Source organism: Janibacter sp. UYMM211, from assembly GCF_040547045.1.
Lineage (GTDB): Bacteria > Actinomycetota > Actinomycetes > Actinomycetales > Dermatophilaceae > Marihabitans > Marihabitans melonis.
The window spans coordinates 111,814-166,133 of sequence record NZ_JBEPOY010000006.1 but is presented as its reverse complement, the minus strand read 5'-3'; the positions used below and the strand labels follow the sequence as shown (position 1 = coordinate 166,133).

Genomic DNA, 54,320 nt, shown 5'->3' with positions numbered 1-54,320 from the left:
GGCGGCCTTCGTGCGCCAGGAGGTCGTGCCGCTCGTGCGGCGGCGACTGCGCCGCGAGTACGAGGGCGACCGCATCGCCGCGCGGTGGCCCGAGCCGATCCGCCCCGCGGAGGGGATGAAGAGGCTCGCCGCGGCGCGGGCGCTCGAGGCAGCCACCCTGGACAGCGCGGGCGCCCGAGGCCGGTGAGAGGCGGCCCGGCTCCTATCGTCGAAGGATGAGCGAGCAGCCCACCCGCGCGGACCGCACCCGTCAGGTCGTCGTCGTCGTCAGCCACCTCGTCGGCGTCCTCGGTGTGCTCACCGGGGTCGGTGTCATCGGCACCGAGGTCTCGGAGTCGAGCAGCGGTGCGCTGTCCGCCGACGCCACCCTCCTCGCGCCCGCGGGCACCGCCTTCTCGATCTGGTCGCTGATCTACGCGCTGCTCACGGCGTACGCGATCTACCAGCTCTTCCCGAGCACGGCGACCGACCCCCGGCACCGGCGCACGGGCTACCTCGCGGCCGCGTCGATGCTCCTCAACGCGGCGTGGATCTTCGTCACCCAGTGGGGCCTGCTGTGGCTGAGCGTCGTCGTCATCGTCGCTCTGCTCCTCGTGCTCGGCATGCTCGTCGCGCGGCTGCACGACCGGCCCGCGGTCGGTGCCGCGGAGGCGCTGCTCGTCGACGGCACCTTCGGGCTCTACCTCGGCTGGGTGTGCGTCGCGACCTGCGCCAACGTCGCCGCGGCGCTCGTGGGCTACGGCGTCGAGACGAGCCAGGGCGTCGGCGAGGTCGTCGCGGTCGCCGTCATCGTCGTCGTCGTCGGGGTGGCCGCCGTGCTCGCCCGGCGGGTCGGACCTCGCCTCGGCATCACCGCCGCCATCACCTGGGGCCTGGCGTGGATCGCGGCCGGGCGGCTCGGCGACGAGCCGAGCTCGCAGGTCGTCGGTCTCGCCGCCGTCGTGGCGGCCCTCGCGGTCGTCGGCGTCTACGTCGCAGCCCGCGGGCGCGTCGCTCAGTCCTCGGCGGTGTCGGGGTAGAAGACGTCCTCCACCCGACAGCCGAAGGTCCGGGCCACCCGGAAGGCCAGCGGCAGGCTCGGGTCGAAGCGCCCGCGCTCGATGGAGATCACCGTCTGACGCGAGACGCCGAGCTCCTCGGCCAGGCGCGCCTGCGACCAGCCGCGCTCGGCGCGCCGGGCCGCGAGGTCGTTGTCCATCCGATGCCCCCTCAGGCGCCGCGGCGCGAGACGACCGCGTAGCGCACAGCGGAGTCGGCGAGGGCGAGCACCACGAGGAGGGTGAGGACGCCGGTCGCGGAGATGCCGACGTCGAGCACGGAGAGCAGGGTGAGCGTGACGCCCGAGGCGATGACGACGTCGAGGAAGGCGCCGGCCCCGGCCTGCTCGGCCCAGCGCCGCTCGACGCTGTCCTCGGCGTGCGCGTCCTGGGGCACCGTGTGGTCGCTGACGAAGAGCAGCCAGCCGAGGGCGAGGGCCGGGCCGAGCGCGGCGGCCCCGAAGACCCCTGCGGCGAGCCAGAAGTCCTCGCCCCGCACGAGGCCGGCCCCGATGCCCGCGGCGGCGGTGATGCCCGCGGCGAGCAGCCCGGCGCGGAGGTAGGCCGAGGTCGGCGCGGTGGTGGTCGTGCGGGTCATGGCGGTCCCCCTTCGCCCGCGGCCGGTCCCTCCGGTGCGGTGTCAAGCAGACTTTACAGAGGGGAGACCAGTCGTTGTCAAGTGTCCTTGACACGCCTCGCCGAAACCCGCTCCTGGTCCGTGAGCCCCGCTCGTCGCGGTCCCGCGAGGAGCGGGTGTCACGGACGACGAGCGGGGCTCGGCGCAGAAGGGGTGGGCGAAGGGGGGCAGAAGGGGTTGGTGAAGGGGGGTGGGCGAAGGGGTGGGGCGGGGGCGCGTCAGCGGCGCGGGTCCCACAGGACGAGCGCCTGCGAGGCCGTGCGCGGTCGGGGTCGCTGGCCGTGGCGCAGCGCGACGATGTCACCGCTGGAGCCCACGGCGAAGAAGCGGGAGCCCTGGCCCAGCGCGACGCGGGCCGACTCGAGCTCCTCGGTGAGCTCGCCGACGCGGGCGCGCAGCGCGTCGACCTGGTGCTCGAGCTCGAAGATGCGCTGGATCGCGCTCAGCGAGACGCCCTCGTCCTGCGAGAGCCGCTGGACCTCGCGCAGACGCGCGACGTCGGCCGCCGAGTACCGGCGACCGCCGCCGCGCGTGCGCGAGGGGGTGACGAGACCGATGCGGTCGTACTGCCGCAGGGTCTGGGCGTGCATGCCCGCGAGCTCGGCCGCGACCGAGATGACGAAGACCGGGGTCTCGTCATCGGGGCTGAAGGCGGAGCGGGCCACGGGTCAGTCCCCCGCCCTCGCGAGCAGGTCGGCACGCAGGGAGTCGGCGTCCTGCGCGAGGGCCTCGACCGCCGCGCGCTGCTCATCCGTGAGGTCGGTCGGGACGACGACCTCGACGCGCACGAGGAGGTCACCGGATCCCCCCTTCGTCGGCACGCCGCGGCCCTTGACCCGCAGGACGCGCCCGCTCGGGGTGCCCGGGGCGACCTTGACCTTGACCGGGCGGCCGTCGAGCGTCGGGACGCTCACCGTCGCGCCGAGCGTGGCCTCGGCGAAGGTCACCGGCAGCTCGATCGTCAGGTTGTCGCCGTCCCGGCCGAAGACCGGGTGCGGCTCGACCGCGACGGTGAGCATGAGGTCTCCGCGCTCGCCGCCGGTGCGGCTCTGACCGCCCTTGCCGCGCAGCCGGATCCGCTGGCCGTCCTTGACGCCCGCGGGGATCTTCGCGGTGATCCGCTCGCCGTCGGCGCTCAGCTGCACCGTCGACCCCTCGACCGCGTCGCGGAAGGACAGGGTCGTGCGGGCGGTGAGGTCGGGGCCCTTCTGCGGGCCGCGGGGCGCGCGGAAGCCCGCACCACCACCGCCACCGCCGAAGGGCGATCCCCCACCCTGCCCGAACATCGCCATGATGTCCTCGAGGTCGGGCTCACCGCCGCCCCCGCCGGGGAAGCCCTGCGAGGAGTAGCGCACCCGGGAGCCGCCACCGCCCCCGCCGCCGAACATCGAGGAGAAGACGTCCTCGAAGCCGGCGCCCCCGGCCCCGCCGGGGCCGCCCGCGGTGAAGCGGGCGCCCCCGCGCGCCATCTGGCGCACGGCGTCGTACTCACGACGCTGCTCGGGGTCGGAGAGGACGGCGTGCGCCTCGCCGACGTCCTTGAAGCGCTGCTCCGCCGCGGCGTCCCCGGGGTTGCGATCGGGGTGGTGCTGCTTGGCGAGCTTGCGGTACGCCTTCTTGATCTCCGCGTCGTCGGCGCCCTGCGAGACGCCGAGGATGTTGTAGAAGTCCTTCTCGAACCAGTCCTGACTAGCCATGCCGTCCTCCTCTCAGGGGGTGTGCGGGTGGGTCACTCGGGGTCGGCGACGGCGACGCGCGCCGCGCGCAGCACGCGCTCGCCGGCCTTGTACCCGGGCTGGAGCACGGTGACGACCGTGGTCGTCGTCGCGTCGCTCGGCAGCTCGCTGTCGCTCGAGTCCCACGCGGCGTGCATGAGGGCCTCGTGGACCGCCGGGTCGAAGGGCTCGCCCTTCGCGCCGACCTGGACCAGGCCGTACCGGCCGAGCGCCTGCTCGAGCTTGTCGGCGATGGCCCGGAAGGGGCCCTCGTCGAGGTCGCCGTGCTGGCGCGCGAGGTGGATCTCGTCGAGCACCGGCAGCAGGGTCTCGAGCACGTCGTGCGCCGCCCGGATCTGGATGTCGGCGCGGTCGCGGTCGACGCGGCGCTTGTAGTTGACGTACTCGGCCTGCAGGCGCTGCAGGTCGCCGAGCCGCTCGGCCGCGAGCGCGGTGTCGGGGTGGGCGTCAGAGCCCGCGCCGGGGGCGGCGTCCGCCCCCGGTGCAGCCTCGGCCGCAGGCGTCCCGTCCGCGTCGGCGGCCGGGGTGCCGGCCCCCTGCGCGGGGGCCGGCACGCCGTCGTTGACGGCCTCGACGTTCACCGCGTCGCCGTCGGCGTCGTGGACGACGTCCTCGGGCTCGTGGTTGCTCGTCGAGTCGCTCACTTGCGCTCCTCGTCCTCGTCCTCGACGACCTCGGCGTCGACGACGTCGTCGTCGGCCGGGGTGCTGCCCGCGTCGGCGCCGGGCTGGTCACCGGCGGCGCCGGCACCCTCGCCCTGCTCGGCGGAGGCCGCGTAGAGGGCGGCGCCCATCTTCTGCGACTCCTCGTTGAGGGTGTCGACCTTCTTCGACAGGTCGGCAGCGCTCACGCCCGACTCCGGCTTGAGGGCGTCCTTGAGGTCGGCGAGCGCGTCGTCGACCGGCTTGCGCTGGTCGTCGCTCAGCTTGTCGCCGCTGTCGGAGAGGAACTTCTCGGTCGAGTAGACGAGGTTCTCCGCGGTGTTGCGGGCCTCGGTCTCCTCGCGCCGCTGCTTGTCCTCCTCGGCGTGGGCCTCGGCCTCCTGCACCATGCGCTCGATCTCCTCCTTGGACAGCGCGCTGCCGCCCGAGATGGTGATCTTCTGCTCCTGGCCGGTGCCACGGTCCTTCGCGGAGACGTTGACGATGCCGTTGGCGTCGATGTCGAAGGTCACCTCGACCTGCGGCACGCCGCGGGGCGCCGGGGCGATGCCCGAGAGCTCGAAGGTGCCCAGCGGCTTGTTCTGCTGCGCGATCTCGCGCTCGCCCTGGAAGACCTGGATGAGCACGGAGGGCTGGTTGTCCTCCGCCGTCGAGAAGACCTCGCTGCGCTTGGTCGGGATCGCGGTGTTGCGCTCGATGAGCTTGGTGAAGAGACCGCCCTTGGTCTCGATGCCCAGGGAGAGCGGGGTGACGTCGATGAGCAGGACGTCCTTGCGCTCGCCCTTGAGGACACCGGCCTGCAGGGCCGCGCCGGCGGCGACGACCTCGTCGGGGTTGACGCCCTTGTTGGGCTCCTTGCCGCCGGTGAGCTGCTTGACGAGCTCGGAGACGGCGGGCATGCGGGTGGAGCCACCGACGAGGACGACGTGGTCGATGTCGCCGAGCTTGATGCCGGCGTCCTTGATGACGTTCTCGAAGGGGGTCTTCGTGCGGTCGAGGAGGTCCTTGGTCATCTGCTCGAACTGCGCCCGGGTGAGCGTCTCGTCGAGGTGGATCGGGCCGTTCTCGCCCATCGAGAGGTACTGGAGGTTGATCGACGTGGAGCTGCTCGAGGAGAGCTCCTTCTTCGCCTGCTCCGCGGCGTCGCGCAGACGCTGCATGGCGATCTTGTCGCCGGCGAGGTCGACACCGGTGCTGCTCTTGACGCTCTGCAGGAGGTGCTTGACGACGCGGTCGTCCCAGTCGTCACCACCGAGCTGGTTGTCACCGGAGGTGGCGCGGACCTGGATGGTCGCGAAGCCGTCCTCGGCGTCCTTGCCCACCTCGAGCAGGGAGACGTCGAAGGTGCCGCCACCGAGGTCGAAGACGAGGATGAGCTCGTCCTCCTTGCCCTTGTCGAGGCCGTAGGCCAGGGCCGCCGCGGTCGGCTCGTTGACGATGCGCAGGACGTTGAGGCCCGCGATCTCGCCGGCCTCCTTCGTCGCCTGGCGCTCGGCGTCGTCGAAGTACGCCGGCACGGTGATGACCGCGTCGGTGACGTCCTCGCCGAGGTAGGCCTCGGCGTCGCGCTTGAGCTTCATCAGCGTGCGGGCGCTGATCTCCTGCGCGGTGTACTTCTTGCCGTCGACGTCCTCGCTCGTCCACTCGGTGCCCATGTGGCGCTTGACGGAGCGGATGGTGCGGTCGGCGTTCGTCACGGCCTGACGCTTGGCGATCTCGCCGACGAGGACCTCGCCGCCCTTGGAGAAGGCGACGACGGACGGTGTGGTGCGACCGCCCTCGGCGTTCGCGATGATCTCGGGCTCGCCGGCGTCGAGGTACGCGACGGCCGAGTTGGTGGTACCGAGGTCGATGCCGACGGCACGTCCCATGGGGGTTCTCCTTCGTCCGGGTCGAAGGGGGCGGGCGCCCCCTTCGGGAGGGGTTGGTCTCTGCGGCTCAACCTACGAAGCCCTTGCGGGCCTGCGCAAATCCGGAGCCGAAAAGTTGAGTACGTCTGACTCAACTACCGACCGGTGCAGATGATTCCCGCTCCTTTCCCCCGCCCCCTGCCGGTTCGAAGAAGGGCCGTCATCTCGACATGACGATCCTTCGTCGACCCAGTGACAGGCTCGGCGAAGGGGCGGCAGAGGGCGGGTGGGAGAGGAGAGCCGGGCGTCTCGCGAGGCAGCGCGAACAGCAGCCGGCACCCCGTCGCCCGTAGGATCAGGCGGGTGACCGGTCTGCTGCGCCTCCCCCGCCACCTGGCGGACGCGACGCGCATGCGTGCGCTGCAGCGCACGGTCCGCCACCCCGGGACCAACGGGTGGACGAGCGAGTGGGGCACCAACGCGCACGGCGAGATCGCCGGCTGCCCGCCGCCTGCGTGAGCGACGCGCCCCCTGTCGCGGGACGCAGACGCGCCCACCTCCGCTGACCACGTAAGGCACCCCGATGCCCGGACCCCTGACCGACACCCCCCTGCGCCGCATGCCCCACGAGATGTGGCGCGGCGTGCGCGCGAGCGCCCGCAGCGACGCCTTCGGCGGCTCGCTCCTGCTCGTCGCGACCCTGCTCGCGCTGCTCATGGCCAACACCCCCGCCGTCGACCTCTACGAGTCGGTGCGCGACACCACCGTCGGCCCCGCCGCCCTTCACCTCGACCTGACGATCGGCCAGTGGGCGGCCGACGGCCTCCTCGCGATCTTCTTCTTCGTCGTCGGCCTCGAGCTCAAGGAGGAGCTCGTCGCCGGCAGCCTGCGCGACCCGCGCCGGGCCGCGATGCCCATCGCCGCTGCCGCGGGCGGCGTCGTCGTGCCCGCCCTCATCTACGTCGCGATCGCCCGCTCGTCCGAGGGCGCCCTCCAGGGCTGGGCGATCCCCACGGCGACCGACATCGCCTTCGCCGTCGCCGTCCTCGCGGTCGTCGGGCGCTTCCTGCCGCCGGCGCTGCGCATCTTCCTCCTGACGCTCGCGATCGTCGACGACCTCATCGCCATCACGATCATCGCCGTCGCCTACACCCAGGGGCTGCACCTGCAGTGGCTGCTCCTCGCGCTCGTCCCCCTCGCGCTCTTCGGGCTCCTCACCCAGCGCGGGGTGCGCACGTGGTGGCTGCTGCTGCCGCTCGGCGTCGCGACGTGGGCGCTCGTCCACGCATCCGGCATCCACGCGACCGTGGCCGGCGTGCTCCTCGGCTTCACCGTGCCGGCGATCGCGTCGGCGCGGGCGCGGGTGCAGACGGGCACCGAGGACGGCGAGCCGGTCTACGACAGCCTCACCGCCCACCTCGCCGACCAGTGGGGCGTCTTCTCGACGCTCGTCGCCGTGCCGGTCTTCGCCTTCTTCGCCGCCGGGGTGGCGGTCGGTGGCGTCGAGGGCCTGCGCAGCGCGCTCGGTGACCCGATCACGCTCGGGATCATCGTCGGCCTCGTCCTCGGCAAGCCCGTCGGCATCGTCGGCACGAGCCTGCTCCTCAGCCGGCTGCCGTCCTTCGCGCTCGACCCGAGCCTGCGGTGGGGCGACCTCGTCGGCGCGGGATTCGTCGCCGGTGTCGGCTTCACCGTCTCGCTGCTCGTGGGCGAGCTCGCCTTCGGCGCCTCGAGCGTGGCCGACGAGCACGTGAAGATCGGCGTGCTCCTCGGCTCCTTCACCGCCGCGGTCATCGGCGGGACGATCCTGTCGATCCGCAGCCGCCGGGCCCGCACGGCCGAGGCGGGCTGACTCCCCCTTCGCCCCGCCGACCCCGCGAGCTACGGCGCAGTACTGGTCGCGATCACGACCAGTACTGCGCCGTAGCCGGGTCGTGAGGTTGGCACCGCGAAGGGGGCGAAGGGGTCAGCCGGGCGGCGGCGGGGGCGTCGCCATCGCCTCGCGCAGGCTCGCCGTGAGCTCCTCGGCCCGCGCCGTCGTACGGCGCAGGTCGGTCAGGCGCTGCTCGGCGTCGGCGTAGACCGCGGCGACGTGCTCGCGCGCCTGCGCCTCGCGGGCGGGCTCCCCCGAAGGGTCGGCGAGGACATCCAGCGCCTCGAGCAGGGCGCGCATCTCCTCGACGGAGAAGCCGAGCGGCTTCATCGGGCGCACGAGGAGGAGCCGAGCGATGTCGGCGTCGTCGTAGAGGCGGAAGCCGCCGTCCGTGCGCGCCGACGGGGTGACGAGACCCATCTCCTCGTAGTACCGGATCGTGCGGTGCGAGAGACCGGTGAGCTCTGCGACCTCGCCGATGTGCACGTGGCGGCCGCGCACCCCTTCGCCCTGGCCGTCCATGGGGCGCACGCTACCGGGCCGACCCGGCCCCCCGGCGGGTGACCGGACCAACTCTCACGTTGCGGTAGATTTAACCGTCGCGTCCGTCGAGCCCCGCTCCGGCCGCGCCGCCACCGTCGCCGTCCCGCCGCCCCACCCGAAGGACCCCTGTGCCCGAGCCCGTCACCACCGCCGCCCCCGTCACCGGCCCGCCCGAGGCCGGTGCCCGCGAGACCTCCGTGCGGGCTGCCCTGCGCGACCCGCGGCGCCTGCGCACCGAGGTGCTCGGCGGTCTCGTCGTCGCGCTCGCGCTCATCCCCGAGGCCATCTCCTTCTCGATCATCGCCGGGGTGGACCCCCAGGTCGGGCTCTTCTCGAGCTTCGTCATGGCGGTGACCATCGCCGTCGTCGGTGGGCGGCCCGCGATGATCTCGGCGGCGACCGGCGCGGTGGCGCTCGTCGTCGCCCCCGTCGTGCGCGAGCACGGCCTGAGCTACCTCCTCGCGACGGTGATCCTCGCCGGGGTCCTGCAGGTGGTGCTCGCCCTGCTCGGCGTCGCGCGGCTCATGCGCTTCATCCCGCGGATGGTCATGGTCGGATTCGTCAACGCGCTGGCCATCCTCATCTTCCTGGCCCAGGTGCCCTACCTCCTCGGCGTGCCGTGGCTCGTCTACCCGATGGTCGCGCTCGGTCTGCTCGTCATGGTCGCCATGCCGAGGGTGACGACCGTGCTGCCGGCCCCGCTCGTGGCCATCGTCGCCATCACCGCTCTCGTCGCGGCCGCCGGATGGCAGCTGCCCGACGTCTCCGACCAGGGCCAGCTGCCCAGCTCGCTGCCCGCGCTGCTCCTGCCCGACGTGCCGCTGACGCTCGAGACGCTGCGCATCATCGCCCCCTACGCCTTCGCCATGGCCCTCGTCGGGCTGCTCGAGTCGCTCATGACGGCGAAGCTCGTCGACGGCATCACCGACACCCACTCCGACAAGACCCGCGAGTCCTGGGGGCAGGGCGTCGCCAACGTCGCGTCAGGCCTCTTCGGCGGGATGGGCGGCTGCGCGATGATCGGCCAGACGATGATCAACGTCAAGGTCTCCGGGGCCCGCACGCGCATCTCGACCTTCCTCGCCGGTGTCTTCCTCCTCGCGCTCGTCGTCGGGGCGGGCCCGCTCGTCGGCATGATCCCCATGGCCGCGCTCGTCGCCGTCATGGTCATGGTCTCCGTCGCGACCTTCGACTGGCACAGCGTGGCGCCGGCCACCCTGCGCCGGATGCCTCGCAGCGAGACCCTCGTCATGCTGCTCACGGTCACCGTCACCGTCGCCACCCACAACCTCGCCTACGGCGTCATCACCGGCGTGCTCGCGGCGATGGTCGCCTTCGCCCGACGGGTCGCCCACGTCGCCCAGGTCGAGCGCGTGCCCGGCACCGGCGAGGTGCAGACCTACCGGGTCACCGGCGAGCTCTTCTTCGCCTCGAGCAACGACCTCGTCTACCAGTTCGACTACACGGCCGACCCGCAGCGTGTCGTCGTCGACCTCACCGACAGCCACATCTGGGACGCCTCGAGCGTCGCCGCGCTCGACGGCGTGCGAGCGAAGTACGAGCGGATGGGCAAGCAGCTCGACGTCGTCGGCCTGAACCCCGCGTCGGCGGAGCGGCACGAGCTGCTGAGCGGGCGGCTCGGCGACGGGCACTGAGGGGGACGGGTCGCTGAGGTCATCGAGCACTGAGGCCGAGGCCACGCCGACGCAGCGCGGAGGGGGAGGCTGCCTCTGGCAGGGTCGAGCCATGTCCCGCCCCATGACCGTGTCCGGCAGCGTCGAGATCGCCGCCGACCCGCAGACCGTGTACGCCGAGATCGCCGACCCCGACCGGATGGGACGGTGGAGCCCGGAGAACATCGGCACCGGCGACCCCGCGCGCGGACCGCTGACGACGGGCGAGAGCTTCGTCGGGCACAACCGTCGTGGGCCCGCGCGGTGGTCGACGAGGTGCACGGTCATCGCCGCCGACCCCGGTGAGCGGTTCGCCTTCCGGGTGCACGGCTACGGCTTCGGCCGGGTCCTCGTGCCGGTCTCGGTCGCGACGTGGTCGTACACCTTCGAGCAGGTCGCCCCGGGCCGCACCCGCGTCACCGAGACCTGGCAGGACGACCGCACCCGGTGGCCGGACGCCCTGGCGGCCCGCTTCGACCGCCTCGTCACGCGGGGGCGGACCTTCGACGTCTACCAGGCGGGCAACATCCGCCGCACGCTCGACCGGCTGCGCGAGGACCTCGAGAGCCGCTGAGCCGCGTCAGCGGGCGTGCCGGACGAGCCCGGCGACGACCCGCGGGGTGAGCCGTCCGGGTCCGAGCCCGAGCTCGACGAGGTCGTCGAAGACCCTCTGGTCGGCCGCGGCGGCCCGCAGCCCCGCGGCGAGGACGAAGGGGTGAGACGCCACCTTCCCACCGACGGCCGTGCTCACGAGGTTCGCTCGCAGCCGCCGTCGCACCTCGCTGCGGTAGCAAAGGCCGGGGTCTCCCCCTTCGTCCGCCCGCGCGGCCGTGCGACCGGCGACCTGCCCGGTCACCGCCGCGTAGTAGATCCCCTCACCCGTCATCGGGTTGATGAGCCCGGCCGCGTCGCCGACGAGCAGCACGCGGCCGTCGGGCTGGACCGAGCCCCATCGCGCGGTCGACAGCGGCAGGTGGTGGCCGCGCCACGACTGAGCGCCCTCGGTCGAGCCGGGCAGCAGGTCCTCGAGCCGCTCGCGCATCAGCGCGTGGGTCGGCCGGTCCCGCCGGTCGCGCAGGATCTCGCCGTACCCGACGTTGGACCACCCGTCGCCCCGGTCGAAGGCCCACGCGTACGACGGCTGGCGGTCCTGCGCGAAGCGGATCACCTGTCGCCCGACGCGTGACGGGGGTGTCGGCGCGTAGCCGCGCAGGCCGAGCGCGAGACGGCCAGGCAGGGTGAGGCCGAGCGAGCGACGGACCTGCGATTGCGCGCCGTCCGCGCCGACGAGCACGCGGGCCCTGGTCTCGCCGTCGACGACGACGCCGTCGGCCTCGACCTGCACGTCGCGCACGCGGTGCCGCCGCAGGACGGCGCCCGCCGCCACGGCTGCCTCGACGAGTCGGGCGTCGAGACGCTCCCGGGGGATGACGAGGGCGGGGCGGCGCATCTCGCGCGTGCTGCTCAGGTCGCCGAGGGCGAGCTCGAGCATGCTGATCCCCCGGTGCTCACGGCGCAGGTCGGCGGCCACGTCCGAGGCACCGACGGCGTCGAGCACGTCGAGGACGTGAGGGGCGATGCCGTCGCCGCACGACTTGTCCCGCGGGAAGTCGGCCCGGTCGAGGAGCAGCACCCGCGCCCCCGGCCGCTCGTGCAGGGCCGCGAGCGCCGTGATGCTGCCCGCCGGCCCGGCCCCCACGACGACCACGTCCCAGTCGGCGGTCGTCGTCATGGCGCCACCCTAGGCAGGTGACCGCCGTGCGTGTCGGACGGCGGCTCACACCTTCGTCGACGCCCCGCCCCCAAGACTCCGGCGAGCTGCGATCACCGCTGCCGCGAGGTGCCGTCCGACACTCGGACCGAACCGGCGCCCTCTCGGCCGCGACGACGCCGGGTGGCGGCGAGGTGGACGAGCAGGGCGAGACCCCACACGAGGAAGAGGGGGTCCCACAGCCACGCGTGCCCGATCATCCCGGGCCGGTCGTACCCGCCGTCGGGCCGGATCGCGCCGGCGAGGACGAGCTGGCCGACGACGGTGTTGAGACCGCCCCAGACGACGAGCACCACGGCGCCGAGCCAGGCGAGACCTCGGGTGAGCGGTCGCAGCGGCCAGCCGCGGCGGTCGAGCCACAGGGGCGCCAGCGCGGCGACGAGCTTGACGAGACCGACGGGCACGAGGACCCAGCGCATGTCGGCGAAGGTGGTGACGATGCGCTCGCCCAGGGTCTCGAGCAGCCAGTCGCCGCCGATCGCCCAGTACAGGCTGAAGAACGCGTGCACCGTCCCCGCCAGCGCCGCGAGCACCAGCCACCCCCGCGCGCGTCCCGTCACCGGGCCGACCCTGCCAGACGTGGGCGGACGACGGGAGGCGAAGGGGGGACCGGCGGGCGCCGGGACGATGCGGGCTGTCAGGGCTCGGTCCTAGTCTCGGCGCCTGGCCGTCGACGAGGACGGCCCCGACGAGAAGGCACTGCGATGGCGACGCTCAACCCGTATCTCACCTTCCCCGGCACTGCGCGTGAGGCGATGGAGTTCTACCGCTCCGCCCTCGGCGGCGAGCTGTCGGTCTCGACCTTCGCCGAGATGGGCGACCCGGGCAACGAGGGGGTCATGCACTCCCGCCTCGACACACCGACCGGGCTGTCCCTCATGGCGAGCGACATGGCCCCCGGCACCGAGGGCACGCCTGCCGTCGGCGACGCGATCACGCTGTCCATCAGCGGCGGGCCCGACGACGACCTGCGTGGGTGCTTCGAGCGCCTGGCCGAGGGCGGTCAGGTGACGATGCCGCTCGAGCGGCAGATGTGGGGCGACGACTTCGGCATGCTCGTCGACCGCTACGGCATGCCGTGGATGGTCAACATCGCCGGCGAGCAGAGCTGAGCGGCGTGACGACCAAGGAGATCCTGCACGGCTACGTCCGCGAGCAGCGTCAGGCGATGCTCGCCAAGCTCGAAGGGGTGAGCGAGGCCGACGCGCGGCGCCCACGCACCGTCACGGGCACGAACCTGCTCGGCGTGCTCAAGCACTGCGCCCTCATGGAGCTGGGCTACCTCGGCGACTGCTTCGGGCGGCCCGCGGGCATCGCGTACCCGTGGGACGCGCCCGGCGCCTCGCTCGACGACAACCTCGACTTCTACGCGACGGCCGACGAGTCGATGGCCGACGTCCTCGACCTCGCGCACCGGGCCTTCGCCCACGCCGACGCGACGGTCGAGGCGCTCGACCTGGACGCGAAGGGGTTCGTGCCGTGGTGGGGACCGGAGGGTCGTGAGGTGACGCTCGACCAGATCATCGTCCACCTCGCCGTCGACGAGGCTCGTCACGCCGGCCACATGGACGTCCTGCGCGAGCAGCTCGACGGGTCCGTCGGCCTGCGCCGCGCGGGCGACAACCTGCCGGAGCAGGACGAGCGGTGGTGGGCCGACTACGTCGCCCGCCTGCACGAGATCGCCGACACACGATGAGTGAGATCTGGCACCTCGTCCACGCCGAGCGGCGTGCGCTCGTCGACGACCTCTGCGGCCTCGCCCCGTCGCGGTGGGACACGCCCTCGCTCGCGCCCGGGTGGAGCGTGCACGACGTCGCCGCCCATCTCGTCGACAACGCGCTCACCACCCCCGTCGGTCTGCTGCGCGCCATGGTGCGGGCGAAGGGGGACCTCGACCGGCAGAACGCCGCGGGGGTCGCCGCTCAGCGCGGGGCGACGCCGCAGCAGACCCTCGCGCGGCTGCGCGAGGTCGTCGACCGCACGAGCGGGCCGCCGACATGGCTGGCATCGCTCGAGTCGCGGCTCGTCGAGGAGGTCGCCCACGGCGAGGACATCCGTGGCGCGCTCGGGATCCGTCGGGCCTACCCGGCGAAGACCCTCGAGGGTGCCGCGCGCTACCAGGCGAAGACGCCCGACGCGATCGGCGGCGGCCGCTCCGTCGCCCGGGCGGTGCGACTGGTCGCCGACGACACCGACCTCGTCGTCGGCCAGGGCCCGGAGGTGCGTGGCCCCGCCCTCGCGATCGTCCTGCTGCTCAGCGGTCGCCGGCACGCCGTCGACGAGCTGCACGGGCCGGGGATGTCGTCGATCCCCGCCCGGCCGACCGGGGGTGAGGCCGCCAAGGGCTAGGCCGTCTCGGGCGCGACGACACCGGGGGCGCTCTCGCGCGCCCGGAGCCAGGGCCCGATGGCCAGCGCGGTGATGACCCCGGTGACGGCGAAGGCGGTCGTCCACCCGAAGCGGTCGGCGACGACCCCGATGAGGATCGGCCCGATGATCGCGCCGGCGTCCTGCGCCATCTGGAAGCGGGCGAGGACCCGCCCGCCGGCCCGGTCGCTGCCGACGACGTCGGCGACGGCGGCCTGCTGCGAGGGGTTGAGCAGTCCGGCGCCGATGCCGGCGACGACGCACAGCACGAAGAGCACGTCGAGGCGCTGACTCGTGCCGACGAGCCCGATCCCGACGGCGGTGATCGCGAGGCCGGCGAGGGCGAGAGGGCGCCGTCCGATGGTGTCCGACCACCGGGACGCGACCTGCAGCGCCGCGGCCGTGCCGACGGCAGAGATGGCCAGCGCGGCGCCCGCGACCCACGTCGCGTCGTGGATCGCGACCGCGAACTGCGGCAGCACGGCGACCCGCACGCCGAAGCTCGACCACCCGTTGGCGAAGGAGGAGGCGAGCGCCGCGCGGTAGGTCGGCGAGGCGAGCGCCTCGGAGACGAGCATCGTCGGGCGCGACTCGCCGTCGGACACGCTGCGCAGCCGGGTGCCGCCGAGGAAGACGGCGACGACGCCCGCCGCTACGAGCAGGGCCACGGCGTACAGGACGAAGGGGACCCGCAGCCCGAGCTGCGCGAGCAGCCCGCCGATGACCGGGCCGAGCATGCCGCCGAGGAGGAAGGAGCTCGCGTACGCGGACGAGACCCGCCCGCGGATGCGCGGCGGCGCGAGACGCACGAGGAGCGACATCGCCGAGACGGTGAAGAGGGTGGACCCCAGGCCTCCGACCCCCCGGAAGACGAGCAGCTGCCAGTACGACTGGGCGAAGGCGGTCGCGAGCGAGGACAGCGCGACGACGACGAGCCCGGCGAGGTAGACCGGCCGCTCCCCCAGCCGCGAGACGAGCGACCCGCCGGCCGGTGCGAAGACGAGCCGGAAGAAGGCGAATGCCGACACGACGACCGAGGCCGCCGCGACGCCCACGTCGAAGCTGCGGGCGTAGGCCGGCAGGACGGGGCTGATGAGACCGAAGCCGACGGCGATGACGAAGGCCGCGGCGACGAGGACCCAGATCTCGCGAGGGATGCGCTCCGGGGCGCTCGTGCTGGACATCGTCGTCCAGCCTACGTCCGCGGATCGGGCCCACCCCTTCGCCCGGCAGCCCCTCGCCGGACGTGAGACTGGGGCCCATGACCCGACGGATCCTCATCACCGGTGCCACCGGAGGCATCGGCCTCGTCCTGTCCGACCGGCTGCGCGACGACTACGACGTCGTCATGCACGGCCGCACCCCGCGCACGCCGGAGCAGGAGCGCGAGCTGCGCGAGGCCGACCTCACCGACTACGACGAGGTCCGCGCCCTCATGGACGGCGTCGACACGGTCGTCCACCTCGCCGGGGCCGCGTCGCCGGAGTCGACGTGGGACGACGTGCTCGGCGCCAACGTCGTCGGCACCCGCAACGTGCTCGAGGCGGCCCGCGACGCGGGCGTGCGCCGGGTCGTCTACGCCTCCTCGAACCACGTCCTCGGCATGTACGACCGCGACGAGCAGTGGCCGGTCGGGCCGCAGGACCTGCCGCGGCCGGACTCGCTCTACGGCGTGACGAAGGTCTTCGGCGAGACGATCGGGCGCTACTACCACGACGCCCACGGGCTGTCCGTGCTGTGCCTGCGCATCGGGTGGGTGAGCCCCGATCCGACCGAGACCGACGTCGAGCTGCTCCGCGCGATGTGGCTCAGCGAGGACGACGCCGAGCGCGTCTTCCGGTGTGCGATCGAGGTCGAGGACGTCGGCTACGGCCTCTACTACGCGATCTCGGACAACCCCGACCGTCGCTGGGACGTCACGAGCACGATGCTTGAGCTGGGCTACCGCCCCCAGGACCGCTGGACCGATCACGTGCCCGAGGGCGAGCAGGTCGTCCCCGGCGGCGCCAGCACCCCCGACGACTGGCCGAAGGGGTCCTGACCCCCTTCGTCTCCTGCGCCCCCGTAGGGCTCCCCACCCCTTTGAAGGGGGACGGCGAGGGGCGAAGGGGGACGAGCCCCCTGCGCCCCTCGCCGAGTCATCACGAGGCCGAGGTCACCCGGTGTTGCGCATCCCCGCGGCGATGCCGGAGACCGTGTGCAGGAGCGCACGGCCCAGGCGCGGGTCGTCCTCGCCGTCGCGCTGACGGCGCAGCAGGTCGACCTGCAGGTGGTGCAGCGGCTGGAGGTAGTGCTCGCGGATCTCGAGCGTCGTGCGCAGCGTCGGCTCCCGGTCCAGCAGCGCCGCGTCGCCGGTGACCCGCAGGACCTCGGCGACCGTGCGGTCGAGCTCGGCGGCGATGTCGTCGAGCGTGCCCTCGCCGTCGGGCGCGAGCGCGGCGACGTACTGCCGGGCGATGCCGAGGTCGGTCTTGGCCAGCGTCATCGCGACGTTGTCGAGGAAGGAGCGGAAGAAGGGCCAGCTCTGGTACATCTCGCGCAGGGTCTCGAGGTCCTCGCCGGCAGCAGCCAGTCCCGAGCCCACGCCGTACCAGCCGGGCACGATCTGCCGGCTCTGGGTCCACCCGAAGACCCACGGGATCGCCCGCAGGTCGTCCAGCCCCGCGTCGGCACCGGGCCGGCGCGAGGGACGAGACCCGATCCGCAGCTGCCCGAGCAGGTCGACCGGCGTCGCCGAGAGGAAGTACCCCGCGAGGCCCTCGCGCTCGGTGAGCTCGAGGTAGCGCTCCTGCGCCGCCCCGGCCACCCGATCCATGAGCGCGTCCCAGCGCTCGGTCTCGTCGGCGCTGCGCCGGTGCTCGCGGTGCAGCACGCTCGCCTCGAGCGTCGCGGCGATCATCAGCTCGAGGTTCTGCCGGGCGAGGACGGGCAGCGCGTACTTGTCGGAGATGACCTCGCCCTGCTCGGTGATCTTCACCTCGCCGGCGACGGTGCCCGCGGGCAGCGCGAGGATCGCGTCGTACGTCGGGCCACCACCGCGCCCGACGGAGCCTCCGCGGCCGTGGAAGAAGGTCATCCGCACCCCGAAGCGGGCACCGAGGTCGGTGATGACCCGCTGCGCACGCTGGATCTGCCACTGCGAGGCGGCGATGCCGCCGGACTTGTTCGAGTCCGAGTAGCCCAGCATGACCTCCTGGACGTCGCCGCGCAGGCGCACGACCTCGCGGTAGGACGGCTCGGACAGCAGCGCGGTGATGATCTCCTCGGCCTTGCCGAGCTCCTCGACGGTCTCGAGCAGCGGCACGAAGCCCACCCGGGCCACCCCGGCCTGGATGTCGACGAGACCGGCCTCCCGGCCGAGGACGACCGCGGCGAGCACGTCGTCGGCGTGCCGCGTCATCGAGATGATGTAGCTCTCGACCGTGCGCGCACCGAAGGAGTCCAGCGCCCACACGACCGCGTCGAAGGCCCGCGCCGTCGTCACCGCGTCGCCCTCGAGGGGCAGCGGACGACGGGCCAGCGGCCGCCGGCCGGCGAGCTCGGCCCCGAGGACCCTCATCCGCCCGGGCTGGTCGAGCGCCGCGTACGGCTCGTCGAGGTCGCCGGTGAGGTCGAGCAGCTGCCCGACGGCGTCGTGGTGCTTCGCCGAGTGCTCGCGCACGTCGAGCGCGGCGAGGGTAAGACCGGTCGAGCGCACCGTGCGCACGAGGCGCTCGAGCTCGCCCGCGGCGACGAGCTCGCCCTGGTGCTCGCTCACGGAGCGGTGCAGGACGAGCAGGTCGTCGAGCAGCTCGACGTCGTCGGCGTAGTCCTGGCCCGGCACGTGCGCCTCGCCCCGGCGCACCCGCTCCTGCGTGAGCCCGAGGCGCGCGCCGACCGCGGTGAGGTAGAGCCGGTAGGGCTCCTGGGCGTTGAGCCGGCGGTAGCGCAGCTCGATCTGGGGCAGCTGCTCGAGCATCGTCGCCAGGCGCTCGTCGAGCTCCTCCGACGTCGTCGAGAGGTGGTCGCTCACCGACAGGTCGCGCCGCAGCACGTCGACCCGGTCGCGCAGCAGCCCGATGCCGTGCACCGCCTGCAGGCCGAGCACCTCGCGGGTCACCTCGGGCGTGACGTTGGGGTTGCCGTCGCGGTCGCCACCCATCCACGTGCCGAAGCGCAGCGGCACGGCGTCGAGCGAGAGCCCCGCCCCGGCCTCGCCGAGCTCGTCGCGCAGCTCCTCGACGACGTCGGGCACGGCGGCCCGCGAGAGACCTTCGAGGTAGTAGATGCCGTTGCGCGCCTCGTCGGTCGGCTCGGGAGCCTCGACCCGGATCTCGTCGGTCGCCCACAGCAGGTCGATGCTCTCGGCGAGACGTCGCGTGCGTCGCGTGCTGTCGGGCTCGTCGAGGAGCGCGGCGATGCGGCGCAGCTTGTCGAGCGTCGAGCGTCGGGTCACCTCCGTGGGGTGCGCGGTGAGGACGGGGCGCACGCACACGCGGGCCGCCTCCTCGCCGAGCCGCTCGCCGTCGATCCCCGCCGCGCGGATGCGCTCGACCGCCTGGGCGATCCAGCCGCCCTCCCGGGCGCACTGCTCGACGAGCGCCCGCCCGCGGTGCACCTGCTCGGTGACGTTGGCGAGGTGGAAGTACGCGGTGAAGGCGCGGGCCACCTTCGTCGTGAGGTCGAGGTCGATGGTCGGCAGCTGGGCGAGCGAGCCCTCCTTCGAGTGCGCACGCACCTCCTCGACGAGGTCGAGCAGCTCCTGCCCCTCGGCCCGCACGAGCGTCTGGCCCAGCAGCGAGGTGACGAGCCGGATGTCGCGACGCAGCGCGTCCTCCGGCACCGCGGCACCCGTCGTGGGGTCCTCGGTGGTGAGCGCACCCATGTCGATCTCCCTTCGGTCGGTGCCGACCACGCTAGTCAGCGCGAAGGGGGCCGCGCGCCGGCGTCCGCGAGGGCGGCACGGCGGTGCGGCGCGCCGGGCCGAGCAGGCCCGCCGCGAGCATCCACGTGAGGACGTAGCTGACGAGCAGGAGGACCGAGAGACCGAGGACGAACTGCAGGAGGAAGGGGTTGCCCAGGGGGTCCGAGGCGCGGCTCAGCACGACCGAGACGAGCCCGCCGGGGTTGGTGACGACGTCCCAGGAGTTGAAGCGCGGGAAGCGGCCGAGGTAGACGCCGACGGCGCTCAGCGCGAGCACGAGGATCGCGCCGACCCAGCCCGCGGCGGGCCCCAGGCGACGCGCCACGACCCGATGCACGAGGACGAGCGAGACGAGGCCGAGGGCCAGACCGGTCCCGGCGAAGGTGGCGATGAGCGCCGCGTCGAACCACAGCGGCACCCCGGCCACCGCGCCGAGGTGGATGAAGTCGGTGAGGATGTACGGCGCGTTGGGCAGGAAGGCGAGCCACACCGCGCCGACTCCCAGGAGCAACCAGCCCGGCCGGCCATCGCGGTCGAGGGTCCCGATGAGCAGGGCGAGCACGTACGGCACCCAGGCGAGGAAGAGATTCCACGCGAGGAAGCCGAAGACGAGACCGCTGCCCTCGCCGACCCGGTCGGCCCGCAGCGCGACGAGGCCGCAGGCGGCGAGCGAGCCGAGGACGAGCAGCGTCGTGACCACGGCCACCCATCGGGTCGCCGGGCGGGTGCGCGCAGGGGTGGACGTCAGGCCGCTCATGCGGCGCCAGCCTAGGGGCGTGGCCTGGGCGCGAGGTGGGAGCGTGCTGGCAGGATCGGCGCATGGACCTCGACGAGGCGGTGGGCGAGCTCTACGGGGCCGGGCTCGGCGACTTCGTCGCGGTGCGCACCCGCCTGGCCAAGGAGGCCGGTGGGGACCTGGGCCGCGAGATCAAGGCCCTGCGCAAGCCGACGGTCACCGCATGGCTGCTCAACCTCCTCGCCCGCCGCTCCCCCAAGCTGCTCGCCGAGGTCGGCGAGCTCGGCGAGCGGATGCGCTCGGCCCAGGGCGAAGGGGACGCGGCCGCCCTGCGCGACGCGCGTCCCGAGCGGGACGCCCTCGTGCGACGGGTCGTCGCGGCGGCCCGGGAGGTCGCGAAGGGGGAGGACCGGCAGCTCTCCCCCGCGGGCGAGGACGAGGTCGCCGCTACCGTCGTCGCCGCCCTGGCCGACGAGACGAGCCAGGCGGCGCTGGCGTCGGGGATGCTCGTGCGGGCCCTGCGCTACTCCGGCTTCGGCGAGGTCGACCTCGACGACGCGGTCGCCGCGCGAGCCCGGCTGCGGGTGCTGCCCGGGGGCGCGGCCGGCGCCGGTCGGGGCGAGGGGGACGAGACCACCGAGGCGGAGCAGGCGCAGGAGCCCCCGGAGCCGCCGGAGCCCCCGGAGGCGGCCGAGCTGCGCGAGACCGAGCTGCGGCTGCAGACCGTCGAGGCCGAGGTCGACCTCGCGACCTCGCAGCTCGCCGAGGCCGAGGAGGCGCTCGCCCAGGCCCGGGAGGCGGTGGCGCGGGCACGCGAGCGACTGCGCACGCAGTCGACGGAGCGCGAGCGGCTCACCAAGGAGGCGACCCGGCTGCGGCGTGCCTGCGCCCGAGCAGCCCGGCGGCAGTAGACAATCGCAGGCATGACCGAGCGCGCCACCACCCGACCCGAGACCTCCGCGAACGACTACGGCGTCCTCGAGGCCGAGATGCTCGCCGCCTGGTTCGACGTCGACACCGACGACGTCGAGACCGCGGTCATCCCGCGCCTGGCCCTGGGCCACCACGTCGTCGTCCCCGTCGAGCTGCCCGCCGGCGCCACGACCGCCCCGGTCTCGCAGGCCCCCACAGCGGCGCCCGCTGCCCCCACGGCGGCCCCGCCCGCCCCCGCCGCTGCACCGGCTCCGTCCCCCGTGGCTTCCCCCTCGACCCGCCACCGCCACGCGAGCGCCGAGTCGCTCGACGCGGTGCGCCGCAACCAGGTCGCCCTCGCCGTCGTCGTCACCGCGATCGTCCTCCTCGGTGCCGTCGTCGGGCTCGTCGGCGGGTGGGTCGCCCTCGCCGGGTACGCGCTGCTCGTCGGTGGGCTGCTCCTCGCCCAGCACCTCGTCAACCGTCGCTACACGGCCCGGCACACCCGGCACGTCCCGCGTCACGGCTGAGGCCGCCCGCGGCTCAGACCAGCAGCGCCGCGATCGTCGCGCCGAGCTCGCGGACGCGCGCCCGGGCGTCGTCGTCGACGTCGCCGAGCACCTCGGCGTCCGCCGACGCCTGCGTCCAGCCGAGCGCCCCGACGATGCCGTGGACCGAGCGGACCGCGCCCGTCGTGTCGTAGCGCCCGTGCACGTAGAGCCCGAAGGGGGTGCGCCGCGGCATCCCCGCCGCGCCCTGGCCGTCCGCGTCGAGAGCGCCGCCGACGGCGAGGAAGGTGCTGTCGAAGAAGTGCTTGAGCGCGCCCGACATGTAGCCGAAGTTCGCCGTCGTGCCGAGCACGTAGCCGTCGGCGTCGAGCACGTCCTGCGCCGTCGCCTCGAGCGCGTCGCGCACGACGACCTCGACCCCCTCGATCTCGTCGTCACCGGCGCCTGCGAGCGCTGCGTCGAGCAGGGCGCGCATCGACGACGTGGGCGAGTGGTGCACGACGAGCAACGTGGCCATGCGGTCATGCTGCCAGCGAGGCGGGCCGACCCCGTCGTCGCGGACGGCCGACATTGCCAAAACCCAACGGCTGCGCGGGTACCGGGGACCCTCCCCGTCGCATAGCCTGAGCGCGCTGGAGCAGGGGGCTGCGAGGCTCCCCCACCCGACCCCGCCCTCAGGAGCCCGCGAGCATGAGCATCCCGACCGAGCAGATCCCGCCCGAGCAGACGCGGTCGACCCGGCGTGACGGCGACGTCGCCGCGGCCCCGCCGAAGCTGCGCCGGCGCCCCATGCTCATCGCCGTCTCGGTCATCCTCACCGCGGTCGGCGCGCTCCTCGCCGCGTACCTCCTCACCGAGATCGCGGGCACCAACGAGGTCGTCGCGGTGCGCGAAGGGGTGTCGCGCGGCGAGCAGATCACCGCCGACGACCTCGTCATGGCCAACGTCAGCTACGACAGCGCGGTTCGCCCGCTCCCGTGGTCCGACGCGCGCAAGCTCGAGGGGCTCTACGCGCAGTACGACCTCGCGCCGGGCTCGATCGTCACCCAGGACGCGGTGACCGAAGAGCTCGACGTGCCCGCCGACACCTCTGTCGTCGGTCTCTACCTCGAGCCGGGACGCATGCCGAGCGACATCCTGCGCAACGGCGACCAGGTGCGCGTCGTCTACTCCCTCGACGAGGACCCCGCGGCCAACCCCGACGAGTACCTCGGCTACGTGACGAGCACCCGCCCCGCCACCGACGCCCGCGGGATGATCGTCGACATCCTCGTGCGCGCGGAGGACGCCCCCCGGGTGGCCGCCGCGTCGGGCACGGGCAACGTCTCGCTCGTGCTGAACACCCGCGACCGGGCCGAGCAGGACCTCAACGCCAAGACCGACGGCTTCCCCGTCGACGGGGCGCCGGCGGACGTGCCCGCGGGGTCGACGTCCCCGAGCGGCTCCAGCTCCTCTGGCAGCAGCTCCCCCACCTCCAGCGGGTCGAGCAGCTGATGGCGGTCATCACCCTCTTCTCCGCCGCGGGCGCGCCCGGCGTGACGACGACGGCGCTCGGCCTGGCCCTGGCCTGGCAGCGCCCCGTCTACCTCGTCGACGCCGACGCGACCGGCTCCCCCGCCGTCCTCGCCGGCTACCTCCAGGGCCAGGCGGCGCACGACCGCGGGCTCGTCGAGCTCGCCGTCGCCAACCGGGTCGGCAACCTCAACGCCGCGATCGCCACCGTGGCCATGGAGATCCCCGGCTCCCCCGTCTCCTTCGTCCCCGGCATCCGCTCGCACCAGCAGGCCGCCTCGCTCGTCAACCTCTGGGAGCCGCTCACCGGGGTGCTGCGCGGGATGGAGCAGCGGGGCACGGACGTCGTCGTCGACGCCGGCCGCATCGGTGTGGCCCACTCCGCCCAGCCGCTCGTGCGCTCCGCCGACCTCTCCCTGCTCGTCGTGCGCTCCGACCTGCCGGCCGTCGCCGGCGCCCGCTCCTGGGCGAAGGCGGTGCGCGAGCAGCTGCTGAGCACCGGCTCGGAGGAGAGCCTGGGTCTCGTCGTCGTCGGCTCGGGCCGCCCCTACAGCGCCCGTGAGATCCGCAAGGTCCTCGGGCTGCCGGTCGTCGCCGAGATCGCCTGGGCGCCCGAGGACGCGCTCGTGCTGTCGACGGGGGCGCAGCCGGGCAAGAAGTACGCCTCGGGCGCCTTCCAGCGCAGCCTCGCCGCCGCCGTGAGCTCGGCGCAGGGCGTCATCGCGACGAACCGGCAGCGCCTCAGCTCCGTCCAGCGGAAGGCCGACAGCAATGTCTAAGCACGGACCGACCGACCCCACCTCGCTGCCGCTCTTCGCCGGGGGCGACCTCGACGAGCCGGCACCGCAGGACGCCGACGTCTCCGCCCGGCTCGCCGCGGGTGCGGGCACCTCCTCGCCCTACGCCCGCCACACCGCCGCCCCTCGACCGGCCGTGCCGTCGGTGCCGGGCGACGCCGGCAGCGCACCCCTGCCCGAGGTCGGCCCCCCGCCGTCGGGCACCTTCGCGCCGGACGCCGCGCCGCTGCCCCCTTCGTCGCCCGCACCGCCGTCCGTGAGCCGGGTCCAGGGCGGGTCCCTGCCCGCCGAGGCCGTCCACGGCAGCGACATCGACTGGACCCAGGTCGCCGACCTGCGCACCCAGGCCTCGGAGATGCTCACCGGCGCGCTGCACGACCGGAGCAACCTCACGACGGCGCAGCAGCGCGAGCTCGGCCGGGCGATCATCATGGAGCTGCTGCAGACCACCGCCGCCGAGCACCTCGCCACCGGTCGGCGTGCGTGGTCGCTCGACGAGCAGGAGCGGGTCGCCGAGGCCGTCTTCAACGCGCTCTTCGGGCTCGGACGGCTGCAGCCCCTCGTCGACGACGAGCGCGTCGAGAACATCGAGATCACCGGGTGCGACCAGGTGATGCTCGAGTACACCGACGGCACGCTGCGGCCGGGCCCGCCCGTCGCCGAGACCGACCAGGAGCTCATCGACTTCCTCGTCTTCCTCGCCAGCCGCTCCGAGGTCAACGCCCGGCCCTTCTCCGAGGCCCAGCCGCGGCTGCACATGCGGCTCGACGGCGGTGCCCGTCTCGCCGCGACCGCCTGGGTCACCCCGCGACCCTCGCTCGTCATCCGGCGCCACCGGCTGCGCGAGATCACCCTCGAGGAGCTCGCGCAGCGCGGGATGCTCGACATGACGGCCGTGTCCTTCCTGCGCGCCGCGGTCCGGGCGAAGAAGAGCATCGTCGTCGCCGGCCCCCAGGGCGCGGGCAAGACGACGATGGTCCGGGCGCTGTGCGCCGAGCTCGACCCGTGGGAGCGGATCGGCACCTTCGAGACCGAGTACGAGCTGCACCTGCACGAGCTGCCGGAGAAGCACCGGCGGATCGTCGCGTGGGAGTCGCGGCCCGGCTCCGGCGAGGTCGGCCCCGACGGGCGCCAGGCCGGCGAGATCCCGCTCGACGACCTGCTCTACGACTCCTTCCGCTTCAACCTCTCGCGCCAGATCGTCGGAGAGGTCCGCGGGCGCGAGGTGCTCGCGATGATCAAGGCGATGCAGTCGGGCTCGGGCTCGATCAGCACGACCCACTCCGCCAACGCCGTGGGCGCGATCCGCAAGCTCATCACCTGCGCGATGGAGGCCGGCTCGCACGTCACCGAGGCCTACGCGCAGCGTGCCATCGCCGAGCACATCAACGTCATCGTCCAGCTGCACCTCGACACCCAGTCCTCGCCCGACGGCGAGTCCCGCCGCGAGCGCTACATCAGCGAGATCGTCGTCGTGCAGCCCGGCGAGGACGGGGCGGCGACGACGCACGTCTACCAGCCCAACCCCAACGGCGGCCCGCCCGTGCCGGGAGTGCTCCCCGACGACTACCGCGAGCTCGAGCGCTACGGCTTCGACATCGCCGACTACTTCGCCCGGAGCTCGGCGTGATCTGGCTCTGGTCGCTGCTCGTCGGCGCGATCTTCGCGCTGGCGGTCGTGACCTTCGTCCTCGGCGTGCGCAAGACCCCGGTCCGGGTCAAGCAGCCGGCCGTCGCCCGCGCGCGGGACGACTCGCGGTGGGGCCGACTGCCCAGGCGCACCCAGCAGCTCGCGGTCGCCTCGGTCGTGCTCGGGCTCGTCATCGCCCTGCTCACCGGCTGGGTCATCGCCATGGTCATCCTGCCGGCCCTCGTCCTCGGGCTGCCCTGGCTGCTCGGGTCGGGCGACGCCGACCAACGCATCGAGCGGCTCGAGGCGATGGAGGAGTGGACCCGCTCGCTCGCCGGCGTCCTCACCGTCGGCGTCGGTCTCGAGCAGGCCATCATCGCGACCCTGCGCAGCGCGCCCAAGGCCATCCAGCCGGAGGTCCGCCTGCTCGCCGCCCGGCTGCGCGCCCGCTGGCCCACGGGCGACGCGCTGCGCGCCTTCGCCGACGACCTCGACGACTCCACCGGCGACCTCCTCGCCGCCAACCTCCTGCTCGGCGCCCAGCGTCGCGGTGCGGGCCTGGCCAGCGTCCTCGAGTCGGTGGCGATGTCGGTCGCCGAGGACGTGCGGGCCCGCCGGATGATCGAGGCCGACCGCGCCAAGCCCCGCGCGACGGCCCGCTGGGTCACGATCATCACGATGGTCGTCCTCGGCGTCCTCTTCCTCACCAACGAGTACGTCGAGCCGTACAAGAGCGGGGTCGGGCAGATCGCCCTGGGCTTCCTCCTCAGCCTGTACGTCGCCGCCCTCGTGTGGATGAAGCAGATGGCCAAGGGCAAGGAGCTGCCCCGCTTCATCGGCACGGCCGTGGCCGAGGAGGCCGACGCATGACCACCGGCGACCTGCCCCTCATGCTCCTCGCCGGCGCCCTCGTCGGGCTCGGGCTGTCGATGCTGCTGTGGCGCGTTCGACCCGCCCAGGTCGACCTCTCCTCCGCGCTGGACCGGCTCTCGCCGGAGCGCTCGCTCGCCGAGGAGGACCGCACGCAGCGCGCGGGCACGGACGCCGATGCGAAGGACACGCTCGGCCGCTGGGCCATGCGCACGCTGCCGCTCGACGCGCTCGGCGCGGTGCCGACCAAGGAGCTGGCCCTCCTGCGCATCCCCGTGCACCGCTTCTTCGGCGAGAAGGTGCTCTTCGCCGTCGTCGGGCTGGTCATCCCCTTCGCGCTGATGATCCTCTTCTCCGCCGTCGGGCTCGCCGTCCCGGTCTTCTTCGCGATCATGGGAGCGCTGCTCCTGGGCAGCCTGATGTTCTTCCTGCCCGACTACAACGTGCGCGACGACGCCGCGAAGGCGCGCAAGGAGTTCGGCCGCGCGCTCGCCTCCTACATCGACCTGGTCGCGCTGGAGCGCAACGCCGGGTCCGGCCCGCGGCAGGCGATGGAGATCGCAGCGGGCATCGGCGACGCGTGGGTCTTCCGCCGCATCGGCGAGGAGCTGGCCCGCTCGCGCTGGTCCGGCCAGCCCCCGTGGGACGCGCTGCGCAAGCTCTCCGACGACCTCGGGCTGCCCGAGCTCGCCGACCTCGCCGACATCATGCGGCTCTCCGGCGAGGAGGGTGCCCAGGTCTACACGACGCTGCGCGCCCGCAGCCAGAGCATGCGCACCGCCGAGCTGAACTCCGCTCTCGCAGAGGCGAACGCGACCGGCGAGCGGCTCTCGATCCCGATGTCCACCCTCGGCCTGATCTTCATGGCCATCCTCGTCACCCCCGCGCTGCTGCGGATCGTGGGGTCGTGATGAGACCACCGACGACGGGGACTCTTCCCCGTTCCACCGCGGGGTCGCACCCCGTTACCCTCGTTATGCCGGGGGTTCGGTCTGTCGCCCTCGCATGCCCTCGAACCTCAGAGCAGGAGCAGCCATGATCGCGCTGATCACCACCCTCCAGATCCTCGGCCTGCGGGCCACGGACCACACCGCCGACCAGGTCGGCGTCCTGCGCCGGGCCAGGGAGGACCGCGGCTCGGTGACCATCGAGCAGGTCCTGTGGGCGGTCGCGGCCATCGCCATCGCCACCCTCGTCGTCGTCGCCGTGCGCGGCTTCGTGACCGACAAGGCCAACGAGATCAAGTGACGCGCGGGCAGGGGGGGCGCGCCCGCCGGGCGCGCGAGCGAGGGTCGGTCTCCATCGAGATGGTGATCCTCTTCCCCCTTGCCCTCACGCTGCTCTTCGTCACCGTCCAGGGCGCGATCTACTACCACGCCCGCGGGGTGGCCATGGCCTCCGCGCAGGAGGGTGCCCGCGACGCGGCGGCGAAGGGGTCGAGCGACAGCCTCGGCCAGGAGGCGGCGATGTCCTTCGCCGGGCGAGCCGGCGGCGACGGCATCCTCGGCTCGCCCGAGGTGAGCGTCGAGCGCACCGACGACGCGGTGACGGTGACCGTCACGGGCACGACCCTGTCGGTCATCCCCGGCTGGGACCCGAAGGTCACCCAGTCCTCGACCCGCCCGCTCGAGGACTTCTCGGCCCCCCGCAACCCGGTCAACCCCGACGGGGTCGGCGAAGGGGGACCCGAGGACCCAGCGGAGCCGCTGCCGATCGGCGGTGCGGGCCCGTGACCCGGCGTGCACGGGTGCGCGACGAGCGGGGGTCGACCTCGATCGAGCTCGTCATCCTCGGCCCGGCCTTCGTGCTGCTCCTCGCGATGCTCATCATCGGCGGACGGGTCGCCATCGCCAAGCAGGCGATCGGCAACGCCGCCTCCGAGGCGGCACGCTCGGCCACGCTCAGCCGCGGCGAGGACGCCGCGACGGCCAACGCGCAGCGCGCCGCCGACGAGTACCTCGCCGAGCAGGACCTCCAGTGCCGCGGGACCCCTGCCGTGACGGTCGACCTCGCGGCCTTCCGCACCGACCCCGGCACCCCGGCCGAGGTCGCCGTGACCGTCAGCTGCCAGGTCGACATCTCCGGGGTCGAGATCCCGGGCCTGGGCGACGTGACGCTCGAGGGCTCGGCGACGAGCCCGCTCGACGTCTACCGGGAGCGCTGAGCCGTGGTCCGTCCCCCCCTTCGCCGGTCCTTCCGAGACGACCGCGGGTCGCTCTCGGCCTACTTCATCAGCGCGACCCTGGCCGTCATCCCGCTCCTCGGGCTCGTCGTCGACGGCGGCGGTCAGGTCCGGGCGACACAGCGGGCCGATCTCGTCGCCGACGAGGCGGCGCGTGCGGCCGGCCAGCAGCTCGAGGCCGGCGACGCGATCCAGGGGGACCGCGTCGTGCTCGACAACCGCTCGACCCAGGCCGCGCGCGACTACGTCGTCGCGCAGGGTCTCGAGGTCGACTCGGTCGTCCTCGAGCCGGGTGGTCGCGAGATCACCGTGCGGACCCGCGCGACCTACGAGCCGGTCTTCCTCGGCGCCATCGGCCTCGGCCCGTGGACCGTCGAGGGCGAGTCGACCGCCACCCTGGCCCAGACCGATCTCGACGGCGAGGAGTACCGGCGATGAGACGTCTGCGGGGTCTGCTCGCGCTCGTCGGGATCCTCGCGATCCTCGGCGGCGTCCCGTGGCTGCTGCTCGCGATCGGGGCGAGCCCCGTGCCGTCGTCGACCCCGCAGGTCGGCGAGATCTGGGACGCCGTGCGCCAGCCCGCCGATGGCGCCGTCTTCCGCACGATCTTCACCTACGCAGCCTGGCTGGCCTGGCTCTTCTTCGCGCTGTGCATCGTCGTCGAGGTCGTCGCCCGGCTCGCCGGCGCGCAGGCGCCCGACCTGCCGGGCCTGTCCCTGCCGCAGGGCATGGCCCGCAGCCTCGTCGCGACGGCCGCCCTGCTCTTCATCGCCGCTCCGGCCGTGACGAGCGTGGCCGGCAGCGCGAGCGCGTCCCCGGGCGGCGGTGCGGCGAGCGCCGCCACGGCCAGCGCGACGGCGAGCGTCGTCGCCGACCAGGCGGGCGGGGCGGCGGCGGTCGCGAGCACGACCGCCGAGGTCGGCGGCGGTGCGTCCGACGACGCCGCGAGCTCCGTCGAGGCCGGACCAGAGGTCGCCACCCGCACGCACACGGTCGCGCAGGGCGAGACGCTGTGGTCGATCGCCGAGCAGCACCTCGGCGACGGCGCCCGGTACGACGAGATCCTCGAGCTCAACCCCGGCATCTCCTCGCACTGGATCACCCCCGGCGCCGAGCTCCAGGTCCCCGACGAGACGCCCGCGCCCTCCGCCGACGACGCCGGTCACGAGGTGACCGTCCAGCCCGGCGACACCCTGTGGGAGATCGCCGAGGACGAGCTCGGAGACGGCTCGCGGTACGACGAGATCGCCCAGGCCTCCTCGGACCTCGAGCAGCCCGGTGGCGAGCGGCTCACCGACCCCGACCTCATCAAGCCCGGCTGGCAGCTCTCCGTCCCCGGCGGCACGGGGTCCGACGGCACAGGGTCCGGCGGCGCCGACTCTGACAGCACCGCGTCCGACGCCGGGACCGCGTCCCCCGGTGCGGCCGGGTCGGCCGAGACCGCGCCGTCCACGACGGCGCCGTCCTCCCCCACGACCGACGACGACCCGGCCGCTGACGTGCCGGATGACCTGGGCGCCGAGACCGCCGCCGATGCCCGGTCCGCGGTCACCGCGGGCGACGCCGCGACGACCGTCGGGCAGACCGCGGCTGCCACCCCGGCGACCGGCGAGTCCTCCGAGACCGCCGACCCGGTGCTCGTCGCCGACCCCGACGACGGCTGGGCCGGCACGGCCATCGGCATCGGCGGGCTCACCGCCGTCGGCCTGCTCGGGCTGCTCGGCGCGGCCCGCCGACGGGGCCTGCGAGCCGGCCGCCGGACGAGCGAGACGACGCCGCTCGAGGGCGCCCTGCGCCTGGCAGCGGAGGGCCACTCTCGCGACACGGTCGACCTCGCGCTGCGCGATCTCGCCCGGGCGGCCGCCGCCCAGGACGTCGCGCTGCCTGGCCTGCAGTCGGTGCGGCTGACCCGCCACCACGTCGACGTGCAGCTCGACAGCCCGTTCGTGCTCCCCGCGCCGTGGACGTCGACCGCCGACCCCCGGGTCTGGACCCTGGCGGCGGAGCGCGCCCGTGGGCTCGACGCCCTCGCCCTGGCCCAGGTGCCCCCGCCGTACCCGGCGCTCGTCTCCCTCGGGACCGACGCCGAGGACGCCCACGTGCTCGTCGACCTCGCGCACGCGCAGACCCTCGCCGTCGTCGGCGAGCAGCGCACGACCCGCGCGGTCGTCGCCGCCCTCGCCCTCGACCTCGCCGGCAGCGCGTGGGCCGACCGGACGACGATCACCGTCGTCGGCGGCGACCCCGCGCTCGTCGACGCCATCGGTTCTCCCCGCCTGCGGTACGTGCCCGACGCGACCGGCTACTTCGTCGCCGCGGGCGTCACCGCCGAGACGACGGCGCGCGAGGTCGTGCTCGTGAGCGGCGAGCCGAGCGCGGCCGACCGCGACCGGCTCGTGCGGGCGGCAGCCAGCTCGCCGCGCATCGCCCTCGTGCACACGAGCGAGACCCCCGTCGACGGTCTGTGGTCGCTGTCGGTGGGCGCCGACCCCGACGCCGCGGTCCTCGCCCCCAGCCAGCTGCAGCTGCGCGCCCAGCGTGCCGACGACGCCTTGGTCGCCGCCGTCGTCGAGCTCTTCCAGCTCGCCGTGCAGTCCGACGACTACTGGGCGCCGGCGCAGGAGCCGACGCTGGCCACCGTCGGCGCGGCCGCGGCCGCGATGGGCTCGCCCGGCGTCGTCCTCGACGACGACGGCCGGGTCGTCGTCAGCAGCGAGGACGACCAGCCCACCCGACGCCACGTCGACGAGATCACGGCGGCGCGACGGGTCCCCCTTCGCTGGAACACCCCGGTCGTCGCGACCTCCGGGCGCGCTGCCGACGAGGACACCGCTGCCCTCGTCGAGACGGTGCGGCGGGCGACCGACAGCTCGTGGACCGCGACGGCGAGCACTCCCCGCTGGCTGAGCAACCAGGTGACGCCGACCCCCGGGGTGCCGCTGCCGCCGGTCGTCGCCTTCCCGCTGCGCGACGCCGACCTCGCCGCGCAGGTGGCCGGGCCCGTCCTGCGCCTCCTCGGCCCCGTCGACATCGACCACGGGCCCGAGGTGCGCGAGGTGCACCGCGCGCGGCTCACCGAGCTGGCGGCCTACCTCCACCTGCACCCCGGCGCGAGCGACGCCGAGCTCGACGACGCGATGTGGCCCAACCGCAGCGGGCACGACCACGCCCGCGCCCGGCTCGGCGCCCTCGCCGCGCTCGGCGACTGGATCGGCGAGCTCGCGCCGCAGCGCGGTGCCCACGACCTCACCGGGGCACCGGAGTCGGGCCGGGCCGCTGCTGCCGCGCTGCCGTCCGACTGGGACATCTGGCAGCGCCTGCTGCCCGGCCAGACCGGCTCGGCCCAGACCACCCATCTCGAGCAGGCCCTCGGCCTCGTGCGAGGGCGCCCCTTCGTCGGGTCGCGATCGCGCCACTACCTCTGGGCGGCACCCCTACGCGCGACGATGATCGAGGCCATCTGCGAGGCCGCGGCTGAGCTCGCCAGACGCCGCCTGCTCGAGGGCCGGGTGAGCGCCGCCTACGACGCGACCGTCGTCGGCCTCACCGTCGAGCCGCATGCCGAGCCGCTGTGGCGCCTGCAGGTCCTCGCCGCCCACGAGCTCGACGACGAGCTGCTCGAGGGGGCCGTCGCCGGTCTGCGCGAGCTCGGCGGCACCGACGACGCCGAGCTCGACACCGGGTCGCGCCGGCTGCTCGAGCAGGTCGACCAGCTCGAGCGCACCCATGCCGTGCGAGGCGTCGGATGACCTCATCGAAGGAGCACCGCCCCATGCCCCGTAGCCACCCGCGTCGACGCCGTCGAACCGCGCGTCTGCTGTCGGTCCTGTCTGCGACAGCTCTCCTGCTGGTCACCGCCCTCGCGGTCGCGCCGAGCAGCCAGGCAGAGATCTGCAGCAAGCTCGGCCTGGAGGCCAAGTGCCGGCTCGTCCTCGGGGAACCCGGAGGCGATGGCGGCAAGGGCGGCGGCAAGAAGCGCCCCCTCTGCCACCGGGGCGCCCCGGCGTACAACCCCATCGGCTGCTTCAGCTCGGTTGGCCCGTGGAGCAACGAGCGTCAGTGCTACCTCGGCGAGAACAACGACGAGCTCGACTACTCCCGCCCGGAGTGGGAGGGCCACACGACGGGACGTCTCTACGACTGCGTCAACAGCGAGGGCCTCACCATCGGGACGTACTGGTACGAGAACCCGCCGCAGATCGAGGGGTGGAACGCTCGCAGCACGGCCCAGACGGTGCTCGGCCTGAGGTTCATCGCCTTTCCTCTCGGGCTGGCCCCCAGTGCCCGGCGTTACGCCGAGGGCAGCGCCGGCGTCGTCGGCATGCCGGTGTGGATGTGGGCCGCCGGCCAGTACCTCTACACCTACGCCGACCCGCCCGTCACGGTGCGCGAGCCCGGCACCCCCTACTACGTCACCGCCGGGACCTCGCACACGACGTGGGACATGGGCGACGGCACGACCGTGCGCTGCAAGAAGGGCACCGAGTACTTCCCGTCCTTCAAGCTGCGCGACTCCCCGACGTGCGGGCACCGGTACAAGGAGCCCGGGTACTACCGGGTGACGATCCGCACCTATTGGAAGATCGAGTGGGTCGATGCCAACGGCTACGACGAAGAGGAGCTGGAGTTCGAGCGGTCCGCCGTCATCCGCGTCCTCGAGTCGCAGACGGTCAACGCGGCATGAGGACGTCACGTCCGCTCGCGCTCGTCGCCGCGGCCGGTCTCGTCGTGCTCGCCGGCTGCGCGCAGGAGCCCACCCCGCTCGTCGTGCGAACCGGCGGGGTGGACCGCGCCCCGGTCGAGGAGATCTCGCCCGAGGACGACGCCCGACAGCGGGCGAAGGGGGTCGTCACGGGCTACTTCGCGAGCGCCGACGGCATCTTCGACAACCCGTCTGCCGACCCCGGCGGCGCCACCCTCGAGGCGGTCGCCGAGGGCTCAGCGAAGACCGTCGCGTCGACCCGGGCGAACCGGCTGATCCTGGCCGAGCGGGCGCAGACCGGCCGCACCGAGATCACCGACCTCACGGTCACCTCTCTCGACCTCACCTTCGACGACTCGAAGAAGATCACCGTGTGGCCCACGGTGCGTCTGTCCGGGTGCATCGACCGCTCCGCGCTCAAGACCGTCGACGCCTCGGGCTCACCGGTGAAGGACCCCGCCCTGCGCAGCGTCCGCGCGACCTTCTCGGTGCGCAACACCTCCTGGCCCTCCCGCGACGGATGGCGGCTGTCATGGTTCAAGGAGAGCAAGACCCCCTGCTGATCCCCCTTCGCACTTTCCCGCCCAGGGCGGGAAGGTTCGACCTCGGGCAAGAACATTTCCTTCCCGAAGTCGCATGTTCCCGCCCTGGGCGGGAAAGCTGAGGCGGCCGGTCAGGGCGAAGGGGGGACGAGGCGGCCGTCGGCCATCCGCACGACGTCGTCGGCGACGACCTCGGCCTCGGCATGGTCGTGGGTGACGAGCACGCCCGTCGTGCCGGTCTCGACGAGCACCTCGCGCAGGTCGGCGGCGAGGCGCTCGCGCAGCTCGCGGTCGAGCGCGGACAGCGGCTCGTCGAGCAGGAGCAGCCGGGGGCGGGCGCCGAGCGCGCGGGCCAGCGCCACGCGCTGCTGCTGCCCGCCGCTGAGGGTCAGCGGGTCGTCGTCACCGCGCCCCGACAGACCTACCAGCTCGAGCAGCCGGTCGACCTCACGGGTGAGCTCGGCGCCACGCAGACCCTGCAGCCGCAGGCCGTACCCGACGTTGCGTGCCACCGACAGGTGCCCGAAGAGCTGCCCGTCCTGGAACATCATCGCGAAGCCGCGCCGGTGCGTCGGCGTCGTCGCGAGGTCCGCCCCGTCCCAGCGCACCTGCCCGGCGGCCAGCGGCTCGAGCCCGGCGACGGCGCGCAGCAGGGTCGACTTGCCACAGCCCGAGGGCCCGAGCACGGCGAGGACCTGCCCGGTCGGCAGGTGCAGGTTCACGTCGTCGACGGCGGTCAGCGCGCCGAAGCGCACGGTGACGCCGTCGAGGGCGAGGCCGGGTCCCCCGTCGCTCATCAGAAGGCCCCCACGGAGGACAGCCGCAGCCGCTCGACGAGGCCCATGACGGCGACGGTGACCGCGGCGAGGAGGACGGCGGCGGCCATCGCGCCGCCCTGCGCCTCCGCGCCGGGCCGCCCCATGAGCGTGTAGACGAGCACGGGCAGGGTCGGCTCGTCGGGCCGGGCGAGGAAGGCGGTCGCGCCGAACTCGCCGAGCGAGACCGCGAGCGCGAAGCCGACGGCCGCGAGCAGCGGGCGCCACAGCACGGGCAGCTCGACCGTCGCCCAGGCGCGAAGGGGGCCCGCCCCGAGCGTCGCCGCGGCCTCGCCCTGACGGCGGTCGACGTCCCGCAGCACCGGGGCGATGGTGCGCACGACGAGGGGCAGGGCGACCATCGCCTGCGCGACGGGCACGAGCAGCGGCGTCGAGCGCAGGTCGAGCGGCGGGCGGTCGAGGGTGATGAGGAAGCCGAAGCCGATGGTCACCGCGGAGACGCCGAGCGGCAGCATGAAGGTCGCGTCGAGGGTGGCGAGGACCGAGCGACCCCGCCGCGAGCGCGGACGTCGCGTCACGGCGAGGGCGACGAGCAGGCCGAGCACGAGCGCGAGGAGCGCGGCGTCGACGGCGATCCGCCACGACGTGCCGAGCGCGTGCCAGGCCGAGGCCCCGGTGCCGGGCACCTCGCTCGTCAGCTGGGCGTAGTTCGCGAGCGTCCACGTCGACCCCCGGCGCAGCGAGCGCACGACGCCGCCGACGAGCGGCGCGAGGACGAGGAGCACGGCGACGGCGGCGACGACGAGAGCAGGCAGGTGGCGGCGGGCGACCGGCACGCGCGGGACGCTCGCGCGGGAGCGACGACGCACCCCCCGCGCGCGGCTGCGCGTGCGCTCGGAGAGCACGAGCAGGGTGACGACGACGACGAGCTGCAGCACGCTGAGCACCGCCGCGCCCTGCAGGTCGAGCAGCGAGGTCGTCAGCAGGTAGATCTCGGTCTCGACCGTCGCGTAGCGCAGCCCGCCGAGGGTGAGCACGACGCCGAAGGCCGTGGAGCAGAAGAGGAAGACGACGCTCGCCGCCGAGACGACGGCGGGGCGAAGGGCGGGCATCGTCACCGTGCGCAGGACGTGCCCGGGCGAGGCGCCGAGGGCGGCAGCGGCCTGGGCGGTGCGCGGGTCGAGCCCGTCCCACGCGGCGCCGACCGTGCGCACGACGACGGCGACGTTGAAGAAGACCATCGCGAGCAGGATCGCCACCCAGGACCCGTCGAGGCCGAGGACGCCGAGCGGGCCGGACGAGGCGAGCAGCCCGCGCCACAGCACGCCCACGACGACCGTCGGCATGACGAAGGGCATGACGACGAGCGCACGCAGCAGTCCCGCGCCGGGGACCCGCAGCCGGTGCAGGACGTAGGCCGTCGGCACACCGAGCGCGAGCGTCACCGCTGTCGCGAGCGTCGAGATGCCGGCGGTGAAGGCGAGCACCCGGGCCGTGCGAGACCGGCCGAGGACGTCACCGACGCCGGAGAGGTCGAGCGCCCCGTCGGTGACGAAGCCGCGCCCGAGCATGCCGAGCAGCGGCAGCACGAAGAAGACCGCGAGGAAGGCCAGCGGCAGCAGCGCGAGCAGTGCCGCGGCCGCAGCCGGTGACCCCGCGCGTCTCAGGAGGTGAGGTCCGTCCACTCGCGCACCCACGTCGAGCGCTTCTCCTCGATCGTCGCGGGCTCGACCTCGAAGGGCTCGGGCGCGACCTTCGCCCACCGGGCCCAGTCGCGCGGGAGCTCGACCTCGCCCGAGACCGGGTACATGTACATCGACTCGGGGATGCCGGACTGCACCTGCGGGTCGACCATGAGGTCGACGAGCGCCTGGGCACCGCCCGGCTGCTCGGTGCCGGCGACGACGCCGACGTACTCGACCTGGCGGAAGCACGTGTCGAGCAGGGCCGAGGTCGTCGGCTCGGTCCCGCCCTCGGGCACGGTGAAGGGCGGCGAGCTCGCGTAGGACAGGACGACCGGGCGGTCGCCCTTGCCCTCGCCGGCGGTGAAGTCGACGCCGTAGGCGTCGGACCAGCCGGAGGTGACCTTCGCGCCGTTGTCCATGAGGTCGCGCCAGTAGTCCTGCCAGCCGTCCTCCCCCTTCGCCGCGACGGTCGCGAGGAGGAAGGCGAGACCGGGGCTCGAGCTCGACGCACCCGGCGTGACGAAGAGGTCGCGGTACGCGGGGTCGGTGAGGTCGTCGAGGGTCTTCGGCGGGTCCATCTTCTTCGCGGCGAACCACGCGTCGTCGACGTTGACGCACACGTCGCCGAAGTCGACGGGGGTGAGCACGTCGGCGCCCTCGCCCTCGAGCGCGTACTGGTCGGCGCCCGGGGGCAGCTGCGGCGAGTACGGCGCGAGGACCCCCTCGCTCACCGCTCGCCCGGCGAAGGTGTTGTCGATGCCGAAGACGACATCGGCGACGGGACTGCCCTTGGTGAGCACGAGGCGGTTCGTCACCTGGCCGGCATCACCGGCCGTGACGACCTCCACCGTGCAGCCGGTCTCCTCCTCGAAGTCTGCCGTGACCTCCTCGGGCAGCGAGAAGCTCTCGTGCGCGAGGACGGTGAGGGTGCTGCCGGGCTCGCACGACCTCGAGGCCGCGGTGGTGCTGCTGCCGGAGCCGGCCGACGATCTCTCGCCGCCGCTCCCGCTGTCGGTGCCGGAGCTCAGCGAGCACGCGGCGAGGCTCAGCCCGGTCGCGGCGAGCGCGAGCAGGCGGACGGGACGGGTGGATCGGGTCATCTTCGTGACTCCCTACGCCGGTGCGAACCGGATCAGGTCGGAGGGTCTGCGGCTACCCGCACTCTCAGCGCTGCTCAGCGCTCCCCTGTCGTACGGGCCGAGGATAGCCCAGGCTGTGGCAGAGTGCCGAAAGCAGGCACGACTGCCCAGGTCGGGCGGTCGTGAGCAACGCACGTCGAGGTGAGGAAGTCATGGGCAACGCACTCTGGAAGGTCCTGGGCACCGGTCTGGCCATCGCCGCGGGCACGATCGCCAACAAGGTCGTCACCGCCGCCTGGAAGAAGGCCGGCCGCGACGTCGACATCGACCCGCGCAACCCCGAGAGCCCCGTCGGCGAGGCGCTCGTCTACGCCGCCCTCGCCGGTCTGGCCATGGGCCTGGCCCGCACGATGGCCACCCGCAAGGCTGCGCAGCTCTACCAGCGCTCCGCCGGTCACCTGCCCAAGGACATGCAGCAGGGCGGCGCCTGAGCGATCCGCGTCGGAGCCCCGTCCGTAGGGTGGGGCCCATGATGCGTGCGATCGAGATCACTGAGCCCGGAGAGCCCGACGTCCTGCAGGTCACGGAGGTCGAGCGCCCCGTCGCCGGTCCCGGCCAGGTCGTCATCGACGTGGCCGCGGCCGGGGTCAACCGGGCCGACCTCTTCCAGCGCAAGGGCGCCTACCCGCCGCCCCCCGGAGCCTCCCCGCTGCCCGGTCTCGAGGTGAGCGGCACCGTCGCGGAGATCGGCGAAGGGGTCGAGGGCCTCGCCGTCGGCGACGAGGTCTGCGCGCTGCTCGACGGGGGCGGCTACGCCGAGGCGGTGGCCGTCGCGGCCACCCAGGTCCTCCCGGTGCCCGCGGGCGTCTCGCTCGTCGACGCGGCCGGTCTGCCCGAGGTCGTCTGCACCGTGTGGAGCAACGTCTTCATGACCGCCGTCCTCCAGCCCGGCGAGACCCTGCTCATCCACGGGGGCTCCTCCGGCATCGGGACGACGGCGATCCAGCTCGCGAAGGCCGCCGGCGCCCGCGTCGCCGTCACCGCCGGCTCGCAGGCCAAGCTCGACGCCTGCCGCGAGCTCGGTGCCGACATCCTCATCAGCTACAAGGACGAGGACTTCGTCGAGCGGCTCAAGGAGGAGACCGACGGCCACGGCGCCGACGTCCTCCTCGACAACATCGGCGCGAAGTACCTCGCCCGCAACATCGACGCTCTTGCGACGAACGGCCGTCTCGTCAACATCGGCCTCATGGGCGGCGCGAAGGCCGAGCTCGACCTCCGGTCGCTCGTGAAGAAGCGGGCCGCGGTCATCGCGACCTCGCTGCGCGCCCGGCCCGCCGCGGAGAAGGCGGCCATCGTCGCCGCGGTCCGCGAGCACGTGTGGCCCCTCATCGAGGACGGCGTCTTCCGCCCGGTCATCCAGGGCACCCACCCGCTCGAGCGTGCCGCCGACGCGCACCGCGAGCTCGAGGAGAGCCAGCACATCGGCAAGGTCCTCCTCGTGCCCTGAGCCCCGGCTCGTCGCGCCCCCGCGGCGCCTCCCCTCTCCCCCTTCGCCCTCGCCGGGCGGAGGGGGAGAGCCGTGCCCGGCCCCATCGGGCCTGCGCCGCGCCGACCGGGCGACGCGCTTGCCGCCGGGTGCATACCGGGTATATCTTCGCCGGACCGGCGATGCATACCGAGTATTCGCCCTGGTGATGCGAGGTCGTCATGTCCGTCCGGCTCGGTCTGCTGGCACTGCTCGACGAGCAGCCCATGTACGGCGCGCAGCTGCGCGCGGAGTTCGAGGCCCGCACCGGCGGCACGTGGCCGCTCAACATCGGGCAGGTCTACACGACCCTCGCCCGGCTCGAGCGCGACGGTCTCGTCGAGCAGGCCGACGCCCCCGACGAGGAGGGGCGGATCACCTACCGCCTCACCCAGGAGGGTCGCACCGACGTCCTGCGCTGGTGGGGCACGCCCGTCGTCCGCGACAGCAGCCCCCGCGACGAGCTCGTCATCAAGCTCGCCCTCGCGGTGACCGCGCCCGGCGTCGACGTGCCGACCCTCGTGCAGACCCAGCGCACGGCGAGCCTGCGCCACCTGCGCGACCTCACCCGTCTCAAGCAGAGCGCGCTCGACCAGCACGAGTCGGGTCCGACGAGCGGTGGCCGGCACGACCTCGCCTGGCTCCTCGTCGTCGAGAACCTCATCTTCACCGCGGAGTCGGAGGTGCGCTGGCTCGACCACGTCGAGTCGCGCCTCGCCCGCGAGCGGGTCCGACCGCGTGGCCCGGTGGCCACGCCGCCGCCCGACGGCGGCGCGAGCAGCACGGCCCCCGCGTCCGCGGCGGCCTCGGCACGAGCAGGGGAGCAGCGATGACGACGACGGCGCAGGTCAGGGACACCCGCACCGACTCGAAGGGGGCGATCCTCCAGCTGAGCGGGGTGACCCGCACGCACGGCGAGGGAGACACCGCGGTGAGCGCGCTGCGCGGGGTGGACCTCGCGATCCGGCCCGGCGAGCTCGTCGCCGTCATGGGCCCGAGCGGGTCGGGCAAGTCGACCCTGCTCAACCTCGCCGGCGGCCTCGACCGGGCGACGAGCGGCCAGGTGATCATCGAGGGCCACGACGTCGCCCAGCTGCGACCGCGCCAGCTCGCCGAGCTGCGCCGTCGCCGCGTCGGCTTCGTCTTCCAGGACTACAACCTCATCCCCTCGCTCACGGCGGGCGAGAACGTCGCGCTCCCCCTCGAGCTCGACGGGGTGGGGGTGCGCGCCGGTCGCCGTGCCGCCCGCGAGGCCCTGGGGATGCTCGACCTGCAGGAGCTCACCGACCGCTACCCCGACCAGATGTCGGGCGGTCAGCAGCAGCGGGTGGCCATCGCCCGCGCCCTCGTCGGCGGCCGTCGCCTCGTCCTCGCCGACGAGCCGACGGGCGCGCTCGACAGCGAGACCGGCGAGGAGGTCCTGCGCATCCTGCGTCGCCGGTGCGACGAGGGCGTCGCGGGGCTGCTCGTCACGCACGAGGCCCGCCATGCCGCGTGGGCCGACCGCGTCGTCTTCCTGCGCGACGGCCGCGTCGTCGACACGACGGGCGACCCCGGCCGGGTCGAGGACCTGCTCCCCGGAGACGCGTCATGAGCACCCTGACCCGTCCCGACCGCGACACGCTGCCCGAGCGCGGCAGCGTCGGCGAGCGCCCCACGGGGACCTTCGTCTCGTCGTGGCGCGTCGCCCTGCGCATGGCCCGCCGCGACGTCGGCCGCTACCGGGGGCGCAGCCTCGTCGTCCTGCTCATGGTGGGCCTGCCCACCGCGCTCATCTGCGCGGCGCTCACCCTCGGCGCGACGCAGCAGATCAGCATGTCCGAGGACGTGCAGTACAAGGTCGGCGGCACGACGGCGCTCGTCCGGCCCCCGGAGACGTCCGCGATCGACCAGGGCCCGTCTCCGGACTCCGAGGGCTTCAGCGCGCGGGACGAGGCCGCGGCGCCGATCCCCGGGTACGGCGACGGCACCGACGTCGAGCGCGACGCCGCGGCGATCGGCGAGCTCGTCGACGGGCGCGCCATCTCGTGGACCGAGCGCGAGCTCGCGATGCGCGTCGGCGACCGCACCCCGCGCCTCTTCGCCCTCGGCGTCACCGACCCCGAGGCTCTCGGCGACAAGGTCGAGCTGCTCTCCGGCCGCTGGCCGACCTCCCCCGACGAGATCCTCGTCTCGCCCACCGTGGCCGACCGCGGGATCCCCCAGTCGGGCGGCGTCGAGGTCGTCGACGGCCGCGACTCCACCCGCACCGTCGAGGTCGTCGGCACCGTCCGCGCCTACACGACGTGGGGCGGCATCTACGACGCCGTGACGACCGACCTCGGTCCGGCGAGCTCCGGGTCTCCCGTGTCGTGGTTCGTCGAGCGCGACGAGCCGATGGGCTGGCAGGAGGTGCGACGGCTCGGCGGCTACGGCCTCGCCGTGACGAGCGCCGCCGTCCTGCGCGACCCCCCGGCGACGTCAGAGCTGCCCGAGACGATCGCCGCGCAGCAGAGCTCCCAGGACGGCCAGGTCACCGACATCGTCGTCATCGGCGGCGTCCTGCTCGTCCTCGTCGTCACCCTCCTCGTCGGACCGGCCTTCGCCGTCGGCGCGGCACGTCAGCGCCGCACCCTCGCGCTCGCCGCGAGCAACGGCGCGACGACGAGCCAGCTGCGCCGCAGCGTCCTCGCCCAGGCCGTCGTCCTCGGCGGGCTCAGCTCGGTGCTCGGCGCCGGGCTCGGGGTCGCCGGTGCGTGGGGTCTGGCGCAGTGGATCTCGGCCAGCCGCGGCTGGCCGATGGGGCCCTTCGAGGTGCCCGTGCTCGCCGTCCTCGCCATCGCGGCGCTCGCCGTGCTGTCGTCGGTCATCGCGGCGCTCATGCCCGCGCAGCGCCTGTCGCGGCTCGACGTCGTCGGGGTGATGAAGGGCCAGCACACTCCCCCGCCGCCCAGCCGGTGGATGCTCGTCCTCGGCCTCGTGCTCGTGCTCCTCGGCGGCACCGGCGTCATCGGGGGCGCCCTGCGCCAGCTGTCTGCCCTCGTCATCGCGGCGGCAGCCTTCGCGCTCGTGCTCGGCGCGCTCATGGTCGTCCCGACCATCCTGCACCTGCTCGCCAGGATCGGCGGCCGGCTGCCGCTGCCCCTGCGGATGGCGACGCGTGACCTCGCCCGGCACCGCTCCCGCAGCGCCCCGACGGTGGCCGCGATCCTCGCCGGCACCGCCGTGCTGACGATGACCCTCGTCGCGACCGCGAGCGACGACGAGCAGTCCCGCCGCGAGTACCTCGCCTCCGCGCTGCCCGGCGAGCTCGTCGCCTACGCCTCGCCCGACGCGCTGCAAGCCGTCATCGCGCGCGCCGGCCAGATCGCCCCCGGCGTCACCTTCGCGACGGCGCGCACGCCCGGCTCGCAGGACTCCGACCCCGATGCGGCGCAGCCGGTCCTCGAGCTCCTGCCCCCCGGGTGCACCCTCGAGCAGGCGGCTGACGCGACGGCGGACGCCCAGGGCGGCCGGTGCGCCTCCGTCTCCGGCAGCCTGTCGCTGACCGACGCCTCGGGTCTGGCCGTCCTGCCCGCCGACGAGATCGTGCGCCGCCTCGACCTCGACGGCGACGAGGCGAGCCAGGTCCGGTCGGGCGCTGCCGTCCTCCTCGGCGGCGACCGCACGGCCGGGGCGGTGCGCGACGGCGAGATCACCGTCACCCGGGGCGACGTCCGCTACGGCGACACCGGCACCGCGCAGGTGGACGGCCGCACGAGCGCCACGAGCCTCCCGGTCGTCCACCTGCCGGAGTCCGACGACGACGCTGCTCGAGGCCTGGGCTTCACCCTGCTCGTCCCCGACGAGGTCGCCGACGACGCGGGCTGGCCCCTCGTCACCGGGACGCTCGTCGGCCACAGCGACGACGGGGTGAGCCAGGAGGTCGCTGACCGCGTCCAGACCGAGGTCGGCGACACCGGCGGGGTGCAGGTCGAGCGCGGCTACCAGAACCCGCTCTTCCTCATCATCGCGATCCTGCTCGCCATCTTCACCGCGGTGCTCCTCGTCGTCACGACGACGTCGACGGCGCTGAGCCTCGCGGAGCAGGAGAGCGACCAGGCGACCCTCGCGGCCGTCGGTGCGGACCGGCGCACCCGTCGGTGGATGGCCGGGGCGCAGACCTTCGCCCTCGCGGTGGTCGGGGTCTGCCTGGGGGTGGTCGTCGGCGCAGTGCCCGGCATCGCCCTCACGGTCCCGCTCACGGGCACGTCCTTCGACCCCGCCCAGGGCACCTCGGTGGTGGCCTCGCCGATCGTCGTCATCCCGTGGCTGCCGCTGCTCGTCGTGCTCGTCGTCGTGCCGCTGCTCGCCGGTGCGATCGCCGCCGCCGGCATCCGTCGGGCGCCGGACGCGACCCGGCGCACGGCCTAGACCGCCGAGGAGGGCGGCCCGGCGCAGGGGGCCGGGCCGCCCTCCTCGGTCAGGGGGCGAAGGGGGGATCAGCCTCGGTCGAGGTGATGTCGTGCGTCCGGGCGCACCGCATCACCTCGACCCGGGCGTCAGTCGGCGAGCTCGCCGGCGATCGCCCGGCCCGCGGTGCGGCCGGAGAAGATGCACCCGCCGAGGAAGGTGCCCTCGAGCGCGCGGTACCCGTGGACCCCGCCGCCGCCGAAGCCCGCCGCCTCGCCCGCCGCGTACAGGCCGCGGATCGGCTCGCCGTCGTGGCCGAGCACCCGGGCGGACAGGTCGGTCTCGAAGCCCCCGAGCGTCTTGCGCGACAGGATGTGCAGCTTCACGGCGACGAGCGGGCCGCGGGCGGGGTCGGTGATCGGGTGGGGCGGGTAGGCCCGCTTGCTCAGCCGGTCACCGCGGTAGCGCCCGGCGACCGCCATCGCCGCGAGCTGCGCGTCCTTGCTGAAGGGGTTGCCGACCTGCGCGTCCCGGGCGAGCACCTCGTGGCGCACGGTCTCGACGTCGAGCTCGGGCTCGCCCTCCTCGCGCAGCTCGCCCATCCGCGCGACGAGCTCGTCGAGCGAGTCGGCCTGGACCCAGTCGACACCCTTGTCGAGGAAGGCCTGGACCGACGGCGGCACCGGGGTCACCGGTCGACGCGCGACCGCGCGCACCGAGCGGCCGGTGAGGTCGGCGTTCTGCTCCGAGCCCGACAGGGCGAACTCCTTGCCGGCGATCGTGCGGTTGGTGACGAACCACGAGTGGTCGTGCCCGGTGCGCCTCAGGTGGGCGAGCGTGCCGAGGGTGTCGTAGCCGGGGAAGAGCGGCGCGGGCAGGCGGCGACCGGTGGCGTCGAGCCAGATCGAGCTCGGCCCCGGCAGGATCCGGATGCCGTGGCCGGGCCAGATCGGGTCCCAGTTGCGCACCCCTTCGACGTAGTGCCACATCCGGTCGCGGTTGATGACGCGCGCGCCGGCCTGCTCGGTGATGGCGATCATCCGCCCGTCGACGTGCGCCGGGACCCCGGTGACCATCCGCCGCGGCGGCTCGCCGAGGCGCTGGGGCCAGGCCGCGCGCACGAGGTCGTGGTTCGCGCCGATGCCGCCGCTCGCGACGACGACGGCGGGAGCACGCAGCTCGAAGTCGCCGACGGGGTCGCGGTTCGTGCTCTCGCCACGGGGGTGGTCGTCGGGTGCGAGGACGACGCCCCGGACCCCGGTGACCGCTCCTCCGTCGACGAGCAGCTCGTCGACGCGGTGACGGTGGGCGAAGGTGACGAGCCCGGCCTGCTCGGCCGCGGCCACCCGTTCGGCGAAGGGGGCGACGACCCCCGGTCCGGTGCCCCAGGTGATGTGGAAGCGAGGCACGGAGTTGCCGTGGCCGTCCGCGGTGCCGTCGCCGCGCTCGGCCCAGCCGACGAGCGGGAAGAAGCGCATGCCCTGCTGGTGCAGCCACGACCTCTTCTCCCCGGCGGCGAAGTCGACGTAGGCCTGCGCCCACTCCCGGGGCCAGTGGTCCTCGGGCCGGTCGAAGCCGGCCGAGCCCATCCAGTCGGCGAGCGCGAGCTCGTGGCTGTCGGAGATGCCCATCCGGCGCTGCTCGGGGCTGTCGACGAAGAAGAGCCCGCCGAAGGACCAGTGGGCCTGGCCGCCGATCCCCGAGCGGGGCTCCTGGTCGACGACGAGCACCCGGCGACCGGCGTCGGCGAGCTCTGCGGTGGCGACGAGACCGGCGAGGCCATGTCCGACGACGACGACGTCTGCATCCATGGCCAGATCCTACCCGCGGGTAACCCGGGGCGTCCTTCGTACCATCGAGCCATGCCGTCCCCCTTCGCCGTGCGCCGCGTCGGCGGGGTGGTCCTCACCGCCGTCGTCACCGCGCTCGTCGCCCTCGTGACGGGCGTCGTCACGACGGTCCTGCTCCCGACGACGGTGAGCACCGACTACTACTCCGCGCAGGTCCGGCTGTCGCCGTCGTGGGAGCAGCGCTCCTCGATCAGCGCCGAGACGGTCGTGGGGAGCGTCTCGGCCGACTTCACGGGCCTCGCCCCGGGCATCGAGGTCGAGCCGCAGATCCGCGAGGAGGTCACCGACGTCGTGGCCGGCGGCCGGGTGAGCACGACCGAGCTCGTCGTCGGCGGGGCAGAGCGCGCCCGGGTCATCGAGGAGGCCGCGGTGGGCGTGGGCCTGCGGATGGCCGGCGGCGCCCTGCTCGGCGCCGGCGCCGTCCTCGCCGTGCGCTCGCTGTGGAGGCGCCGCCGACCTGGGGCCCGGGCCGTCGTCGGCACCGCGCTCGTGTGGGGCCTCACGTGCGCCGCCGTCGGCATCGGCGCCGCGAGCACCTACCGCGAGGAGCGCTTCGCCGCGCTGGAGACGACCGGTCTGCTGCGCCTGGCCGCCGACAACGCCTCGCTCTTCACCGACGTCGAGGAGCGGGCCGGCCAGGCCGCGCCCTACCTGCGCAACCTCCTCGCCCTGTCGGCCGCGCTGGGCAGCGAGTACACGCCCACCGAGATCGCCACCCGCCCGGCGGTCACCGTGCTGCTCGTCTCCGACATCCACGCCTCTAACCAGTACGCGCTCATGCGCACGATCGTCGAGGAGCGCGACGTCGACGTCGTCGTCGACACCGGTGACCTCGTCAACCTCGGCCGGGTCGAGGAGCTGCGGCTCTCCCGGATCACCCGCGGCATCGAGTCGCTCGGGGTCCCCTACGTCTTCGTCCGCGGCAACCACGACGCGACATCCGCCGACGACACCGCGCTCCTCGACGCCCTGTCGACGGTCGACAACGTCGTCCTGCCCGACCCGGGCGACGGCAGCTACGCCCTCGCCGACGTCGGCGGTGTGCGCATCGCCGGCTTCGGCGACCCGCGGTACTACGGCGATGCCGACGACGGCAGCACGGAGCCGCAGGAGGCCGCCCGCGACCGATGGGTCGAGGCCCTCGGCGACGCCGAGCCGCCGGACCTGACGCTCTCCCACGAGGCCCCCGCCCTCGCCGACGCCCCCGGCCGGCTGCGCGTCCACGGCCACGGGCACGTCCCCGACGTCGACGGCAACAGGGTGGCTCTCGGCACCTTCACCGGGGGCGGCACGCTCTCGCACTTCCGCCTCGACGAGGCCGACCAGGAGCTCGTCGGCCAGCCGAGCTCCTTCGACCTGCTGACGATCGACGACCAGTGCCGCGGGCAGACGCTCACGCGCTACCTCTACCGCTCGGTCCTCGAGGGCCGGCCGAGCCTGGACCGGGTGTCGGTGCTCAACGCGGCCCGCATCATGGAGCCTCCGGCGGAGGGCCGCACCTGCGGCACGGGCGAGCTGTCAGTGCGCCCGCTCGGCGACTGACCACTGCGCCATGACCGCGAGGTCGAGACCGCATGTCAGCCGCCGCGGCTCGGAGAAGTCGCGCCGCACGCGGCGGACGTGCTCCTCGCCCCCGGCGCTCACGACGACGTCCCACTCGTGCCGGCCCGCGGCGCTCGCCCTGGCCGAGGCGACGTCCGCCAGACGGACCCCGCCGGCGAGGACGTCGCGCACCGCGACCTGCTCGGGCGAGCTCCACGTGCACCGGCCCCGCCACCGCTCGAGGTCGACGACCCCGTCGAGATGACCGACGACGACCTCGGGCGCGCTCGTGCCGTCGACCCGGCCGTACATCGAGCCCTCCGGGAGGATCGCGAGGTTGCCGGCGAAGCGGTCGCCGCCGAGGTGGGTGGTCTCCCACACCGACCCGGGCAGCACGTCGTCGAGGACACGGGCGACGAGACGCCCCTCGACCGCGCAGCACACGTCCTTCTTGCCGTGGCAGCACACGAGGACCAGGGGGTCGGTGCAGACCTCGGGCAGCTCGGCGAAGTGCGCGGCGATCTCGACGAGATCCTCGGGCTCGGACCAGGTGTAGCGCCCGATCCGTCCCGTCGTGCAGTCGACGAGGAAGACCGGCCACGGGGCCTGGAAGTCCTCGGACCGGCCGTGCGGGCGGATGAGCTGCAGCCGCGCCCCGACGGCGTCGAGCCGAGAGACGAGAGCCGGGCGCACCCCCGCCACGGGATCGGTGCGTGCGGCCTTCTCGGCCCACGGGCCCGGGTGCCCGACGAGCATCCACCGGGGGGCGGGCACCGCCGTGCCGATCGGTGCGTCGTCGCGCTCGCGGGCGGCGACCGAGCACCGCCATCGCTGGTCGGCAGGGGTGAGGGTCATCGGCACGAGCCTAGGCCGCGCGCTCCCGCCCTCGTCACGCCGCCCGGTCCGGGGTCGCCAGACCGGCGAGGACGAGACGGCGGGCGAGGTCGATGCCGAGGTCGCCCACGGGGACGACGCCCTCGTCGAGCAGACGGGTGACGCAGGCGGAGTCGTCGGCGGCGACGGTCACGGTCCCGGCGCGGCTGCGCAGCACGCCGCCGTCGAGCACGGCGCCGAGGTGGTCGCGCCGACGCAGCACCCAGCCCGTCGGGTCCTGCTCGAGGGCGGCGAGGTCGCGCGCCGTGCGCAGCGGCGCGACGGGGGCGGCCCGGCGCGACCCGTGCGACCGGCCGAGCAGGCTCTGCGCGAGGACGTCGTCGGGCACCTCCTGGACGGCGCGCACGAGGGCGTCGCGCACGTGGTCGAGGGTGCCGGAGAGCGCGTGCGGGTCGCCGAGGTCGACGCCGAGGGGCAGCGAGGCGCGTACGCGCGGGTCGTCGGCCACGGCCCGACGGGCGTGGTCGACGAGGGCGTCGAGGACGTGCCCGCCCTGCCAGGTGTGCACGCCGAGGGTGAGGTGGGTGCTCGTGCCCCCGAGAGCGGTCGCGGAGTGCAGCCACCCGCGCGGGAGGTAGAGGACGTCACCGGGCCGCATCGTGGCCTCGAGCGCGGGCTCGCCCGTCGCCTGCTCGGCGACGGCGTCACCGCGCTGGTCCCACGGCTCGGTGCGAAGGGGGTCGACGAGGACGGGGGCGTGGATGCGCCACCTCTTCTCGCCGCTGATCTGCAGGACGAAGACGTCGTGCACGTCGTAGTGCGCGGAGAAGCCCGTGCTCTGCGGCGGCGTGATGTACGCGTTGGCCTGCACGGGGTGCGCGAGGTCGTCCGAGAGCTCCTGGACGAGTCGCATCACCGGCTCCCACGTGCGGTGGAGAGCCTGCATGACGACGGTGTGGCCGTCGGCGAAGAGCCGCGTGAGCTCGTCGTCACGGACCTGGTCGGTGATGCTCGCGCCGACACCGGCCGGTCCGGTGAAGGAGCGCTCGGGGAGGGTGCGACCCGCCTTCGCCACCCGGACGAAGGGGGTCCGCAGACCCCGCGTCGTCAGCAGCTCGTCGACCGCGTCCTCGTCGAGAAGGCTGTCGAAGCCCCCTCCGCCGAGCTGGTCGGCGGTGGACAGCAGGGGCCCGCGGCCCCAGTGATCCCGGGCGAAGTCGTCACGCCCGGTACGGATGAGTCGGGCCAGGCCGGTCAGGTGACCGGCCTGGCCCGAGGTCGGGGTGCTCACCGACAGATGTCAGAGACCACGCGCGACGGGGTCGGCGCCGCCGTCGGCACCGCCGTCCGCGCCGCCATCGGCACCGCCGTCAGCACCGCCGTCGCCACCCGCACCGGCGCCGCCGTCCGCGGGGCCGTGGGCACCGCCGTCGGCCGGTCCGTGGGTCGCGCCGCCGTCGGCACCGCCATCGGCTCCACCGTCAGCACCGCCATCGGCACCGCCGTCCGCGCCACCATCGGCACCGCCATCGGCTCCACCGTCAGCACCGCCGTCGCCACCCGCACCGGCGCCGCCGTCCGCGGGGCCGTGGGCACCGCCGTCGGCCGGGCCGTGGGTCGCGCCGCCGTCGGCGCCACCATCGGCACCGCCGTCCGCGCCGCCGTCACCGCTGGTCGTCGGGACACCGCCGAGGGCTGCGTCCGAGGGCACCGTCTCGTCGTTCGGCTGAGTCATGCTCGTCCTCCTTGAAGCGGGGGCCCGCGGGGACTTCCTCGGGCCGGTCAGGGGATCCCTGCCCTGCCGTTCTACCTGCTCAGCAGCTCGGGGAGGCGTCTTGCGCTCCCCCGAAATTCGCCCGCGTAGGGTCGCGTCATGGCCTCGACCACCCGTGACCTCGACGTCGTCCTCTTCGGCGCCACCGGCTTCGTCGGCGAGCTGACCGCCGCCCACCTGCGCGACCACGCACCCGCCGGCCTGAGGGTCGCCCTCGCGGGTCGCTCGCGCGCCCGGCTCGACGCGGTCGCCGAGCGTCTCGGCGGGGTCGCCGCCGAGTGGGAGCGGGTCGTCCTCGACGCCTCCGACGGACCCGCGTGCGACGCACTGGCCGCCCGGACCCGGGTGCTCGCCACGACGGTGGGCCCGTACGCGCGCCACGGCCGCGAGGTCGTCCGTGCGTGCGCCGAGGCCGGCACCCACTACGCCGACCTCACGGGCGAGGTGCTCTTCGTCCACGACGTCGCCGACGCCTTCCACGAGCTCGCCGGGCGCACGGGTGCCCGCATCGTGCCGTCGTGCGGCTTCGACTCCGTGCCCTCGGACCTCGGCGTGTGGCTCACCGCCCAGGCGGCACGCGAGCGCGGTCTCGGCGAGCTGACGACGACCACCCTGTCGGTGCGCCGCATGCGCGGCGGGCTGAGCGGCGGCACGATCGACTCGATGCGCCAGCAGGCCATCGCCGCCCGGGAGGACGAGACCGCCCGACGTACTGTCGCCGACCCCTACGGGCTGTCCCCCGACCGAGCGGCCGAGCCGGCGCCGAGGTCGCGGGGCGGGTCCTCTCCCCTCTCCCGCGTCACCCGGGCGCTCCCGGTGCGCCGCACCGACGAGGGCCGATGGACGGGCCCCTTCGTCATGGCGTCGTACAACACCCGGGTCGTGCGCCGGACCAACGCGCTGCTCGGCTACGCCTACGGGCGCGACTTCCGCTACCAGGAGGTGAGCGACTTCGGTCGCTCGCGCACCGCGCCGCTCAAGGCCGTCGCGATGACCGCCGGGCTGCTCGGGGTGGCCGGGGGCATGGCCTTCGGCCCCACCCGCGCCGTCCTCGACCGCGTGCTCCCCGAGCCCGGCGAGGGCCCGAGCGAGGAGACCCGCGTGCGGGGCATGTTCGCGATGGAGGTCGTCGCCGGCACGACGAGCGGGCAGCAGGTGCGCACCCGGGTGGGCGCTCCCTACGACCCCGGCTACAACGGGACGGCGATCATGCTCGGCCAGGCGGCGCTGTGCCTGGCGCTCGACGAGCTCGACAGCCCCGGGGGCGTGCTCACCCCCGCGGCCGCGATGGCCGAGCCCCTCGCCGAGCGTCTGCGCGGCTTCGACTTCGAGCTCGAGGTGCAGGACTGAGCCGAGCCGATCGGTGCGGCGGGCTCAGCCCTCGTCGTCGATCGGCTTGGCCACTGGCACCGGGGCGTCCGCCCCGGGCACCTCCACGTGCCGGTGGAAGGACGTCGTGCGGTACGCGGTGGTCCACCCCATCGACTCGTAGAGCCCGTCGGCACCGGTCGGGCTGTCGGCGTCGACCTCGAGCGCGACCCGGTTGCGGCCGCGCTCCAGCGCGTCGCGGATCACGGTGTGCAGCAGGGCCTTCGCGACCCCGCGCCCGCGTGCCAGCCGGTGCACGCCGATGTAGTCGACATAGCTGCCGACCCGGCCGTCGGCGTCCCGGCCGGACACCGAGGAGACGACCGCGCCCCCGGGCACCCACTGCCCGTCGACGTCGATCTCGGCGATCCACCAGTGGTCCCAGCGGTGACCCGTCGCCTCGCGCTGCCGCTGGACGAACTCCGCGAAGGACTCCCGGTAGGAGTTGAAGTGGTCGGCGAAGGACTCCTCGAGCATCCGGTGCACGGTCTGGACGTCCTCGGCGACGGGCATGCCGTCCTCGTGGGTGGCGACCCGGCGCACGACGACCCCCTCGCGCGGGCCGGGGAGCCCGGCGTCGTCCTCGGTCACCGGTCGGCTCATCTGCAGCCAGGTGCGCACCGCCTCGTACCCGGCAGCCTCGAGGCGACGGCGATAGGTCTCGTCGTCGGCGCGCACGCTGACGTCGAGCAGCGTGCCCCCGAGCCCGCGGAAGGCGGCGAAGGTCACGCCGACCTCCTCGGCCCAGCGCAGCAGGGCCGCCGCGATCTCGTCGCCGTCCGCCCGGCCGGGCGCGACCGTCAGCTCGACGTTGGTCCGGCCGGCGGCACGGTCGTGCACCCTCGCCCACGCGACGACGGGGGCGTCCTCCCCTTCGCCGTCGCGCACGAGGAGCTGGCGACGCGTCCACGACCCGATGCCCGTGACCTCCATCGCGACCTCGTCGACGCCGACCGACCCGCTGCCGGTCACCGCCCGTCTCTGCGCGGTCGCGAGGGCCGCGAGCGCCGCCACGTCGTCGTGGGTCGGGGGCACCACGTGCAGGCCGGGAGCGAGGTCGGGCATGGGGAGGTGAGGTGGGGTCACCGGCCCAGTCTCCCAGCGCACCCCTGCCCGGTGCGGGGCGCGTGCACCATCCGGGCGGGTCAGGGCAGGAGGCGGCGGCCCCGGTCGGCGTACTCGGGGGTCGTGCGGGCGAAGGCGGCCGAGCGCGCCCGCTTGGTGTTGGCAGCGACGAGGAGGCCGAGCTGCTCGACCCGCTCGCGGGCGAAGGTGTGCCGCGGCCCGCGGTGCCACGTGCCCTCGAAGAGACGCTTCGCCGAGGCCAGCGCGTCGGGGCTGCGGGTGAGCAGCTCGTCGACGAGGGCGCCGGCGCGCTCGCGCGGGTCGAGCGCCACCTCGCTGGCCAGCCCGAGCTCGACGGCCCGCTCGCCGTCGAGCACCTCGGCGGTCATCGTCAGGCGCTTCGCGACGTCCTTGCCGACCTGCTCCGAGAGCGCCTGGATGCCGCTCATGTCGGGGATGAGCCCCCAGCGGCCCTCGAGGACCGACCAGCGCGCGTCCGGGGTGGTCACCCGGAAGTCGGCACCGAGGGCGATCTGCAGCCCGCCCCCGAGGCAGTTGCCGTGCACGGCGGCGACGACGGGCACGGGCAGGCGGCGGTAGGCCCAGCAGGCCTCCTGGAAGGTGTTCGTCCCCCTCCAGGGCCGAGGGGCGAAGGCGCGCCAGAGACCGGCCCGGTCGGACATGACGGTCGCGAAGTCGAGCCCGGCGCAGAAGGACTCGCCCGAGCCGGCGATGATCACGGCCCGCAGCGAGCGGTCGCGCCCGAGCTCGTGGGCGGTGCTGACGAGGCCGTCGAGCATGTCGAGCGTCAGCGCGTTGAGCTTGTCGGGCCGGTGCAGCTCGACGGTGGCCACGCCGCCGTCACGGGTGGTGCGGATGTGAGAGGTCGCCATGCCGGGAGCCTATGACGTGGGTGCCGCGGGTCGGCGGGCACGACGACGGCCCCCGCCCGGGATGGGCGAGGGCCGTCGAGACGGGCGGTCGGTCAGAGGGCGGCGATGAAGTCGTCCAGGTAGCCGGCCGTGGTCTTCGCGTCACCGCTGTGCGTGATGAGGATGATGTTGCCGTCCTGCACCTTCGCGCACTGGGTCTGGTTCGAGTACTTGCCGCAGGACGTGTCCCCGACCTTCTCCTCGTTCGACCACAGGCCCTCGAAGCTGTCCATGACGCCCGGGCTCTCGCCCATGGTGACGATCGAGAGGGCCTCGGACCCCTTCGTGTAGGCACCGACCTGGCCGCCGGCCGGCGCGCTGACGCTGGTGTCGACCTTCTTCCAGCCGTCGAACTCGGAGGGGAGGCTGATGTCGCCGCCGGAGCCGGAGCCGGTGTCGCTGCTCGTCTCGCTCGGGGTCTCGGACTCACTCGGGGTCTCCGAGGAGGTCTCGGACTCGCTGGGGGTCTCCGAGGAGGTCTCGGAGGTGCTCTCGCTCGTCGAGGCGGCGCTCGTGCTCGACGAGCTGGACTCGTCGTCGTCACCGCGGGTGAGGAAGAAGCCGCCGACGCAGCACAGCACGAGGATCAGGGCGATGCCGCCCGCGATCCCGGCGATGAGGCCGGTCTTGCTCTTCTTCTGGGGGGCGCCGCCCTGCGGGGCGCCGTAGGGCTGACCCGGACCACCAGGGCCGCCGGGGCCCTGCGGGCCGCCGTAAGAACCGCCGGGACCCTGACCGGGGGGCGGAGGGACGTTCGGGCCAGAGGGGCCCCCTGCGTTGTGTGACATGCGGGTAATCGTGGCACAGCGCAACCCGCGGATGACCCCACGGACCAGCGGTATTCGCGCGTCTGCCCAGCGTCGGCACGGGCCTGCGTGCGGGGGCTCACCCTCCTCCCTCGACCGGCGAAGGGGGGCACACCACGAGGCGGGACCTCCCCTGCTGGTCCCGCCTCGGGCGCGGCGCCTCCCCCGTGGGGCGCTGCACCCACGCTATGGAGGTGCAGGTGGCACCGTCGATGGGGAGAAATACCCACCCGTCACGAGCAGCTGGCGCCGGCGCCGGCCCGAGACGGTTTCGCCGCGCACCTCGCGAGGGGGGAGAATCTTGCGGTGACGACCGCTGCACCCCCGGCTCCCCCTTCGCCCCCCGCCCTCGGACCGACCGCCCACCGCGCCGCGATGACCGCCCTCGTCCTCGGCGGTTTCGCCATCGGGACGACCGAGTTCGTCACCATGGGGCTGCTGCCCGAGATCGCCGAGGGGATCGGGGTGAGCATCCCCGAGGCCGGCCACACGATCTCCGCCTACGCGATCGGGGTCGTCGTCGGTGCCCCCACCATCGCCGTCCTCGGCACGCGCGTCCCGCGGCGCGCGATGCTCGTCGCGCTCATGGCCGCCTTCGTCGTCGGCAACACCCTGAGCGCGCTCGCGACGAGCTATCCCGTGCTCTTCGGCGCCCGGATGCTCGCCGGGCTGCCGCACGGCGCCTTCTTCGCCGTCGCCTCGATCGTCGCCGTCGACCTCGCCGCCCCCGGCCGCGGCGGGCGCGCTGTGAGCCAGATCATGCTCGGCATCCCCTTCGCCACCGTCGTCGGGGTGCCCGTCTCGACGTGGATGGGGCAGGAGCTCGGGTGGCGCAGCGCGTACTGGGGCGTCACCGCCGTCGGGCTCGTCACGGCCGTCCTCGTCCTGCTCACGCTGCCCTACTTCGCCCCCGAGGAGGGGGCGAGCGTGCGGACCGAGCTGCGCGCCTTCCGCTCGCTGCAGGTGTGGCTCACGCTCCTCGTCGGCGCCATCGGCTTCGGCGGCATGTTCTCGATGTACAGCTACATCTCGCCGATGCTGCGCGAGGAGACCGGCGTGAGCGCGTCGACCGTGCCGCTCTACCTCCTCGTCTTCGGTGTCGCCGGGGTCATCGGCACGATCGCCGGCGGACGGCTCGCGGACCGCTCGGTGCTGCGCACCGTCGCCGGGTCGGCCCTCTCCCTCGCCGTCGCCCTGCTCCTCGTGGCGCTGTCGGCCGGCTCCGTCGTGCTCGTCGCGTGCGCTGTCTTCCTCGCCTCCGCGAGCG

The 54,320-nt window shown here is 74.1% G+C and carries 55 protein-coding genes and 1 riboswitch (2 of these 56 only partly in view); of the genes, 33 read left to right on the top strand and 22 right to left on the bottom strand.

Going from position 1 to position 54,320, the window contains the following annotated elements; translation table 11 throughout:
• A protein-coding gene (locus ABIB53_RS15370) for an SGNH/GDSL hydrolase family protein (RefSeq protein WP_354588805.1) crosses the window boundary here: on the top strand, nucleotides 1–187 show its final stretch. It extends 647 nt beyond the left edge of the window; only the last 187 of its 834 coding nucleotides appear in the window; the start codon falls outside the window, past its left edge; its stop codon occupies nucleotides 185–187.
• 28 nt (nucleotides 188–215) lie between these two features.
• Nucleotides 216–1,019: a TspO-related membrane protein gene (locus ABIB53_RS15365; RefSeq protein ID WP_354588804.1), complete on the top strand. Its 804-nt coding sequence runs from the start codon at nucleotides 216–218 to the stop codon at nucleotides 1,017–1,019.
• Here ABIB53_RS15365 and ABIB53_RS15360 read toward each other — a convergent pair.
• The 6 genes from ABIB53_RS15360 to dnaK all read right to left on the bottom strand — a co-directional run bounded on the left by ABIB53_RS15360 (nucleotide 995) and on the right by dnaK (nucleotide 5,943).
• The gene (locus ABIB53_RS15360; protein WP_191564049.1) at nucleotides 995–1,198 is read right to left on the bottom strand and encodes a helix-turn-helix transcriptional regulator; all 204 of its coding nucleotides are present in this window, start codon (nucleotides 1,196–1,198) and stop codon (nucleotides 995–997) included. The two genes, ABIB53_RS15365 and ABIB53_RS15360, sit on opposite strands and share 25 nt — an antisense overlap.
• A gap of 11 nt (nucleotides 1,199–1,209) precedes the next feature.
• Nucleotides 1,210–1,635: a hypothetical protein gene (locus ABIB53_RS15355; protein WP_123092486.1), complete on the bottom strand. Its 426-nt coding sequence runs from the start codon at nucleotides 1,633–1,635 to the stop codon at nucleotides 1,210–1,212.
• A 257-nt stretch (nucleotides 1,636–1,892) separates the two neighbouring features.
• Entirely contained in the window at nucleotides 1,893–2,339 is a 447-nt protein-coding gene (locus ABIB53_RS15350) for a heat shock protein transcriptional repressor HspR (RefSeq protein WP_068271861.1), read from the bottom strand.
• A gap of 3 nt (nucleotides 2,340–2,342) precedes the next feature.
• The gene (locus ABIB53_RS15345; protein ID WP_354588803.1) at nucleotides 2,343–3,371 is read right to left on the bottom strand and encodes a DnaJ C-terminal domain-containing protein; all 1,029 of its coding nucleotides are present in this window, start codon (nucleotides 3,369–3,371) and stop codon (nucleotides 2,343–2,345) included.
• A gap of 32 nt (nucleotides 3,372–3,403) precedes the next feature.
• Nucleotides 3,404–4,054, bottom strand: a complete 651-nt coding sequence (gene grpE / locus ABIB53_RS15340; RefSeq protein WP_201464962.1) for a nucleotide exchange factor GrpE — start codon at nucleotides 4,052–4,054, stop codon at nucleotides 3,404–3,406.
• Nucleotides 4,051–5,943: a molecular chaperone DnaK gene (dnaK, locus tag ABIB53_RS15335; protein ID WP_354588802.1), complete on the bottom strand. Its 1,893-nt coding sequence runs from the start codon at nucleotides 5,941–5,943 to the stop codon at nucleotides 4,051–4,053. The genes grpE and dnaK overlap by 4 nt, the downstream gene beginning before the upstream one ends.
• A 342-nt stretch (nucleotides 5,944–6,285) precedes the next feature.
• Between dnaK and ABIB53_RS15330 the strand changes: the two genes are divergently transcribed.
• Both ABIB53_RS15330 and nhaA read left to right on the top strand, forming a co-directional pair.
• The gene (locus tag ABIB53_RS15330; protein WP_191564684.1) at nucleotides 6,286–6,441 is read left to right on the top strand and encodes a hypothetical protein; all 156 of its coding nucleotides are present in this window, start codon (nucleotides 6,286–6,288) and stop codon (nucleotides 6,439–6,441) included.
• 64 nt (nucleotides 6,442–6,505) lie between these two features.
• Nucleotides 6,506–7,774 (top strand): Na+/H+ antiporter NhaA, encoded by a 1,269-nt coding sequence (nhaA, locus tag ABIB53_RS15325; RefSeq protein ID WP_354588801.1) that lies wholly within the window; start codon nucleotides 6,506–6,508, stop codon nucleotides 7,772–7,774.
• A 114-nt stretch (nucleotides 7,775–7,888) separates the two neighbouring features.
• On the opposite strand, the gene ABIB53_RS15320 is transcribed toward nhaA, so the two are convergent.
• Nucleotides 7,889–8,317 (bottom strand): MerR family transcriptional regulator, encoded by a 429-nt coding sequence (locus tag ABIB53_RS15320; RefSeq protein WP_354588800.1) that lies wholly within the window; start codon nucleotides 8,315–8,317, stop codon nucleotides 7,889–7,891.
• 149 nt (nucleotides 8,318–8,466) lie between these two features.
• Between ABIB53_RS15320 and ABIB53_RS15315 the strand changes: the two genes are divergently transcribed.
• Both ABIB53_RS15315 and ABIB53_RS15310 read left to right on the top strand, forming a co-directional pair.
• Nucleotides 8,467–9,993 (top strand): SulP family inorganic anion transporter, encoded by a 1,527-nt coding sequence (locus ABIB53_RS15315; protein WP_502914657.1) that lies wholly within the window; start codon nucleotides 8,467–8,469, stop codon nucleotides 9,991–9,993.
• 91 nt (nucleotides 9,994–10,084) lie between these two features.
• A complete protein-coding gene (locus ABIB53_RS15310) occupies nucleotides 10,085–10,585 on the top strand; it encodes an SRPBCC family protein (RefSeq protein ID WP_201464958.1) in 501 nt (166 codons plus the stop codon).
• Between the two features lie 6 nt (nucleotides 10,586–10,591).
• On the opposite strand, the gene ABIB53_RS15305 is transcribed toward ABIB53_RS15310, so the two are convergent.
• Nucleotides 10,592–11,743 (bottom strand): geranylgeranyl reductase family protein, encoded by a 1,152-nt coding sequence (locus tag ABIB53_RS15305; protein ID WP_354588799.1) that lies wholly within the window; start codon nucleotides 11,741–11,743, stop codon nucleotides 10,592–10,594.
• A gap of 92 nt (nucleotides 11,744–11,835) precedes the next feature.
• Nucleotides 11,836–12,342, bottom strand: a complete 507-nt coding sequence (locus ABIB53_RS15300) for a DUF3995 domain-containing protein (RefSeq protein WP_354588798.1) — start codon at nucleotides 12,340–12,342, stop codon at nucleotides 11,836–11,838.
• Between the two features lie 144 nt (nucleotides 12,343–12,486).
• On the opposite strand from ABIB53_RS15300, the gene ABIB53_RS15295 reads away from it, so the two are divergent.
• The 3 genes from ABIB53_RS15295 to ABIB53_RS15285 are packed head-to-tail and all read left to right on the top strand — an operon-like array spanning nucleotide 12,487 to nucleotide 14,131.
• Complete coding sequence (locus ABIB53_RS15295) at nucleotides 12,487–12,894, top strand: VOC family protein (RefSeq protein WP_068271834.1); 408 nt, start codon at nucleotides 12,487–12,489, stop codon at nucleotides 12,892–12,894.
• A 5-nt stretch (nucleotides 12,895–12,899) separates the two neighbouring features.
• Complete coding sequence (locus ABIB53_RS15290) at nucleotides 12,900–13,478, top strand: DinB family protein (protein ID WP_354588797.1); 579 nt, start codon at nucleotides 12,900–12,902, stop codon at nucleotides 13,476–13,478.
• Nucleotides 13,475–14,131, top strand: coding sequence for a maleylpyruvate isomerase family mycothiol-dependent enzyme (locus ABIB53_RS15285; RefSeq protein ID WP_354588796.1), 657 nt, complete (start codon nucleotides 13,475–13,477; stop codon nucleotides 14,129–14,131). The genes ABIB53_RS15290 and ABIB53_RS15285 overlap by 4 nt, the downstream gene beginning before the upstream one ends.
• On the opposite strand, the gene ABIB53_RS15280 is transcribed toward ABIB53_RS15285, so the two are convergent.
• A complete protein-coding gene (locus ABIB53_RS15280) occupies nucleotides 14,128–15,333 on the bottom strand; it encodes an MFS transporter (protein WP_354588795.1) in 1,206 nt (401 codons plus the stop codon). The genes ABIB53_RS15285 and ABIB53_RS15280 overlap by 4 nt on opposite strands.
• 77 nt (nucleotides 15,334–15,410) lie before the next feature.
• Between ABIB53_RS15280 and ABIB53_RS15275 the strand changes: the two genes are divergently transcribed.
• Nucleotides 15,411–16,190 carry an NAD-dependent epimerase/dehydratase family protein gene (locus tag ABIB53_RS15275; RefSeq protein WP_354588794.1) on the top strand — a complete coding sequence of 260 codons (780 nt, stop codon included), beginning with the start codon at nucleotides 15,411–15,413 and terminating at the stop codon, nucleotides 16,188–16,190.
• Between the two features lie 114 nt (nucleotides 16,191–16,304).
• Here ABIB53_RS15275 and ppc read toward each other — a convergent pair whose 3' ends face one another.
• Together ppc and ABIB53_RS15265 are read right to left on the bottom strand one after the other, a co-directional pair.
• Nucleotides 16,305–19,013 carry a phosphoenolpyruvate carboxylase gene (ppc, locus tag ABIB53_RS15270; RefSeq protein ID WP_354588793.1) on the bottom strand — a complete coding sequence of 903 codons (2,709 nt, stop codon included), beginning with the start codon at nucleotides 19,011–19,013 and terminating at the stop codon, nucleotides 16,305–16,307.
• Between the two features lie 31 nt (nucleotides 19,014–19,044).
• Nucleotides 19,045–19,809, bottom strand: a complete 765-nt coding sequence (locus tag ABIB53_RS15265) for a DUF1361 domain-containing protein (protein ID WP_123092500.1) — start codon at nucleotides 19,807–19,809, stop codon at nucleotides 19,045–19,047.
• A 62-nt stretch (nucleotides 19,810–19,871) separates the two neighbouring features.
• Here ABIB53_RS15265 and ABIB53_RS15260 point away from each other — a divergent pair, with 62 nt between their 5' ends.
• Together ABIB53_RS15260 and ABIB53_RS15255 are read left to right on the top strand one after the other, a co-directional pair.
• Nucleotides 19,872–20,699 (top strand): hypothetical protein, encoded by an 828-nt coding sequence (locus ABIB53_RS15260; RefSeq protein ID WP_354588792.1) that lies wholly within the window; start codon nucleotides 19,872–19,874, stop codon nucleotides 20,697–20,699.
• Nucleotides 20,700–20,711: 12 nt separating this feature from the next.
• The gene (locus ABIB53_RS15255; RefSeq protein ID WP_354588791.1) at nucleotides 20,712–21,230 is read left to right on the top strand and encodes a hypothetical protein; all 519 of its coding nucleotides are present in this window, start codon (nucleotides 20,712–20,714) and stop codon (nucleotides 21,228–21,230) included.
• A gap of 13 nt (nucleotides 21,231–21,243) precedes the next feature.
• Here ABIB53_RS15255 and ABIB53_RS15250 read toward each other — a convergent pair whose 3' ends face one another.
• Complete coding sequence (locus ABIB53_RS15250) at nucleotides 21,244–21,726, bottom strand: flavodoxin family protein (protein WP_354588790.1); 483 nt, start codon at nucleotides 21,724–21,726, stop codon at nucleotides 21,244–21,246.
• Between the two features lie 173 nt (nucleotides 21,727–21,899).
• Between ABIB53_RS15250 and ABIB53_RS15245 the strand changes: the two genes are divergently transcribed.
• The 12 genes from ABIB53_RS15245 (at nucleotide 21,900) to ABIB53_RS15190 (ending at nucleotide 33,464) form a co-directional block, all read left to right on the top strand.
• Nucleotides 21,900–22,703 carry an SAF domain-containing protein gene (locus tag ABIB53_RS15245; RefSeq protein ID WP_191564057.1) on the top strand — a complete coding sequence of 268 codons (804 nt, stop codon included), beginning with the start codon at nucleotides 21,900–21,902 and terminating at the stop codon, nucleotides 22,701–22,703.
• Nucleotides 22,703–23,500: a CpaE/TadZ family protein gene (locus tag ABIB53_RS15240; protein WP_354588789.1), complete on the top strand. Its 798-nt coding sequence runs from the start codon at nucleotides 22,703–22,705 to the stop codon at nucleotides 23,498–23,500. The genes ABIB53_RS15245 and ABIB53_RS15240 overlap by 1 nt, the downstream gene beginning before the upstream one ends.
• On the top strand, nucleotides 23,493–25,148 hold the full coding sequence (locus tag ABIB53_RS15235; RefSeq protein WP_354588788.1) for a TadA family conjugal transfer-associated ATPase: 1,656 nt from the start codon (nucleotides 23,493–23,495) through the stop codon (nucleotides 25,146–25,148). Before ABIB53_RS15240 ends, ABIB53_RS15235 begins: the two co-directional genes overlap by 8 nt.
• On the top strand, nucleotides 25,145–26,017 hold the full coding sequence (locus ABIB53_RS15230) for a type II secretion system F family protein (protein WP_229300246.1): 873 nt from the start codon (nucleotides 25,145–25,147) through the stop codon (nucleotides 26,015–26,017). Before ABIB53_RS15235 ends, ABIB53_RS15230 begins: the two co-directional genes overlap by 4 nt.
• Entirely contained in the window at nucleotides 26,014–26,928 is a 915-nt protein-coding gene (locus tag ABIB53_RS15225; protein ID WP_354588787.1) for a type II secretion system F family protein, read from the top strand. Before ABIB53_RS15230 ends, ABIB53_RS15225 begins: the two co-directional genes overlap by 4 nt.
• 124 nt (nucleotides 26,929–27,052) lie before the next feature.
• A complete protein-coding gene (locus ABIB53_RS15220; protein ID WP_229300245.1) occupies nucleotides 27,053–27,265 on the top strand; it encodes a hypothetical protein in 213 nt (70 codons plus the stop codon).
• On the top strand, nucleotides 27,262–27,750 hold the full coding sequence (locus ABIB53_RS15215; RefSeq protein WP_229300244.1) for a TadE family protein: 489 nt from the start codon (nucleotides 27,262–27,264) through the stop codon (nucleotides 27,748–27,750). Before ABIB53_RS15220 ends, ABIB53_RS15215 begins: the two co-directional genes overlap by 4 nt.
• Nucleotides 27,747–28,181: a TadE/TadG family type IV pilus assembly protein gene (locus ABIB53_RS15210; protein ID WP_191564060.1), complete on the top strand. Its 435-nt coding sequence runs from the start codon at nucleotides 27,747–27,749 to the stop codon at nucleotides 28,179–28,181. The genes ABIB53_RS15215 and ABIB53_RS15210 overlap by 4 nt, the downstream gene beginning before the upstream one ends.
• A 3-nt stretch (nucleotides 28,182–28,184) precedes the next feature.
• Nucleotides 28,185–28,637, top strand: a complete 453-nt coding sequence (locus ABIB53_RS15205) for a TadE/TadG family type IV pilus assembly protein (protein ID WP_191564061.1) — start codon at nucleotides 28,185–28,187, stop codon at nucleotides 28,635–28,637.
• On the top strand, nucleotides 28,634–31,948 hold the full coding sequence (locus tag ABIB53_RS15200; protein WP_354588786.1) for a LysM peptidoglycan-binding domain-containing protein: 3,315 nt from the start codon (nucleotides 28,634–28,636) through the stop codon (nucleotides 31,946–31,948). The genes ABIB53_RS15205 and ABIB53_RS15200 overlap by 4 nt, the downstream gene beginning before the upstream one ends.
• A 23-nt stretch (nucleotides 31,949–31,971) precedes the next feature.
• Nucleotides 31,972–32,883, top strand: coding sequence for a PKD domain-containing protein (locus tag ABIB53_RS15195; protein ID WP_354588785.1), 912 nt, complete (start codon nucleotides 31,972–31,974; stop codon nucleotides 32,881–32,883).
• Entirely contained in the window at nucleotides 32,880–33,464 is a 585-nt protein-coding gene (locus ABIB53_RS15190) for a hypothetical protein (protein ID WP_354588784.1), read from the top strand. Before ABIB53_RS15195 ends, ABIB53_RS15190 begins: the two co-directional genes overlap by 4 nt.
• Nucleotides 33,465–33,574: 110 nt before the next feature.
• Here ABIB53_RS15190 and ABIB53_RS15185 read toward each other — a convergent pair whose 3' ends face one another.
• The 3 genes from ABIB53_RS15185 to ABIB53_RS15175 all read right to left on the bottom strand — a co-directional run bounded on the left by ABIB53_RS15185 (nucleotide 33,575) and on the right by ABIB53_RS15175 (nucleotide 37,004).
• The gene (locus ABIB53_RS15185; protein WP_354588783.1) at nucleotides 33,575–34,240 is read right to left on the bottom strand and encodes an ABC transporter ATP-binding protein; all 666 of its coding nucleotides are present in this window, start codon (nucleotides 34,238–34,240) and stop codon (nucleotides 33,575–33,577) included.
• The gene (locus ABIB53_RS15180) at nucleotides 34,240–35,904 is read right to left on the bottom strand and encodes an ABC transporter permease (protein WP_354588782.1); all 1,665 of its coding nucleotides are present in this window, start codon (nucleotides 35,902–35,904) and stop codon (nucleotides 34,240–34,242) included. Before ABIB53_RS15180 ends, ABIB53_RS15185 begins: the two co-directional genes overlap by 1 nt.
• The gene (locus tag ABIB53_RS15175; protein WP_354588781.1) at nucleotides 35,883–37,004 is read right to left on the bottom strand and encodes a thiamine ABC transporter substrate-binding protein; all 1,122 of its coding nucleotides are present in this window, start codon (nucleotides 37,002–37,004) and stop codon (nucleotides 35,883–35,885) included. Before ABIB53_RS15175 ends, ABIB53_RS15180 begins: the two co-directional genes overlap by 22 nt.
• A riboswitch (TPP riboswitch) is annotated at nucleotides 36,997–37,101 on the bottom strand. Its footprint overlaps the gene before it by 8 nt.
• 94 nt (nucleotides 37,102–37,195) lie before the next feature.
• Between ABIB53_RS15175 and ABIB53_RS15170 the strand changes: the two genes are divergently transcribed.
• From ABIB53_RS15170 to ABIB53_RS15150, 5 genes are all read left to right on the top strand, one after another.
• On the top strand, nucleotides 37,196–37,474 hold the full coding sequence (locus ABIB53_RS15170; RefSeq protein ID WP_068271753.1) for a DUF4235 domain-containing protein: 279 nt from the start codon (nucleotides 37,196–37,198) through the stop codon (nucleotides 37,472–37,474).
• A 41-nt stretch (nucleotides 37,475–37,515) separates the two neighbouring features.
• Nucleotides 37,516–38,493 (top strand): NAD(P)H-quinone oxidoreductase, encoded by a 978-nt coding sequence (locus tag ABIB53_RS15165; protein ID WP_354588818.1) that lies wholly within the window; start codon nucleotides 37,516–37,518, stop codon nucleotides 38,491–38,493.
• Between the two features lie 200 nt (nucleotides 38,494–38,693).
• A complete protein-coding gene (locus tag ABIB53_RS15160; protein ID WP_354588780.1) occupies nucleotides 38,694–39,344 on the top strand; it encodes a PadR family transcriptional regulator in 651 nt (216 codons plus the stop codon).
• Complete coding sequence (locus ABIB53_RS15155; RefSeq protein WP_123092516.1) at nucleotides 39,341–40,105, top strand: ABC transporter ATP-binding protein; 765 nt, start codon at nucleotides 39,341–39,343, stop codon at nucleotides 40,103–40,105. Before ABIB53_RS15160 ends, ABIB53_RS15155 begins: the two co-directional genes overlap by 4 nt.
• Nucleotides 40,102–42,903 carry an ABC transporter permease gene (locus ABIB53_RS15150; protein WP_354588779.1) on the top strand — a complete coding sequence of 934 codons (2,802 nt, stop codon included), beginning with the start codon at nucleotides 40,102–40,104 and terminating at the stop codon, nucleotides 42,901–42,903. The genes ABIB53_RS15155 and ABIB53_RS15150 overlap by 4 nt, the downstream gene beginning before the upstream one ends.
• A 128-nt stretch (nucleotides 42,904–43,031) precedes the next feature.
• Here ABIB53_RS15150 and ABIB53_RS15145 read toward each other — a convergent pair whose 3' ends face one another.
• Nucleotides 43,032–44,693 (bottom strand): FAD-binding dehydrogenase, encoded by a 1,662-nt coding sequence (locus tag ABIB53_RS15145; protein ID WP_354588778.1) that lies wholly within the window; start codon nucleotides 44,691–44,693, stop codon nucleotides 43,032–43,034.
• A 51-nt stretch (nucleotides 44,694–44,744) separates the two neighbouring features.
• On the opposite strand from ABIB53_RS15145, the gene ABIB53_RS15140 reads away from it, so the two are divergent.
• Nucleotides 44,745–46,274: a metallophosphoesterase family protein gene (locus tag ABIB53_RS15140; protein ID WP_163562461.1), complete on the top strand. Its 1,530-nt coding sequence runs from the start codon at nucleotides 44,745–44,747 to the stop codon at nucleotides 46,272–46,274.
• Here the strand turns inward: ABIB53_RS15140 and ABIB53_RS15135 are convergent.
• Nucleotides 46,251–47,129 (bottom strand): ferredoxin family protein, encoded by an 879-nt coding sequence (locus ABIB53_RS15135; protein ID WP_354588777.1) that lies wholly within the window; start codon nucleotides 47,127–47,129, stop codon nucleotides 46,251–46,253. The two genes, ABIB53_RS15140 and ABIB53_RS15135, sit on opposite strands and share 24 nt — an antisense overlap.
• 34 nt (nucleotides 47,130–47,163) lie before the next feature.
• A complete protein-coding gene (locus ABIB53_RS15130; RefSeq protein ID WP_354588776.1) occupies nucleotides 47,164–48,399 on the bottom strand; it encodes a cupin domain-containing protein in 1,236 nt (411 codons plus the stop codon).
• A gap of 6 nt (nucleotides 48,400–48,405) precedes the next feature.
• Here ABIB53_RS15130 and ABIB53_RS15125 point away from each other — a divergent pair, with 6 nt between their 5' ends.
• Nucleotides 48,406–48,858: a hypothetical protein gene (locus ABIB53_RS15125; RefSeq protein WP_354588775.1), complete on the top strand. Its 453-nt coding sequence runs from the start codon at nucleotides 48,406–48,408 to the stop codon at nucleotides 48,856–48,858.
• A gap of 123 nt (nucleotides 48,859–48,981) precedes the next feature.
• Nucleotides 48,982–50,232 carry a saccharopine dehydrogenase family protein gene (locus ABIB53_RS15120; RefSeq protein WP_354588774.1) on the top strand — a complete coding sequence of 417 codons (1,251 nt, stop codon included), beginning with the start codon at nucleotides 48,982–48,984 and terminating at the stop codon, nucleotides 50,230–50,232.
• A 24-nt stretch (nucleotides 50,233–50,256) separates the two neighbouring features.
• On the opposite strand, the gene ABIB53_RS15115 is transcribed toward ABIB53_RS15120, so the two are convergent.
• From ABIB53_RS15115 to ABIB53_RS15105, 3 genes are all read right to left on the bottom strand, one after another.
• The gene (locus ABIB53_RS15115) at nucleotides 50,257–51,336 is read right to left on the bottom strand and encodes a GNAT family N-acetyltransferase (RefSeq protein ID WP_354588773.1); all 1,080 of its coding nucleotides are present in this window, start codon (nucleotides 51,334–51,336) and stop codon (nucleotides 50,257–50,259) included.
• 59 nt (nucleotides 51,337–51,395) lie between these two features.
• Nucleotides 51,396–52,208: a crotonase/enoyl-CoA hydratase family protein gene (locus tag ABIB53_RS15110; protein WP_123092523.1), complete on the bottom strand. Its 813-nt coding sequence runs from the start codon at nucleotides 52,206–52,208 to the stop codon at nucleotides 51,396–51,398.
• Between the two features lie 92 nt (nucleotides 52,209–52,300).
• On the bottom strand, nucleotides 52,301–53,035 hold the full coding sequence (locus tag ABIB53_RS15105; RefSeq protein WP_354588772.1) for a hypothetical protein: 735 nt from the start codon (nucleotides 53,033–53,035) through the stop codon (nucleotides 52,301–52,303).
• Nucleotides 53,036–53,359: 324 nt separating this feature from the next.
• Between ABIB53_RS15105 and ABIB53_RS15100 the strand changes: the two genes are divergently transcribed.
• A protein-coding gene (locus ABIB53_RS15100) for an MFS transporter (protein WP_240341604.1) crosses the window boundary here: on the top strand, nucleotides 53,360–54,320 show its 5' portion. It continues 275 nt past the right edge of the window; only the first 961 of its 1,236 coding nucleotides appear in the window; it begins with the start codon at nucleotides 53,360–53,362; its stop codon lies beyond the right edge, outside the window.

Coding starts and splice junctions, on each gene's coding strand:
- ABIB53_RS15235 (WP_354588788.1), top strand. CDS start 23,493: ATGTCTAAGCACGGACCGACCGACCCCACCTCGCTGCCGCTCTTCGCC.
- ABIB53_RS15355 (WP_123092486.1), bottom strand. CDS start 1,635: ATGACCCGCACGACCACCACCGCGCCGACCTCGGCCTACCTCCGCGCC.
- ABIB53_RS15165 (WP_354588818.1), top strand. CDS start 37,516: ATGCGTGCGATCGAGATCACTGAGCCCGGAGAGCCCGACGTCCTGCAG.
- ABIB53_RS15280 (WP_354588795.1), bottom strand. CDS start 15,333: ATGTCCAGCACGAGCGCCCCGGAGCGCATCCCTCGCGAGATCTGGGTC.
- ABIB53_RS15150 (WP_354588779.1), top strand. CDS start 40,102: ATGAGCACCCTGACCCGTCCCGACCGCGACACGCTGCCCGAGCGCGGC.
- ABIB53_RS15160 (WP_354588780.1), top strand. CDS start 38,694: ATGTCCGTCCGGCTCGGTCTGCTGGCACTGCTCGACGAGCAGCCCATG.
- dnaK (WP_354588802.1), bottom strand. CDS start 5,943: ATGGGACGTGCCGTCGGCATCGACCTCGGTACCACCAACTCGGCCGTC.
- ABIB53_RS15135 (WP_354588777.1), bottom strand. CDS start 47,129: ATGACCCTCACCCCTGCCGACCAGCGATGGCGGTGCTCGGTCGCCGCC.
- ABIB53_RS15170 (WP_068271753.1), top strand. CDS start 37,196: ATGGGCAACGCACTCTGGAAGGTCCTGGGCACCGGTCTGGCCATCGCC.
- ABIB53_RS15240 (WP_354588789.1), top strand. CDS start 22,703: ATGGCGGTCATCACCCTCTTCTCCGCCGCGGGCGCGCCCGGCGTGACG.
- ABIB53_RS15305 (WP_354588799.1), bottom strand. CDS start 11,743: ATGACGACGACCGCCGACTGGGACGTGGTCGTCGTGGGGGCCGGGCCG.
- ABIB53_RS15255 (WP_354588791.1), top strand. CDS start 20,712: ATGACCGAGCGCGCCACCACCCGACCCGAGACCTCCGCGAACGACTAC.
- ABIB53_RS15195 (WP_354588785.1), top strand. CDS start 31,972: ATGCCCCGTAGCCACCCGCGTCGACGCCGTCGAACCGCGCGTCTGCTG.
- ABIB53_RS15320 (WP_354588800.1), bottom strand. CDS start 8,317: ATGGACGGCCAGGGCGAAGGGGTGCGCGGCCGCCACGTGCACATCGGC.
- ABIB53_RS15200 (WP_354588786.1), top strand. CDS start 28,634: ATGAGACGTCTGCGGGGTCTGCTCGCGCTCGTCGGGATCCTCGCGATC.
- ABIB53_RS15265 (WP_123092500.1), bottom strand. CDS start 19,809: ATGAGCGGCCTGACGTCCACCCCTGCGCGCACCCGCCCGGCGACCCGA.
- ABIB53_RS15190 (WP_354588784.1), top strand. CDS start 32,880: ATGAGGACGTCACGTCCGCTCGCGCTCGTCGCCGCGGCCGGTCTCGTC.
- ABIB53_RS15310 (WP_201464958.1), top strand. CDS start 10,085: ATGTCCCGCCCCATGACCGTGTCCGGCAGCGTCGAGATCGCCGCCGAC.
- ABIB53_RS15295 (WP_068271834.1), top strand. CDS start 12,487: ATGGCGACGCTCAACCCGTATCTCACCTTCCCCGGCACTGCGCGTGAG.
- ABIB53_RS15120 (WP_354588774.1), top strand. CDS start 48,982: ATGGCCTCGACCACCCGTGACCTCGACGTCGTCCTCTTCGGCGCCACC.
- ABIB53_RS15260 (WP_354588792.1), top strand. CDS start 19,872: ATGGACCTCGACGAGGCGGTGGGCGAGCTCTACGGGGCCGGGCTCGGC.
- ABIB53_RS15345 (WP_354588803.1), bottom strand. CDS start 3,371: ATGGCTAGTCAGGACTGGTTCGAGAAGGACTTCTACAACATCCTCGGC.
- ABIB53_RS15105 (WP_354588772.1), bottom strand. CDS start 53,035: ATGTCACACAACGCAGGGGGCCCCTCTGGCCCGAACGTCCCTCCGCCC.
- ABIB53_RS15125 (WP_354588775.1), top strand. CDS start 48,406: ATGTCAGAGACCACGCGCGACGGGGTCGGCGCCGCCGTCGGCACCGCC.
- ppc (WP_354588793.1), bottom strand. CDS start 19,013: ATGGGTGCGCTCACCACCGAGGACCCCACGACGGGTGCCGCGGTGCCG.
- ABIB53_RS15145 (WP_354588778.1), bottom strand. CDS start 44,693: ATGGATGCAGACGTCGTCGTCGTCGGACATGGCCTCGCCGGTCTCGTC.
- ABIB53_RS15225 (WP_354588787.1), top strand. CDS start 26,014: ATGACCACCGGCGACCTGCCCCTCATGCTCCTCGCCGGCGCCCTCGTC.
- ABIB53_RS15110 (WP_123092523.1), bottom strand. CDS start 52,208: ATGGCGACCTCTCACATCCGCACCACCCGTGACGGCGGCGTGGCCACC.
- ABIB53_RS15220 (WP_229300245.1), top strand. CDS start 27,053: ATGATCGCGCTGATCACCACCCTCCAGATCCTCGGCCTGCGGGCCACG.
- ABIB53_RS15140 (WP_163562461.1), top strand. CDS start 44,745: ATGCCGTCCCCCTTCGCCGTGCGCCGCGTCGGCGGGGTGGTCCTCACC.
- ABIB53_RS15245 (WP_191564057.1), top strand. CDS start 21,900: ATGAGCATCCCGACCGAGCAGATCCCGCCCGAGCAGACGCGGTCGACC.
- ABIB53_RS15175 (WP_354588781.1), bottom strand. CDS start 37,004: ATGACCCGATCCACCCGTCCCGTCCGCCTGCTCGCGCTCGCCGCGACC.
- ABIB53_RS15275 (WP_354588794.1), top strand. CDS start 15,411: ATGACCCGACGGATCCTCATCACCGGTGCCACCGGAGGCATCGGCCTC.
- ABIB53_RS15155 (WP_123092516.1), top strand. CDS start 39,341: ATGACGACGACGGCGCAGGTCAGGGACACCCGCACCGACTCGAAGGGG.
- ABIB53_RS15250 (WP_354588790.1), bottom strand. CDS start 21,726: ATGGCCACGTTGCTCGTCGTGCACCACTCGCCCACGTCGTCGATGCGC.
- nhaA (WP_354588801.1), top strand. CDS start 6,506: ATGCCCGGACCCCTGACCGACACCCCCCTGCGCCGCATGCCCCACGAG.
- ABIB53_RS15185 (WP_354588783.1), bottom strand. CDS start 34,240: ATGAGCGACGGGGGACCCGGCCTCGCCCTCGACGGCGTCACCGTGCGC.
- ABIB53_RS15365 (WP_354588804.1), top strand. CDS start 216: ATGAGCGAGCAGCCCACCCGCGCGGACCGCACCCGTCAGGTCGTCGTC.
- ABIB53_RS15360 (WP_191564049.1), bottom strand. CDS start 1,198: ATGGACAACGACCTCGCGGCCCGGCGCGCCGAGCGCGGCTGGTCGCAG.
- ABIB53_RS15285 (WP_354588796.1), top strand. CDS start 13,475: ATGAGTGAGATCTGGCACCTCGTCCACGCCGAGCGGCGTGCGCTCGTC.